General features: G+C 70.4%; 57 protein-coding genes (2 of these 57 cut by a window edge). 15 read left to right on the top strand and 42 right to left on the bottom strand.

The window, feature by feature from the left end; all coding sequences use genetic code 11:
* The 15 genes from cydC to ACFHVL_RS01860 all read right to left on the bottom strand — a co-directional run.
* Positions 1-469, bottom strand: the 5' end (the start) of a protein-coding gene (cydC, locus tag ACFHVL_RS01930; protein WP_416624989.1) for a thiol reductant ABC exporter subunit CydC. It extends 1319 nt beyond the left edge of the window; only the first 469 of its 1788 coding nucleotides appear in the window; it begins with the start codon at positions 467-469; its stop codon lies beyond the left edge, outside the window.
* Entirely contained in the window at positions 466-2247 is a 1782-nt protein-coding gene (cydD, locus tag ACFHVL_RS01925; protein ID WP_416624987.1) for a thiol reductant ABC exporter subunit CydD, read from the bottom strand. Before cydD ends, cydC begins: the two co-directional genes overlap by 4 nt.
* Positions 2247-3236 (bottom strand): M56 family metallopeptidase, encoded by a 990-nt coding sequence (locus ACFHVL_RS01920; protein ID WP_416624986.1) that lies wholly within the window; start codon positions 3234-3236, stop codon positions 2247-2249. The genes cydD and ACFHVL_RS01920 overlap by 1 nt, the downstream gene beginning before the upstream one ends.
* Positions 3237-3243: 7 nt before the next feature.
* A complete protein-coding gene (locus ACFHVL_RS01915; protein ID WP_416624984.1) occupies positions 3244-3624 on the bottom strand; it encodes a BlaI/MecI/CopY family transcriptional regulator in 381 nt (126 codons plus the stop codon).
* A gap of 90 nt (positions 3625-3714) precedes the next feature.
* Positions 3715-4581: a TylF/MycF family methyltransferase gene (locus tag ACFHVL_RS01910; RefSeq protein WP_416624982.1), complete on the bottom strand. Its 867-nt coding sequence runs from the start codon at positions 4579-4581 to the stop codon at positions 3715-3717.
* A 113-nt stretch (positions 4582-4694) separates the two neighbouring features.
* A complete protein-coding gene (locus tag ACFHVL_RS01905; RefSeq protein WP_416624980.1) occupies positions 4695-6161 on the bottom strand; it encodes a hypothetical protein in 1467 nt (488 codons plus the stop codon).
* A complete protein-coding gene (locus ACFHVL_RS01900; protein WP_416624979.1) occupies positions 6158-7378 on the bottom strand; it encodes a glycosyltransferase family 4 protein in 1221 nt (406 codons plus the stop codon). Before ACFHVL_RS01900 ends, ACFHVL_RS01905 begins: the two co-directional genes overlap by 4 nt.
* The gene (locus ACFHVL_RS01895) at positions 7378-8340 is read right to left on the bottom strand and encodes a glycosyltransferase family 2 protein (RefSeq protein WP_416624978.1); all 963 of its coding nucleotides are present in this window, start codon (positions 8338-8340) and stop codon (positions 7378-7380) included. Before ACFHVL_RS01895 ends, ACFHVL_RS01900 begins: the two co-directional genes overlap by 1 nt.
* Complete coding sequence (locus ACFHVL_RS01890) at positions 8337-9620, bottom strand: O-antigen ligase family protein (RefSeq protein ID WP_416624976.1); 1284 nt, start codon at positions 9618-9620, stop codon at positions 8337-8339. Before ACFHVL_RS01890 ends, ACFHVL_RS01895 begins: the two co-directional genes overlap by 4 nt.
* Positions 9617-10810, bottom strand: coding sequence for a glycosyltransferase (locus ACFHVL_RS01885; RefSeq protein WP_416624975.1), 1194 nt, complete (start codon positions 10808-10810; stop codon positions 9617-9619). The genes ACFHVL_RS01890 and ACFHVL_RS01885 overlap by 4 nt, the downstream gene beginning before the upstream one ends.
* Positions 10803-12146 carry a glycosyltransferase family 2 protein gene (locus ACFHVL_RS01880; RefSeq protein WP_416624973.1) on the bottom strand — a complete coding sequence of 448 codons (1344 nt, stop codon included), beginning with the start codon at positions 12144-12146 and terminating at the stop codon, positions 10803-10805. The genes ACFHVL_RS01885 and ACFHVL_RS01880 overlap by 8 nt, the downstream gene beginning before the upstream one ends.
* A complete protein-coding gene (locus ACFHVL_RS01875) occupies positions 12143-12985 on the bottom strand; it encodes a class I SAM-dependent methyltransferase (RefSeq protein ID WP_416624972.1) in 843 nt (280 codons plus the stop codon). The genes ACFHVL_RS01880 and ACFHVL_RS01875 overlap by 4 nt, the downstream gene beginning before the upstream one ends.
* 11 nt (positions 12986-12996) lie before the next feature.
* Positions 12997-13830 (bottom strand): methyltransferase domain-containing protein, encoded by an 834-nt coding sequence (locus tag ACFHVL_RS01870; RefSeq protein ID WP_416624970.1) that lies wholly within the window; start codon positions 13828-13830, stop codon positions 12997-12999.
* A complete protein-coding gene (locus ACFHVL_RS01865; RefSeq protein ID WP_416624968.1) occupies positions 13827-15398 on the bottom strand; it encodes a lipopolysaccharide biosynthesis protein in 1572 nt (523 codons plus the stop codon). Before ACFHVL_RS01865 ends, ACFHVL_RS01870 begins: the two co-directional genes overlap by 4 nt.
* Entirely contained in the window at positions 15391-16413 is a 1023-nt protein-coding gene (locus ACFHVL_RS01860) for a sugar transferase (RefSeq protein ID WP_416624966.1), read from the bottom strand. Before ACFHVL_RS01860 ends, ACFHVL_RS01865 begins: the two co-directional genes overlap by 8 nt.
* Positions 16414-16638: 225 nt before the next feature.
* Here ACFHVL_RS01860 and ACFHVL_RS01855 point away from each other — a divergent pair, with 225 nt between their 5' ends.
* A complete protein-coding gene (locus ACFHVL_RS01855) occupies positions 16639-17418 on the top strand; it encodes a Type 1 glutamine amidotransferase-like domain-containing protein (RefSeq protein ID WP_416624964.1) in 780 nt (259 codons plus the stop codon).
* Here the strand turns inward: ACFHVL_RS01855 and ACFHVL_RS01850 are convergent.
* The 3 genes from ACFHVL_RS01850 to ACFHVL_RS01840 form a co-directional block, all read right to left on the bottom strand.
* Entirely contained in the window at positions 17397-17810 is a 414-nt protein-coding gene (locus ACFHVL_RS01850) for a VOC family protein (RefSeq protein WP_416624962.1), read from the bottom strand. The two genes, ACFHVL_RS01855 and ACFHVL_RS01850, sit on opposite strands and share 22 nt — an antisense overlap.
* Positions 17807-18718, bottom strand: coding sequence for a DUF6597 domain-containing transcriptional factor (locus tag ACFHVL_RS01845; RefSeq protein WP_416624960.1), 912 nt, complete (start codon positions 18716-18718; stop codon positions 17807-17809). The genes ACFHVL_RS01850 and ACFHVL_RS01845 overlap by 4 nt, the downstream gene beginning before the upstream one ends.
* Before the next feature lie 78 nt (positions 18719-18796).
* Positions 18797-18919: a DUF6767 domain-containing protein gene (locus ACFHVL_RS01840; RefSeq protein WP_416624958.1), complete on the bottom strand. Its 123-nt coding sequence runs from the start codon at positions 18917-18919 to the stop codon at positions 18797-18799.
* Positions 18920-19082: 163 nt separating this feature from the next.
* Here ACFHVL_RS01840 and ACFHVL_RS01835 point away from each other — a divergent pair, with 163 nt between their 5' ends.
* A complete protein-coding gene (locus tag ACFHVL_RS01835) occupies positions 19083-20033 on the top strand; it encodes a DUF4232 domain-containing protein (protein WP_416624956.1) in 951 nt (316 codons plus the stop codon).
* Here ACFHVL_RS01835 and ACFHVL_RS01830 read toward each other — a convergent pair.
* Entirely contained in the window at positions 20008-20580 is a 573-nt protein-coding gene (locus tag ACFHVL_RS01830) for an RBBP9/YdeN family alpha/beta hydrolase (RefSeq protein ID WP_416624955.1), read from the bottom strand. The genes ACFHVL_RS01835 and ACFHVL_RS01830 overlap by 26 nt on opposite strands.
* Before the next feature lie 110 nt (positions 20581-20690).
* Complete coding sequence (locus ACFHVL_RS01825) at positions 20691-21689, bottom strand: S1 family peptidase (protein WP_416625065.1); 999 nt, start codon at positions 21687-21689, stop codon at positions 20691-20693.
* A 1309-nt stretch (positions 21690-22998) separates the two neighbouring features.
* Between ACFHVL_RS01825 and ACFHVL_RS01820 the strand changes: the two genes are divergently transcribed.
* From ACFHVL_RS01820 to ACFHVL_RS01810, 3 genes are read left to right on the top strand one after another with little or no spacing between them, the layout of a single operon-like run.
* Positions 22999-23646: a hypothetical protein gene (locus tag ACFHVL_RS01820; RefSeq protein ID WP_416624953.1), complete on the top strand. Its 648-nt coding sequence runs from the start codon at positions 22999-23001 to the stop codon at positions 23644-23646.
* On the top strand, positions 23643-24314 hold the full coding sequence (locus ACFHVL_RS01815) for a DUF4166 domain-containing protein (protein ID WP_416624952.1): 672 nt from the start codon (positions 23643-23645) through the stop codon (positions 24312-24314). Before ACFHVL_RS01820 ends, ACFHVL_RS01815 begins: the two co-directional genes overlap by 4 nt.
* Positions 24311-24982 (top strand): TetR/AcrR family transcriptional regulator, encoded by a 672-nt coding sequence (locus ACFHVL_RS01810; protein WP_416624950.1) that lies wholly within the window; start codon positions 24311-24313, stop codon positions 24980-24982. The genes ACFHVL_RS01815 and ACFHVL_RS01810 overlap by 4 nt, the downstream gene beginning before the upstream one ends.
* Positions 24983-24987: 5 nt before the next feature.
* Here ACFHVL_RS01810 and ACFHVL_RS01805 read toward each other — a convergent pair whose 3' ends face one another.
* From ACFHVL_RS01805 to ACFHVL_RS01785, 5 genes are all read right to left on the bottom strand, one after another.
* Positions 24988-25458 carry a hemerythrin domain-containing protein gene (locus tag ACFHVL_RS01805; RefSeq protein ID WP_416624948.1) on the bottom strand — a complete coding sequence of 157 codons (471 nt, stop codon included), beginning with the start codon at positions 25456-25458 and terminating at the stop codon, positions 24988-24990.
* Between the two features lie 628 nt (positions 25459-26086).
* Entirely contained in the window at positions 26087-27058 is a 972-nt protein-coding gene (locus ACFHVL_RS01800) for a hypothetical protein (RefSeq protein WP_416624946.1), read from the bottom strand.
* A gap of 277 nt (positions 27059-27335) precedes the next feature.
* Positions 27336-27935 (bottom strand): hypothetical protein, encoded by a 600-nt coding sequence (locus ACFHVL_RS01795; protein ID WP_416624944.1) that lies wholly within the window; start codon positions 27933-27935, stop codon positions 27336-27338.
* Complete coding sequence (locus ACFHVL_RS01790) at positions 27932-28702, bottom strand: alpha/beta hydrolase (protein ID WP_416624942.1); 771 nt, start codon at positions 28700-28702, stop codon at positions 27932-27934. The genes ACFHVL_RS01795 and ACFHVL_RS01790 overlap by 4 nt, the downstream gene beginning before the upstream one ends.
* A gap of 62 nt (positions 28703-28764) precedes the next feature.
* On the bottom strand, positions 28765-29733 hold the full coding sequence (locus ACFHVL_RS01785) for an AraC family transcriptional regulator (RefSeq protein WP_416624940.1): 969 nt from the start codon (positions 29731-29733) through the stop codon (positions 28765-28767).
* A 162-nt stretch (positions 29734-29895) separates the two neighbouring features.
* On the opposite strand from ACFHVL_RS01785, the gene ACFHVL_RS01780 reads away from it, so the two are divergent.
* Both ACFHVL_RS01780 and ACFHVL_RS01775 read left to right on the top strand, forming a co-directional pair.
* Positions 29896-30741 carry an NAD(P)H-binding protein gene (locus ACFHVL_RS01780; RefSeq protein WP_416624939.1) on the top strand — a complete coding sequence of 282 codons (846 nt, stop codon included), beginning with the start codon at positions 29896-29898 and terminating at the stop codon, positions 30739-30741.
* A complete protein-coding gene (locus tag ACFHVL_RS01775) occupies positions 30738-31229 on the top strand; it encodes a DUF4345 domain-containing protein (protein ID WP_416624938.1) in 492 nt (163 codons plus the stop codon). The genes ACFHVL_RS01780 and ACFHVL_RS01775 overlap by 4 nt, the downstream gene beginning before the upstream one ends.
* Here the strand turns inward: ACFHVL_RS01775 and ACFHVL_RS01770 are convergent.
* The 4 genes from ACFHVL_RS01770 to ACFHVL_RS01755 form a co-directional block, all read right to left on the bottom strand.
* Positions 31171-31665 (bottom strand): hypothetical protein, encoded by a 495-nt coding sequence (locus tag ACFHVL_RS01770; protein WP_416624936.1) that lies wholly within the window; start codon positions 31663-31665, stop codon positions 31171-31173. The genes ACFHVL_RS01775 and ACFHVL_RS01770 overlap by 59 nt on opposite strands.
* Positions 31665-31898, bottom strand: a complete 234-nt coding sequence (locus ACFHVL_RS01765; protein ID WP_416624935.1) for a hypothetical protein — start codon at positions 31896-31898, stop codon at positions 31665-31667. Before ACFHVL_RS01765 ends, ACFHVL_RS01770 begins: the two co-directional genes overlap by 1 nt.
* A gap of 358 nt (positions 31899-32256) precedes the next feature.
* Positions 32257-33165, bottom strand: coding sequence for a serine hydrolase (locus tag ACFHVL_RS01760; protein WP_416624934.1), 909 nt, complete (start codon positions 33163-33165; stop codon positions 32257-32259).
* A 6-nt stretch (positions 33166-33171) separates the two neighbouring features.
* Positions 33172-34071 carry a LysR family transcriptional regulator gene (locus ACFHVL_RS01755; protein ID WP_416625063.1) on the bottom strand — a complete coding sequence of 300 codons (900 nt, stop codon included), beginning with the start codon at positions 34069-34071 and terminating at the stop codon, positions 33172-33174.
* Between the two features lie 113 nt (positions 34072-34184).
* Between ACFHVL_RS01755 and bla the strand changes: the two genes are divergently transcribed.
* Positions 34185-35111 carry a class A beta-lactamase gene (gene bla, locus ACFHVL_RS01750; RefSeq protein ID WP_416624933.1) on the top strand — a complete coding sequence of 309 codons (927 nt, stop codon included), beginning with the start codon at positions 34185-34187 and terminating at the stop codon, positions 35109-35111.
* Positions 35112-35160: 49 nt separating this feature from the next.
* On the opposite strand, the gene ACFHVL_RS01745 is transcribed toward bla, so the two are convergent.
* The gene (locus ACFHVL_RS01745) at positions 35161-35802 is read right to left on the bottom strand and encodes a DUF1349 domain-containing protein (RefSeq protein ID WP_416624932.1); all 642 of its coding nucleotides are present in this window, start codon (positions 35800-35802) and stop codon (positions 35161-35163) included.
* A gap of 162 nt (positions 35803-35964) precedes the next feature.
* Here ACFHVL_RS01745 and ACFHVL_RS01740 point away from each other — a divergent pair, with 162 nt between their 5' ends.
* Positions 35965-37041: a MerR family DNA-binding transcriptional regulator gene (locus tag ACFHVL_RS01740; RefSeq protein WP_416624931.1), complete on the top strand. Its 1077-nt coding sequence runs from the start codon at positions 35965-35967 to the stop codon at positions 37039-37041.
* A gap of 33 nt (positions 37042-37074) precedes the next feature.
* Here ACFHVL_RS01740 and ACFHVL_RS01735 read toward each other — a convergent pair whose 3' ends face one another.
* From ACFHVL_RS01735 to ACFHVL_RS01720, 4 genes are all read right to left on the bottom strand, one after another.
* On the bottom strand, positions 37075-38004 hold the full coding sequence (locus ACFHVL_RS01735) for a diacylglycerol/lipid kinase family protein (RefSeq protein ID WP_416624929.1): 930 nt from the start codon (positions 38002-38004) through the stop codon (positions 37075-37077).
* Between the two features lie 116 nt (positions 38005-38120).
* On the bottom strand, positions 38121-42419 hold the full coding sequence (locus ACFHVL_RS01730) for a S8 family serine peptidase (RefSeq protein ID WP_416624928.1): 4299 nt from the start codon (positions 42417-42419) through the stop codon (positions 38121-38123).
* A 127-nt stretch (positions 42420-42546) separates the two neighbouring features.
* Positions 42547-43506 carry a hypothetical protein gene (locus ACFHVL_RS01725; protein ID WP_416624927.1) on the bottom strand — a complete coding sequence of 320 codons (960 nt, stop codon included), beginning with the start codon at positions 43504-43506 and terminating at the stop codon, positions 42547-42549.
* 24 nt (positions 43507-43530) lie between these two features.
* A complete protein-coding gene (locus ACFHVL_RS01720) occupies positions 43531-44844 on the bottom strand; it encodes a hypothetical protein (RefSeq protein ID WP_416624925.1) in 1314 nt (437 codons plus the stop codon).
* A 146-nt stretch (positions 44845-44990) separates the two neighbouring features.
* Between ACFHVL_RS01720 and ACFHVL_RS01715 the strand changes: the two genes are divergently transcribed.
* Genes ACFHVL_RS01715 through ACFHVL_RS01705 form a run of 3 tightly spaced genes read left to right on the top strand, consistent with a single transcriptional unit; the run spans position 44991 to position 47000 of the window.
* The gene (locus ACFHVL_RS01715) at positions 44991-45737 is read left to right on the top strand and encodes a GNAT family N-acetyltransferase (protein ID WP_416624924.1); all 747 of its coding nucleotides are present in this window, start codon (positions 44991-44993) and stop codon (positions 45735-45737) included.
* Between the two features lie 11 nt (positions 45738-45748).
* Positions 45749-46534, top strand: coding sequence for a trans-aconitate 2-methyltransferase (locus ACFHVL_RS01710; RefSeq protein WP_416624922.1), 786 nt, complete (start codon positions 45749-45751; stop codon positions 46532-46534).
* 40 nt (positions 46535-46574) lie between these two features.
* Positions 46575-47000: an MmcQ/YjbR family DNA-binding protein gene (locus ACFHVL_RS01705; RefSeq protein ID WP_416624920.1), complete on the top strand. Its 426-nt coding sequence runs from the start codon at positions 46575-46577 to the stop codon at positions 46998-47000.
* Here the strand turns inward: ACFHVL_RS01705 and ACFHVL_RS01700 are convergent.
* The gene (locus ACFHVL_RS01700; protein ID WP_416624918.1) at positions 46957-47673 is read right to left on the bottom strand and encodes an SDR family oxidoreductase; all 717 of its coding nucleotides are present in this window, start codon (positions 47671-47673) and stop codon (positions 46957-46959) included. The genes ACFHVL_RS01705 and ACFHVL_RS01700 overlap by 44 nt on opposite strands.
* A gap of 60 nt (positions 47674-47733) precedes the next feature.
* Here ACFHVL_RS01700 and ACFHVL_RS01695 point away from each other — a divergent pair, with 60 nt between their 5' ends.
* The gene (locus ACFHVL_RS01695; RefSeq protein WP_416624917.1) at positions 47734-48162 is read left to right on the top strand and encodes a DUF3817 domain-containing protein; all 429 of its coding nucleotides are present in this window, start codon (positions 47734-47736) and stop codon (positions 48160-48162) included.
* Here ACFHVL_RS01695 and ACFHVL_RS01690 read toward each other — a convergent pair.
* Entirely contained in the window at positions 48067-48387 is a 321-nt protein-coding gene (locus tag ACFHVL_RS01690; protein WP_416624915.1) for a nitroreductase/quinone reductase family protein, read from the bottom strand. The genes ACFHVL_RS01695 and ACFHVL_RS01690 overlap by 96 nt on opposite strands.
* A 103-nt stretch (positions 48388-48490) precedes the next feature.
* Positions 48491-49459, bottom strand: a complete 969-nt coding sequence (locus tag ACFHVL_RS01685; RefSeq protein ID WP_416624913.1) for a hypothetical protein — start codon at positions 49457-49459, stop codon at positions 48491-48493.
* A 142-nt stretch (positions 49460-49601) separates the two neighbouring features.
* Between ACFHVL_RS01685 and ACFHVL_RS01680 the strand changes: the two genes are divergently transcribed.
* Positions 49602-49931: a YciI family protein gene (locus ACFHVL_RS01680; protein WP_416624911.1), complete on the top strand. Its 330-nt coding sequence runs from the start codon at positions 49602-49604 to the stop codon at positions 49929-49931.
* Positions 49932-49942: 11 nt separating this feature from the next.
* Here ACFHVL_RS01680 and ACFHVL_RS01675 read toward each other — a convergent pair whose 3' ends face one another.
* The 5 genes from ACFHVL_RS01675 to ACFHVL_RS01655 all read right to left on the bottom strand — a co-directional run bounded on the left by ACFHVL_RS01675 (position 49943) and on the right by ACFHVL_RS01655 (position 54832).
* The gene (locus ACFHVL_RS01675) at positions 49943-50671 is read right to left on the bottom strand and encodes a M23 family metallopeptidase (RefSeq protein WP_416624910.1); all 729 of its coding nucleotides are present in this window, start codon (positions 50669-50671) and stop codon (positions 49943-49945) included.
* Positions 50672-50848: 177 nt separating this feature from the next.
* Complete coding sequence (locus tag ACFHVL_RS01670) at positions 50849-51265, bottom strand: helix-turn-helix transcriptional regulator (protein WP_416624909.1); 417 nt, start codon at positions 51263-51265, stop codon at positions 50849-50851.
* A 68-nt stretch (positions 51266-51333) separates the two neighbouring features.
* Positions 51334-53718 (bottom strand): ATP-binding cassette domain-containing protein, encoded by a 2385-nt coding sequence (locus ACFHVL_RS01665; RefSeq protein WP_416624908.1) that lies wholly within the window; start codon positions 53716-53718, stop codon positions 51334-51336.
* Between the two features lie 113 nt (positions 53719-53831).
* Positions 53832-54242 (bottom strand): VOC family protein, encoded by a 411-nt coding sequence (locus ACFHVL_RS01660; RefSeq protein WP_416624906.1) that lies wholly within the window; start codon positions 54240-54242, stop codon positions 53832-53834.
* A gap of 98 nt (positions 54243-54340) precedes the next feature.
* Positions 54341-54832 carry a hypothetical protein gene (locus ACFHVL_RS01655; protein ID WP_416624904.1) on the bottom strand — a complete coding sequence of 164 codons (492 nt, stop codon included), beginning with the start codon at positions 54830-54832 and terminating at the stop codon, positions 54341-54343.
* Positions 54833-55076: 244 nt separating this feature from the next.
* Here ACFHVL_RS01655 and ACFHVL_RS01650 point away from each other — a divergent pair, with 244 nt between their 5' ends.
* A protein-coding gene (locus tag ACFHVL_RS01650; RefSeq protein WP_416624903.1) for an alpha/beta fold hydrolase crosses the window boundary here: on the top strand, positions 55077-55199 show its 5' end (the start). The gene runs 759 nt beyond the window's last position; only the first 123 of its 882 coding nucleotides appear in the window; it begins with the start codon at positions 55077-55079; the stop codon falls past the right edge of the window.

Below are 55199 nucleotides of genomic sequence, written 5' to 3'. Positions count from 1 at the left end.
CCGGATCGACCGTCGCGGCCGCGGCCACGGCGAGCACCGCCACCGTGGCCGCGGCGGCACCGGGCACCAGGACCCTCAACAGCAGGTCCTGTACGGCTTCCACATCGGAGACGAGCCGGCTGAGCGCGTCCCCGGAGCGGTCCACGGCGCTGGTCCGCCGGGCGGCCAGCGCGGTGAAGATCCGGGACCGTACGGCGGTGACGACGCGCAGCGTCGCGTCGTGTCCGGCGAGTCGTTCGGTGTAGCGCAGCACGCCGCGGCTGATCGCCAGCGCGCGTACCGCGACGATCGCCACGGTGATCGCGTCCAGCGGGGGCCGGCCGGCGGCGGTGATCAGCAGCCACACCGCGGTCGCCATCAACGCCAGCGCCGCGAGCTCGGTGGCCGCGGCGAGCAGCCCCGCGCCGACGATCCGACCCAGGTACGGGCGGGCCACCGCCAGTACGGTCCGCTCCGGCCCGGCGATCACGACACCGTCCTGACGAGGGTGCGCGCGTCGATCCGCCCGGCGTCGAGTCGGACGATCCGGTCCACGCCGTCGAGCAGCGCCGGGCGGTGCGCCACGATCAGTGCGGTCCGGCCGGCGACGAGTTGCCGTGACCCGGCCAGCACCGCCGCCTCGGAGGCCCCGTCGAGCCGGGCGGTCGGCTCGTCGAGCAGGACGACCGGCGCGTCGCGCAGGAACGCACGAGCCAGGGCCACCCGCTGTCGTTGGCCGCTGGAGAGCCCGTGGCCGCGTTCCCCGAGGCGGGTGTCCAGACCGTCGGGCAGTCCGGCGAGAACGTCGCCGAGCGCGGCGGCGCGGACCGCTGCGTCGACCCGCGCTGCCGGTGCGTCGGGTGACCCGAGCCGGATGTTGTCGCCCAGCGAGGCGGTGAACAGATGTGCGTGCTGCGGAACCCAGGCGAGTCGCCGCCGCCACTGGTCGATGTCGAGCGAGGTCAGGTCGACCCCGTCGATGGTGATCCGGCCGGTGGTCGGCGTGACGAAGCCGAGAATCAACTGCAGCAGGGTGCTCTTGCCGGCACCGCTCGGCCCGATCACCGCGATCCGTTCACCGGCCCGGATCGTCAGATCGACCTCGCACAGTGCGGTGGTCCGTGGATGTGCCACGGTCACCGACTCGAACCTGATCTCGGCGGGCGCGGACCGGGCGATCGCGCGGGCCGGCCGGTTTCCCGCCGGCCCGGCCCGGTCCGCTGCGGCCTTGAGGTCGACCGGCCCGTCCCCGGCCCGCTCGGCGGTGTCGCCGGCACTGTCGTCGCCGATCAGGGTGAGCGCCTCGTCCAGCACGGTCAGGCCCTCCATGCTGGCGTGGAACCGGCTGCCGGCGGCCCGCAGCGGCAGGTACGCCTCCGGGGTGAGCAGCAGCACCAGCAGCGCCGTGGACAGCGCGATGCCGCCCGACAGCAGTCGCAGCCCGATCGGGACGGCGACCAGCGCGACAGCGAGGGTGGCGACGAGCTCCAGCACCAGTGCCGAGAGGAAGGCGATCCGCAACGTGCCCATGGTGGCGATCCGGTGCCGGTCCGCCATCTGGCGTACCACCTCGGCCTGTTGCCGTTGGCGACCGAACGCCCGCAGGGTCGCCAGCCCGGCCACCATGTCCAGGAAGTGACCACCGAGCTGGGCGAGCCGCCGCCACTGGCGCTCGGTGGCCGCCTGGGCCTGCCAGCCGAGCAACGCACCGAAGATCGGGATCAGCGGCAGGGTGACCGCGACGATCAGTGCCGAACTCCAGTCGGCGAAGACCAACCGGGCGAGCACGGCGACCGGCACGGTCACGCTCAGCACCAACTGCGGCAGATAGCCGGTGAAGTAGCCGTCGAGGGCGTCCAGCCCTCGGCCGGTCAGCGTGGCGAGCTGGCCCGTGCGCTGTCCGGCGAGCCAGCCGGGACCGCGCCGGTGGATCGCCGCCAGCAGGTCGGTGTGCAGTTGCGCCTTGACGACGGCGGCGGCGCTGGCCGCGACGAAGCCCGCCGCCCAGATCAGCACGGCGCGGCCGGCGACAGCGAGGACGAAGCCGGTCAGCGCCCGCCGGTCGAGTTCGCCGCCCGCGGCGGCGGTGAGCACCGTCGCGAGGGTGGTGGCCTGCGCGATGATCAGTACGGCGGCCAGCACGCCGAAGGCTGCGAGCAGGCCGAGCTGGCGGCGTACCGCCGGGACCTGACGCGGCAGCCGCGGGTCGAAGGGCCGGCGTCGAACCGGTCGATCGGCCGGGGCGGTGGATGTCGCGGTCTCGGGCATCAGCTGAGGTACGACGTCACCGGTAGGGCCAGCAGCAGCAGTGCGGCAGCGCTAGCGGCGGCCGGGCGCAGTCGGGGTGCCGGACCGCTGCCCGTAAGCCGCCGGACCCGGGCGTCGAGTTCCCGGTCTCCGACCGGCGGAGCGTCGGGCGCAGCGCCGGCGACACCGAGGGCGCCGGCCGGGGTGATCCGGTGGCCGGCGGCGGCGAACCGGCGTAGCGCGGTGGCCAGCGGCTCGCCGGCATGCTGGCCGCAGGCCTTGTCATCGGCCCGCATCTCGACGAGCAGCGCGACCGCCTCGTGTGCCGCCCGTAGCCAGCGCAGCCGGGGCAGCGCCCGGCACAACGCGGTGAACGGCAGCAACACGAGGTCGTGACGTTCGTCGGCGTGGGCCCGCTCGTGACTGAGTACGGCGGCGAGCTCGCCGGGGCCGAGCAGGCGCAGCGCACCGGCGCTGACCACGACCGTGGGCCGGACGCCGGGCAGGCAGTAGGCGGCGGCACTCGGATGGTCGAGCACCAGCGCACCGGGTGCGGCCGGGTCGGCGCGGGCGACGAGGACGAGCAGGTCGCGGTGGCGGCGCTGCGCGCGTACGGCGGCGAGCAGGCTGCGTACGGTCGACCCGAGCAGGACGGCGGCGATCACACCGGCGACGCCGACCAGCGTCAGCCGCGACGGCCCGAGCCCGGCCGGGAAGGCGTCGGCCGGCCGGCCATGCCCGGTGAGCCAGGCGGTGCCGGCGGTGGCCAGGTCGCCGAGGAACATTCCGGCGGCGCGACCGGGTCCGGTGCGGTACGGGGCGAGGCCGATCGCCAGCGGCAGCCCGATCGCGGCCAGCCCCACGGCCAGGCCGAGCGCCTGCCAGCAGAGGATCGCCACCCGTGGGCTGCGCCAGGTCCAGCCCTGGCCGAGCCACCCCGACCGGGTGAGCACCTGGGCGGCCAGCCAGCAGGCGGTGATCACCGCAGCGAAGTGCACGGCGTGCGCCATGGTCGCCTCAGCCCTGCCGCTCCGCCGTCTGCGCCTGGTCGGTGAGTGCGGCCCGGAGCACCTCGGCTTCGGTGCCGGTCACCGATCTGGCGAAGCGGACCAGCGCCGCGTCGCGGCTGCCAGCGAGGTCGAGCGCGTCGAGCATCAACTGGGCGATGAACGCCTCCCGGCTGGCGGCCGGCTGGTACTGCCAGGCACGGCCGGCGCGTTCCCGGCTGACCATGCCCTTGCCGGCCAGCCGGTCCAGCACCGTCATCACGGTCGTGTACGCCAGGTCACGTTCCTGCAGGGCTTCGGCGACGTCGCGTACGGTGACCGGGCCGGTGGCCGAATCCCGGTCCCACAGCACGTCCATCACTGCGCGTTCGAGCTCGCCGAGTCGCGTCACCAGCCAAGCCTACCGCCGGTAGTAGATCCGCCGACCAGCGGGATCCTGGGGCTGGGCGACCTGCGGTCAGGGCACCCAGCAGGCGCGCGCCTACGAGGATTTCCGCCAGAATCGGCAGGTCCAGTCGACCTGCTGCAACTCGCTGTCGATGCCATGGGCTCGTCTGAAGTCGTCGACCGCGTGACGGCAGCCACGGACGGCGTGATAATCGTCGACGATGACGTAGCCGCCATCGGAAAGTTTCGGATACAGCGAGTCGAGCGCGACCATGGTCGAGTCGTAGAGATCTCCGTCGAGCCGCATCACCGCAATCCGATCGATCGGCGCTTTCGGCAGGGTGTCCTCGAACCAGCCCGGCAGGAACCGCACCTGGCTGTCAAGCAGGTCGTACCGGCGGAAATTCTCCTGGACCCGCTCCAACGGCACCGCGAGGAACGGCTCCTTCCAGAGGGCGTCCTCTACATCGGCATGGCGTGCGGGAGCCGGCCTGGGCAGCCCTCGGAACGAGTCCGCGACCCAGACCACGCGATCGGTCTCACCGTGGGCCTTGAGTAGTGCGCGCATGAAGATACAAGCGCCACCACGCCATACGCCTGTCTCGATCAGATCTCCGGGAACCTGGTCCTCGATTACGTCGGTGACGCATCGCTCCAGGTTGTCGAGCCGCCGGAGGCCGATCATCGTCTCCGCCTCCGGAGGCCAGTCGCGGCCGTTCGCGCGCTCGTCCGCGTCGAACGGGAACCGCACCATGATATCCATGTCGCGCCGGTTCAGCAGCCGCTGGCTCTGTCGGACCAATGAACTTCGCAGCGAATTGCGACGCGGATTGTAGCGGATCCAAGATTCGCCAAAGGCGTATCTTGTCAGGGTCCGTTTCATGAGATCGATGTACAACCTTCGGGGAGAATCCGTGGTTGTGGCGATGGACTCACGATCGGTGGACGGCATGGCGGTCATCTGCACTCCTTTCAATGGGAAGTTTCGTTCACCGAACGTGAACGTGGTCTGTGATTTGTCTCACGAGGATCGTCCGCTGGAACAGACTACTGCTATCCGGTATGTACTGGCCGTCATTCGGTGGGAATTGTGGATCGAGAAACGGTTGTCGGTGCTGGCGGGTGCGCCGCGCGCGAGTTGGTTGCCGCCGGCGTGGCGAGGGTCGTCGGCATCCCGTCGCCATCTGGCGGGTTCGGCTGTCGGTACTGACCGCCGCCCGATCCTGGTCCCGCCATCCTGTCGACGCGGCCTGCCGACCTGAGGGTCGGCGCGGCGGCACCGTCGACGACGACGACACCGACGAACGGGACGCCAAGGTGTTGCATCAGCGTCGAGGCGCGTTGGGCGTCGGCGGCGTCGGTGGCGCCTCTGCGCACCACCAGCACGACACCATCGATCTCCCTGGCGAGCGCGGCCGCCCTGGTCCCGGTCAGAATCGGTGGTCCGTGCACCACCAGATCGTCGCCCCTGCGACTGAGGACCTCGTCGAGCAGATCGCCGGACTGCCGGCCGACCGACCACTGGTCCACGATGTCCGCCCCGACGATGGTCGGAACAAAAGCGCCCTCCGGACTGCCGAAGACACGCTCCCTGAAGCTGAGCAGGATGCTGTCGGCACCCGGTTGAGGGTCGCGACGACCAGCTTCCTGGCCCTCGATGAGGGTCACCCGGTCGTGGCCGCGAGCGATCCGCAGCGCCAGCATGGCCGCCACGATCGCCTTTCCGTCGTCGTACCGGGCACTGGTAACCATGATCCGCCTACCGGGCAGCGACTCGACGAAGACGTTGAGGCTTGCGACGAGTGTGTCCGCCGCCACCATCGCCTGCCCACGATGCAACGACCGTAGGTGTCGCGGCGCGAACCGTCGTGGCAACCTCGGGAAGACCGCCAGAACCGGCAGCCCCAGCTGTGTCTCGATCGCTTGAACATCGCGCAGCCGGCTGTCGAATCGGTTGCGGGCGGTTGTCAGGCCGAGTCCGGCGAGCAGACCCGCCAGTGCGCCGAGGGCGCCATTCAGCGTCGGTTTCGGCAGGTCGGGCTGCCCTGGCACAGTGGCGTGGTCCAGTATGCGTGCATTGACCTGAACCCCTTCGGCGATAGAGAAGTCGGCGAGTCGACCTATCACCGCTTCCGTCGCCCCGTTGGCGACCGCAGCCGCCTGGTCGGCCGAACCAGCGGTCGCAGACACGGTGACGATCTGCAGGCCGGGTTCGAACCCTCCGGTCACCTGCCCGACAACTGCCGCTGGCGGCAGCTTCAGACTGTCGGCAGCCCTGATCGCCACTTCGCGCGTCTCGACCATTCTGGCGATCGTCGGCGCGAGGCTCTGCGCGAGGGATATCGACGCCGTCTCCTGGCCACCAGCCTCTCCGTCGGCTCTGGCGCTGATCACCAGCGAGGCCGACGCCTGATAGGTGGGTGGGGTCCACTGGGTGACCGCCTGTGCGGCCAGCAGACCGAGGCAGAGCCCGAGGAACGGCAGCCCAGCGAGCCGGGCAATGGTTCGCAGTGTCGACAGCTCACGGGACCAGTGGATCATGGCTTTGCCTCCAGCCGCTGCATGGCGATCGCGTGTGGCGGTCGATGTCGTTGCCTACGACGTCCGGGTAGGCCGGTGGCCGGCCGGTCCCTGGCAAGGCGAATACCGCTCCACGCTTCGCACATCGCGTCGGCGATACGTGCCCAACTGAACAACCGGTTGGCCCGGGCCAACCCGTTGGCGGACAGCGTGGCTGTCAGAGCCGGATCGTCCCGGAGCCGGGCGAGACAGCTGGCCAGGGCGGCCCGGTCGCCGGCGGGGAAGGTCAGTCCGGCGTCGCCGATCACGTGCGGTATCTCGCCGACGTTGCTACCGACAACAGGCGTTCCGCAGGCCATCGCCTCGACCAACACCCGACCGAACTGTTCGCGTAGTGGAATCCCCACCCACGGCACGACGTTGCGCTGCACAACCTCTATGGAGGGGAGCGCCAGTGCGTCCATCCGGTCGAGATGGTCGGGCAGGTCGTGATGGTCCGCCCAGGGATGAAGCACGATCCGCCCCGGGCGTCGCCGGGTCGCCTGCTCGACTAGCGGCCGAAGGCTGCCTGCGCCGATGATCGATACGTCGCAGTCGATCGAGTCGGCCGCGTGCAGCAGGTCGGCGATGCCCTTGTGGTGTTCGAGCCGGCCGACGAAACCGACGGTGAAACGGCGGCGGACTTCTTTGTCCCGTCGTGTCCTGAAAAGGCTGGTATCTACCCCCAGTGGCACCACTGACGCGGTGCCGGAGTAACCCTTCACCCGGAGCACGTAGAGTGCTGCCGGTGTGATCGGGAACATATGATCAACTTGATCGTATGTGTGGCGTTCGATGGCGGGAAAGGGGGGAGGGAAGTCGATTACGATATTCTGTGCAGCGTAGAGGGAAGTCGGTATCGTCGGCCACCGTCGCCGGCAGGAGCGGATGGCCTGCCATGTCGAAAGGTAGGCTGCCTCTCCAATGACGTGAACAATGTCTGGTCGATGCTCGACATATCGGCTGACGTCGGCGCAGAACAGAACCGATGCCATATGGCCGGTGCGGCTCTCTCCGAGCAGGTGGGGCGCGATGTGGCATCGGAACCGTGCCGCTCGGCTGGACAGCTTGTCGAGCTCGGTCCGGGTCAGCTCGGAGACGTCGGCCGCGACCACCGTGACCGTGACGTCCGGTCGATCCGCAAGGGCGGCGAACAGCTCGATCCAATGTTCCGTTCGTGCTCCGACGATGGTGATCATTACGTGCATTTTTTCCTCCACGATCTCTCTGGTCGGTTGGACAACGCGATGCGCGATATCCTGGACCAGGCCCGAGCGCGAGCCGCGCCAGCGCGAGGCTGGACGGGAAATCGGATCCCGGCTATTCCTATACCCAGGATCGCGCGTAGCAGCACTACGACGCGCACGGCCGCAAGTGTCGAACGTCGGTGGAGCGCGAAGAAGCGCAGCATGCTCCGATAGAGATGCGGCCAGGTGCGGGCCGGGTCGGCGACGCTGCTACCGCCGCCCACATGCATCGCCTCGGCGGTGGGTAGATACATGACCGCTGCACTATTTCGCCATGCCTGCAGACAGAGTTCTTCGTCCTCGTAGTAGAGAAAGTAGCCCTCATCGAGGCCGCCGATCCTGTGCAGAAGCTCAGTCCGCACGGCCATGCACGCCCCGGAGATCCAGTCGACCCAGATCGGGCCGCCGTTGTCGCGGCACGCGTCGTACGCCGCTCGGCGGGCCTGCCCGGACATCAACCGACGTAGCCGTACCGGCAGGAGTCCACCACCGAACCGGGAGGCTACTACCGTGGTCAGCGATTCGAACGGATGGGCGCTGATGGCGATCTGTCCGTCGGGACGACGTATCCGTGGTCCCACGATGCCGGCGCGGGGATGGCCCCGCAGCGCCTCGATCAGCGCATCCACCGTGGGGGCCGGACAGACGCAGTCCGGGTTCACCAAGAGTACGACATCGGTCTGGACGGTCGTGACTGCCTGGTTGACTGCGGTCGCAAATCCGACGTTGACGCTGTTTGACTTCAGGACTACATCCGGGAACTCCGATCGAACGATCGGTACGGTGTTGTCGCCGGACGCGTTGTCCACCACGGTAATCGGTATCCGGCTCCTCGTGAGCGCCGCAAGCGTGGCCCTGATGTGCCCTTGTGAATTGTGTGTCACGACCACTGCGGTCGCATCCGGAACGGTCAACTCTTCACCTCTGCGGGTGCGGTCGAGAGAAGTGTTTCTCTGGATCCAGTGATGATCGTCAGTGCGGGCAGTAGGCCGAGTTCCCAGTGGCCGGCCGTGGGTCCGGCGAAGGCGGATCCGGCAAGGAATCCGCAGGTGAGCGCGGCGAACCCGAATGCAATTCCGTTTCGTTGCAGGAGGCCAGCCCGTATCGTCTGGTATAGCGGCCAGAGTACGACGATCAGGCCGAGGATACCGATGTTCGCGAGTACGGTCACGTAAAATGCGTGGTAGATCGGACCGACATCGTCCCGGACGAAGCCCGGTAGGTAGATGTCTCGTACCGACTGCCCCAACCCGCCGCCGGTCAATGGTCGCTCAGCGAACACATTCATTCCCACAACGGACTCGGGGCCCCGGTATCCCGACGACTCCTGTAGTTCCAGCGTCACCGTGCCGACCAGGTCCTCCAGGTTCGACGCCAGTGACAGGAGGGCGACGCCCACGACGGCGACCGCCACGGTTGCCCGGAGCCCCCGACGTAGGACGCGCCCACCCCAGACCAGCATCACCGTGAGAGCGACTGCTGTGGCCAACCACAGCGCCCGGTACATCGATATGGCCACGTCCGCGAGTAGTAGCCCGGCGAGCAGGGCGAACCCGGCCCGGCTCCAGCCACCGGTCCGCCCGGCCAGAACGACCAGCGGTGGTACCGCGAGTAGCGCGATCAGACCACCAGTCTTGTTCGAGCTGGCCAGCGCCGTCAGGCTGAGCGCCACGGTTGGGACCAGGTAGAGAATGGCGGCCGCGCGCCGCCGTCTATGGTCGGCCAGGGTCTGGGCCGCGACCCAGAAGTAGATGGGAATGACTGCGATCTGGTAGGCGCCGACCAGCACGTCCCGGGGGGGATTCCCCAGTGCCAGACCGTATATCGCGGCCAGCAGGACCAACAGTGTGAGGCCGAGCATCGGCAGATCCGCAGCCGTGCGGCGGACTCGCTCCATCCGGAACACCATCCGGATCAGCAGCGCGAACCCGCCGGCACCGAGAATCGCCGCATGCGTCGCGACGATCGTGGCCACGTCACCGCCGCCGATGGCCACGCCGGCGATCGTCCCACCGATGATGCCAACCGGTAGGACGGCCCACGGCCAGAGCACGAACGCCGCGCAGCAGACCGCCGTTCCTGCCAGGGCAGTGCCGGGCATGCCGGGCGACACGGTCATCGCTGCGACGACCGCCGTGGCGAACACCATCGGGAGCGGTGCGGTCCAAAGGCCGTACGTCGGCTTCGTGATCATTTCACAGCCAGGTCGGTCAGCAGGGCACGCAGCTGGACGCCCCGAACCGCCCAACTGTTGTCGACCGCCACGGCGCGGCGCCGGGACATCTCGGCCGGGCTGTGCGCCGCCTGTAGAGCCTCGTCGATCGCCGCCGCGAACTGCTGTGGCCCGGCCGCCAGCTGGATCGGAGCACCGATGTCGCGCAGCGCCGGCAGCGGTGTCGCGACGACAGCTTTGCCCAGAGCGAGGTACTCGTAGCACTTCTTGGGATGCACGTAGTCGATCAATCCGCCGATCCGGTAGGGAATGATCGTCACATCGCAGCCGCGCAGAATCTCGGGCACGTCAGCGAAGGCGATCGGACCGGTGAGGACGATGTTGGAAAGTCCGCTGAGCGGAGCTCGTCCGGCCCGCGTCACCGGACCGGCGAGTACGAAGGTCCACTCGGGGTGGTCCGCCGCGAGGTGCGCCACCAGTTCGGTGTCGAAGGCCCGGGTATCGACCGCGCCAACGTAGCCCAGCACTGGGCGGCGCAGCCGGGTCAGCCACGACGCGACCGGTCCCTCCGGATCGAACCTGTCCGGGTCGCAGCCGTTTGGCAGTAGCACCACCTGCCGGTCTCCGGTCGGCAGCCGGGCGGGCAGCGCCGACGACGAGGCCAGGATCAGATCGGCGGCACCCAGCGCGTCGCGTAGCGCCCAGCGTAGATGCCACCGGTTCCAGCGCCGGGTGAACGTCCAGTCCAGGTCGGTCGCGTCATAGACGACGGCCTGCTCGCCGAGGTGCCCGACAACGGCAGCGGCTAGGTCCTCGTCGATCCACAGCAACCGGCTGCCCGGCCGTTCATCCAACCATCGGCGCAGGAGTGACGCGCCGCGGCGACGGTTGATCGCGTTCGCCGGCGGCACCTGTCGTCCGAACGGCAGGACGGTGGGGAGCTCGGCCCGCCACAGATTGCGCCCAATCTGGGTGACCGACATCCGCCGACTCGGAAGCTGTCCAGGTGGATCCACGTAGAGCACCCGGCGGTCGACCGCGATCTGGCCGGCCAACGCGTGCTGACGATGGGCTCCGACGTGCCATGGAGTGGCGCTGAACATCACCACCCAGTCGCCGACGGCATCCGTGCACCGCGGCGGCGGTTCGGTCCCGACGTCGCCGCGCTGGCGCGGTCGTAGTGGGCTGGTCGAACGGCCGGGTCTAGACATGAGCCGGTTCCGCTGCGGGCAGTGGCGAGGGTGGAACCCGGTGTGCTTCGTCCTCACCGAGATAGCCGATCACCGCGGTCCCACGTTCGTCGCTCAGATGCAGTATCCGGGCACCGGCCTGCCGGTCCAGCCACCGGCGCATCTGGCCTGCGCCGATTCGTAGGTTGATTCGATCGATCCAGCGCGCGTACCTGCCGAAGGGCAACGCCGCGGGAAGGGTCGCGTGCCAGATCGCCTGGTCCTCGGTCTGTACCTCCATCCGCCAGCGTGGGCGTGCACCGGCCGGCGCACGCAGCAGCAGGACCCGCATGTCTTGCTGCCGACTTGCCGCCGGGACCAAACCCGCCGCCACCTCCTGCACCGAGGAGGAGCCGACCTCGGGGGTGGACCGCTGCGCGTCGAAGACCACCCACCAGTCGCGGATGTCGCCGTCGGGAAGCGGGCCGACATCGCCGCGTAGCGCAGCGCGCAGGTCACTCAGTCTCAGCGGCACAGGGCGACCGAAGAGCAGCTTGACCCCATGGTCGACGAGCGCGAGTGCGCGGAAGATCGCCAGCCTGTACCGGGGTTCGGTCAGTGCGAGATAGCCGACCAGGCTGCCGAGCAGGTGCCGGTGTCGGATCGTCGGTCCGAGTCGACGGCACGAAGCGCCCCTGCTGTGCGTCACGACCGCGTGCGGAATCATCCACAACTGATGGCCGGCGTCGCGCAACGTACGGGCGAGCACAGCGTCGTTCCAGTAGATCGGGAACCGTTCATCGAAGATCCGGTCTGCCGAGAGCACCTGCCGCCGCAGCAGCATGCAGCTACCGGACGCCAGTAGCCGGGGCCGGCTGAAGTCCTCGCCGCGCATCTGGAACCTGTGCAGCGCCTGCCGGAAGGCCGGGAGCTTGCGCAACGCGGTGACCAGGGCGATCGTGGCTGCGAAACTTGGCAGGTTGACGTAGTGCTGCTGGAAGGTTCCGTCCGGGTTGAGGTACAGCGGACTGACCCCGGCCGCCTCGGGGTGCTGATGCAGATGCTCCACCATCGTGCTCAGCGTGCCTGGATGGAACAGGACGTCGCTGTTGAGCAGCAGGATCAGGTCGCCCTGGGACTGCCGGTATGCCTGGTTGACCGCTGCGGCGAACCCGATGTTGTGCTCGTTGCGCAGCAGGCGCACCCGGGGATGGCCGGCCAGCAGCTCGGCCGATCCGTCGCACGAGCCGTTGTCGACGGCGACGATCTCGTAGCGTAGGTCGTCGCGGATTCCGGTGGGCAGGGAGTCGAGGCACGCCCGGGTCTCCTCCCGGGTGTTCCAGCTGACCAGCAGAATCGACAGGTCCATGTGGGTCATCGGTCCTCCCGACGTGCGAACACCCGTAGCAGGTCGCCGAGTTCAGGGTGACTGACGCGCAGCGACCTGCAGGCCGCGAAGTCGGCGACGACAAGGTTCCGGGCCTGTCGCAGGCGCGCCGGTGCCCGCCAGTAGTAACGGGAGAAGACCGTGTCCTGAGCGACCACCCGGAAACCGGACTCGGCCAGCAGGCGGGCGAGCGTGTGCGGCGCGAAGTGCCAACGGTGGTAGTCGGGCGCGATCGCCGGCCATGCGCTGCCGAGCCTGCGGGCCGCGGCCGAGGCGATGTTCGGCACCTCCAGCGCCAACCAGCCCTCCGGCCGTAGCGACGCCCGGGCCGTTGCCAGGAATCGCCGGGGATCGGTCACATGTTCGAGTACGTGGAAGGCGCAGACCGCCTCCACCGCATTGGCCTGTACGTGTTCCTCGAACCGGCCGGTCCGCACCGGCACGCCCAGTTGTTCCCGGGCGAAGCTGGCGGCGGCGTCCGACACCTCGACCCCGCAGGCGTCGATGCCGGCGTCCCGCGCGGCCTGTAGGAAGTAGCCACCGGCCGACCCTGCCTCCAGCAGGGTTGCCGGCCGAACCTGTGACCGCAGCCAGCGTAGCCGCCGGGCGGACTCGTAGCGCCGTTGTCCGGCGGACGTGAAGTAGTCCTGGTAGCCGTCTGTCTCGTAGTAGGCGCGGCCGTACAACTGCTCCGGCGGCGGCAGGTTGCTGGCCGTCCAGACGAACTGGCAGGTGCCGCAGCGCCTCAGCAGCCCATCGGTGTCGGGCTGGCCGGTCGAGTCGTCGCCGCACAGCATGCAGCCGGTAGCGACCATCTGCTCTGTTCTCATCGATTCTCCTGTCATCCGTCATCCGCCATCCGGGCCACCAGACGGATCAGGTCACCCTGTTGCGGATGGACCAGCCGCAGCGAACGGGTCGTCGACCAGTCCTGTGGTAGCAGTCGGTGAGCGTGTCGTAGCTGGTACCGGAGTGGCATGTAGTAGCGGAACACCGTGGTGTCCTGCCGGAGCATCCGGAACCCGGCGGCCGCCACCAGGTGCGTCAACGAGCCGGGTGTGAAGTGCCAGCGGTGATACTCGGGCTGCAGTCCGGGCCATCGGTCGCCGAGGCGCCGGGCCGCCGCTGAGGCGATGTTGGGGACTTCGAGCACCAGTGCGCCCCCGGGCCGCAGCGCCGCGCGTGCGGTGATCAGGAACTGCCAGGGATCAGCGACGTGTTCGAGCACGTGGAACGCGCAGACGGCGTCAACCTGGTGGGGGAGTTTCGAGGACTCGAAGCTTCCCTGCTGGACCGGCAGGTGGAGGCGGTCGCGCGCGTAGCGGGTCGCCGCTGCGGACATCTCGACGCCGTACACCTCGATGCCGCTCCTGCGGGCAGCTTCTAGGAAGAACCCGCCTGCCGGTCCGACTTCGAGCAGGGAGTCCGGTCGGACGGCCGAGTACAACCAGCGCAACCGTCGACCGGCCTCGAACCGGCGTGGCGCCGGCAGGAAGTAGTCCTCGTAGCCGCCGCCTTCGAAGTAGGTGTCGTCGTAGAGCGCAGGCGTCGGATCGGCAGCGCGGATCGTCCAGGCGAAGCCGCAGGCCAGACACTGCCGCAACTGCCCACCGAGGATTGTCTTCTCGGCTGAGCCCGGTCCACAGACCAGGCAGGTGAAGTGACTGAGGCTCATCGGCTGCCCACCTCGTCGGCCAGCCGGGTCCCGGCGCGGAGGTCTGCGGACTGGTCCACCGGCTCCTGAGGACAACTCCCGGCTGTGGTGCGAAACAGCCGTACGGTGGCCAGCAACAGCGCCGACACCAGGAGAGTGACGCCGGTTCTGCAGGCAACTGCGAGCGCCGCGCCCACCCGTCCGTCGCCGTCCGGGAGGTAGGGTGCGACGGTACTTCCTACGATGGCCGCGACGATGCTGGCCGCTGCGGTCCAGCCGATGATCCGTACGACCGGTGCCAGGGGACGAGCCGTCCGGCGGTGGAAGTACCACAGAAAATATGCCGACGAGGCCAGGATCGCAGCCGAGGTGGCGAGCGGTACGCCGACCGGCCCGTACAGCCACAGCAGGGGCAGAGTCGTCCCGAGGTTGAGCAGCACCGACAGCAGGATGTACCGCGTTTCGAGGCCCGGACGTCCCTCGGCGCGGGCCACGATCGTCGCAGCGCCGAGCACCAGATTCACCGCGTACGCCGGAGCCAGCACAGCGAGGTTCGTCGCAGCCCAGGGCACCTGGTCGCCTATCCAGAGCCGGACCAGCGGATCGGCGGACACGACGACGGCGGCGGTGCACGGCCCCAGATAGGTAGCGAGACGCCTGGTGGTTCGCAGGTAGAACCCGTCGAGCCAGCCCGTGCGGGCCGCGCCTGCGACAGCCACGGGAAAGAGTGCGATCAGCGCGAACCCTGGTGGTAGCCGGAGCAGGTTCAGCAGCCGGGCACCCAGGTCGAAATGCCCTGCGGTGGCCGGATTGAAGAATCCGGCGAGCACGAACCGGTCGAGTTCCGTGTTGACCAGACCCGCGGCGCTCGTGGCCTGCACCCGGATTCCGTATCCACGGACCACATGCAGATCCTCGCGGCGGATGTCGCGTAGCCGTGGCGTGTAGGTCGGGCTGTGCCAGCGGGCGGCCAGGATCGTCAGCCCGGCCCGCAGGCTGCTGGTCAGGGCCGTGATGGCAGCCAGGCCGACCAGGCCGCCGCCGATCCGCATCAGCCAGATGGTCAGCACGCCACCCACCAGCGCGACGCCGGCACCGATCCAGGCCGCCGTACCATGACACTGGGTGCCTTCCAGGACCGCACGCCATGGCAACTCGACCCCGCCGAAGAACAGCGACACCAGCAACCACAGCATGGCGCGGTGCGCCTCACCGGCGATCTCGCCCAGCTGCAGCAGCCGGCCGATCCAAGGCCAGCAGATGGTCAGGACGGCCGCCGCCAGCGTAGCTAGAAACATCGCCCAGCCCAGGCCGAGGCCCAGCACGGCGCGTAGTCGTCGCGACGCTGGATCGATGCCACCCTGCGCGACCTCGCGTACCATGGCTGAACCGAGGCCCAGATCGACCATGGCCAGCACGGCGACGACGGCGCAGAGCAACACCCAGACGCCGAACTCCGGGCCGCCGAGCCGTTCGTACACCAGTGGCAGGGTCACCAACCCGACCGCGGTGACGATGAGCCGCCCGCCCAGCAGACTGGCGGTGTTACGGGCCACCCGGCGGCCGGTCCTGGTCGTCAGGTTACCCACGGGGGAATCCCCGGCAGAGTTCCACGACGGTGAGCAGGATTAGAGCCAGGTCCAGCCGCAGCGTCCGGCAGTGCAGGTACAGCAGGTCGCAGCGCAGCTTGTCCTCGGCGGTTGCCGCGTAGCCGCCGGTGAGTTGGGCGATGCCGGTCAGCCCTGGTGGGCTGAGGTGACGCAGATGGTAGTGCTGGAGCCGGCAGAGGTCTCCGACGAACTCGGGCCGCTCGGGCCGCGGACCCACCAGGCTCATCTCACCCCGGAGCACGTTCCACAGTTGGGGAAGTTCGTCGAACCGGGTGCGCCGGAGCAACCGGCCGAAGTTGGTGATCCTGCTGTCGTCGGTGGCGGCCAACGTCGGTCCGGTGGCCGACTCCGCGTCGACATGCATTGTCCGGAACTTGATCAGCCGGAAGTGCCGGCCGCCGGTGCCGACCCTGGTCTGTACGTACAGCGGTGGTCCGGTCATGGACACCGCTGCGCCGATTGACAACAGCAGGGGAATCAGCACCGGTGCAGCAATCAAGATCAAGAATAGATCGAGCACTCGCTTTGCGCGCATGCTCCCGGACATCGCTGGACCTGGTCGTAGTCGGAACCACGGCAGGCCGCCGTGCCGGTGCAGACGAGTCGGCCGCAGGAGTCCATATACCGGAAGGGCGAGTACGAGGATCGGTACCCGGTAGGCGCGGCAGGCGGCGATCAGCCGTACGTCGACGGCGTCGAGGGAGTGCTTCAGTAGTAGCAGCTTCGGTCGGTACTGGGCGAGCAGCTCCGGTAGCGCTTCCAGGTCGATCGGTCCAGGCAGCCGCAGCGCGACATCGAACTCCTCGTCCAGCTGGTCTGCCGGGTTGTCGGGTCCGCTGCCCTCAAGGACCAGGACCCGTCCGCCCCGGGTCCCGGTCGTCCAATCGCGCAACGCCCGGCGTCGGGCGTCGCTGCCCGGCGGACGTGACGTGGTGCGATGACCGGCGGTAGGCAGGGTGGAAGTTGGCACCGATGCGTCCGCGAAGCTCGGCATGCGTGTACTCCAACCCCGACCTGGAAGATATGGTGATCAGACGTGACGTAAGCACTTTATGCACACACAACACCTGCCAGGGGGTATTCGTCCGAAAACCGGTTACTTGGCGGGAGACTTCCTCCGTCGCTGCCCCGGCCAGACCGCTGGTCACAGCCGGGTCCGGCATGCGTGCGGGACCGGGCGTGCGCGAGTCGGGTCTGGTCCGCCGGGCATGATGGACAGATGGCTCCGCTCCGCCAGATCTTCGCCGTCTCCGGCATCCTGCATCCGCCACCCGGCCGTCCCGCACCACGCCGCAGCGCGCTCATCGAGCACGCGATCTCGCTGACCGGGGTGCCGGTCGCCAAGGTCTGCCTGGTGCCGACCGCGACCGGCGACAGCAAACCGTTGATCGACTCCTTCTACGCGGCGTTCGAAGAGGCCGATTTCGCGGTTCCATCGCATCTGCAGTTGTTCACCCAGCCGAATGTCGACGACGTTCTCTCGTTCCTGCGTAGCCAACACTTGATCTGGGTGCCTGGCGGCAGCGTGGTCAATCTGCTGGCGGTGTGGCGTGCCCATCGGCTCGACGAGATGCTGCGCGAGTGTTGGGAAGCTGGCGTGGTGCTGGGCGGCGGCAGCGCCGGCAGCCTCTGCTGGCACACCGGTGGGGTGACCGACTCCTTCTCCGACCGGCTCGACCCGGTCGCGGATGGGTTGCGGTTGCTGCCGTACAGCAACGGCGTGCACCACGACCTGTCGGAGCAGCCGCGTCGGTCCTGCTACCTGGACTGCGTCGCGGCCGGCCGGCTGCCCGCCGGGTACGCCACCGACGACGGCGTCGGGCTGCACTACGTCGGCACTGAACTGGTCGAGGCGGTCAGCACCGTGCCGGGTGCGAGCGCGTATCGAATCGAACCCGGCGACCGGCCGGGAACGGCGGTGGAACGGCCGCTGCCGACCCGCTCGATCGTCACCACCGAGGCCGAATCCCCGGTCGCCTACCGGGGGGCACCCCGGTAGGTGCCGAAGGACCACAGGTTGCCTTCGGGATCGCTGACCACGAAGTCGCGGGAGCCGTAGCCGGTGTCGTTCGGTTCCCGGACCACCTTGGCGCCGGCAGCGACCGCCCGGGTGTACAGCCCGTCCGGGTCGTCGGTGACGGCGTACCCACCGAAGCTGCCTGCGGCACGGATCCAGGGGTCGTCGGGAGCGGAGCCGCCGCGGTCACTGCCGAGCATGATGCCGCCGCCCGGCGGCCAGGCGAGCTCGGCGTGGTCGACCCGGTCGCCCTCGCGAATCACTAGTGCTTCCTGGAAGCCGAAGGCGTCGACCAGGAATGCGATCAGCCCAGGAGCGTCTCGTGCCGTCAGCGTCGGCCAGACCTGCGGTGCCGGGGTCGTCTTCGATGTCATGCCGCCGAGTCTGGCGGCGATGCCAGCCCGCCGGCTTGAATGTTTCGGAACTCCTCCCGCAGCCAGATGGTGGGCGGGCAGCCGGCGAACTCGCGGAACTCGCGGGCCAGGTGGGCCTGGTCGGCGTAGCCGCTGTCGGCGGCGAGTCGGGCGAGGGTGCCGACCGGACCGGCTACCGGCGGGCCGGCGCGGGCCCCGGGCGCTGGCGGGCGTGCGGTCGCGGCGAGCCGCCGACGTGCCCGGTCGAACCGGACCAGTCGGGCGACGGTCTTCGGACCGAACCCGATTTCGACGCCGAAGCGCCGACTCAGGTAGCGGCTGCTCCATCCGACCTCGGCGGCGATCGGGCCGGTCGCCCGCCGCCCGCCACTGGCGAGCAGCGCCTGCCATGCGTGGGCGACCTCGGCCGGGACCGCGGCGGCGGTGCCGGCCAGTCGGTCGGCCAACAGATCATCGAGTACGCCGAAGCGTCCCGCCCAGCTGGTGGCGTCCCGTACCTGTTCGGTGAGGTCCGGGCCGAACCGGCCGAGAATCACGTCGGCGGGCAGGTCCGCGTCGACCAGCTCGCCGGCGGGTACACCGAGCAGGGCTCGGGTGCCCAGCGGCGACAGCGACAGGGCTATCCCGGCCTGCCGGCCGTCGTGGGTGATCAGCGCTGGTCGGGTGTGCAGGCCGCCGAGGAGGGTGTCGTAGTCGCCGGGTGGGGTGCGCGGGTCGGCGTGCTCGGCGACGGTGAGCCGCTGGTCCAGCGTGATGATCATCGTGAGGTACGGCGAGGGCAGGCCCCGGTGCCGGCCGGGTGCCGACCCGTCCTCGCGGTAGCCGGTGTAGCCGGCGATGTAGCGGCGCAGCGGCCCGGCCGGCCGTCGGTGGACGAACTCCGAGGTCGAAAGGGCGCTCGATGGCATCAGCCCACTATGCCGCGCCGGTCGGCTTTGCCGCGACCCGCTGCCACTGCCGTAGTCCGGCGCGGAGTTCGTCGTCGCTCACCAGGTAGACCAAGCTGCAGTCGGCGGTCCGGTGGCACCAGGTAGGCACAGTAGGCAGGGCTCACCCGGCCGGATCGGGCACTTCGCCTTCGGCTGTCGGCGCTGTGCTCGCGCTGTCATGCTTCAACCATGCCGTGGTCGGCCGGCCACGGCGGCAGGTCCGAACGGCACGATCCGACCTGACCTTGGCCAGCCCGGCTGGCGTGCGGTGTCAGTACTACTGTGCCGGCGACTGTTCGGTGCGGAGGGGGATCTCTCGATGGGCTTCGGCGGGTGTTGGTGGTTGCAGGACCACGATGGGGTGCCACTGGCCGAGTTGGACGTCACCGACGGCGACTTCCCGTGGTTGTACGCCATCCTTCGACCGACTGAGGCGTTCGAACCGGTGCGGCCGATCTTCGAGGCGGAGTTGCGGGCGCTGCGGGTCAGCGAGGACGGTGACACCGACGGCAAGGTGGCCGCCTGGGATCGGGCGTATCTGGAAGTGCGCGCCGCCGTGGTGCTGATCGATCCGGATGGGCAGCCGGCATCAGAGTTCCTGCTGCACGTCGACGGCGACGAGGCGTGGTGGCGATGGACCGATGAGCCGTTCGACGACGATGAGGACGTACCGCCGGTGGCCGACCCCGGGCGGACCGTGAAGCCTAGCGCGGCGACGCTGTTCGTGGCGACGCTGCTCACCGCACTGCTTGCCGGCTGCGCCGGACAGGTGCCGCAGCCGGGCCCGCAACCGCCGAGCGCCGCGCCGCTGGTGCGGACCATCGAACCACTGCCGTCGTCGGCGACGGACGAGGCATCACCGGGCTGCCCGGCGTCGGGTCTGGCGTTGAGCCTGGGTGAGGTCAACGCCGCCATGGGTCTGCGGGCAATGCCGATCTTCATGGTCAACTGCGCCGATCGGCCGTACTCAGTGTTCGGCTATCCCGAGTTGTCGCTGCTCGGCGAGGAGCAGGAAACGCTGGAGGTCGAGGTCCTGGCGGGAGTCTCGGCGGTCGCCGTGATCGAGCATCTGGTCGGCGACCCGCAGCCGGTCACCCTGGCCCCGGGCGCCCGTGCCGCCGCGGTGCTGGTCTGGCGCAACACGGTGGCCGACGTGACGCCGTCGGTCCTGGGCACGTACCTGAGGGTGGTGCCGGCGCCGGGCACAGCCGCCCAGGTACTGCGGCCCGACGGCGGGGTCGACGTCGGCACCACCGGCCGGGTTGCGGTCAGCCCGTGGGCTGCGGCCCGGTGACGTCCCAACCGCCGGTCAGCGCGGCGACCAGCCGTTCACCGGCCGGCCAGGGACCGTAGCCGCTGGCCGTCTCTACGTGCCCGGCGTCGCCGGCGTCGTACAGCTGCGTACCCCAGTCGGTGGCGTACCGCTCGAACTCCTCGAAGGAGGTGTACGGGTCGGTACGACTGGCGACCAGGATGGTGCGAAACGGCAGCCGTCGCTGGGGGACCGCGCCGACGTACAGGTCGGTCGGGTCGTCCGGGCCGGGCCGCCAGCCCGGGTCCAGGTACGGCGGGGTGACCAGGAGAGCGGCGGTGACCGGGCCGGTGTGTCGCTCGGCCCAGTGGGCCACGGTCAGGCAGCCGGCGCTGTGCGCGATCAGCACCGCCGGTTCGTCGCTGGCGTCGACGGCGTCGTGCAGGGCGGCCAGCCGATCGGTTAGCACGTACGGCGGGCCGGGTGGTTCGGGTGCCCACCGGTAATCGGGGTTGGCCGCTGCCCAGCGGTTGAGCCAGTGTTCGGGGCGGGGCAGTCCTCGGCCGGGGACCAGCAGATGACGGGGCACCGAGCGATGGTATGCCGGCGGAGGTCGCCTGGACCGCCTACGACCGGGCCGCCGGGGCTGACCGCCCCGGCGGCCCGGCTGGGCGGTGCCGCTGGTCGGATCAGACTGGGTCAGACCAGGCGCAGCGTCGGGTACGCGGCGAAGACCGCGTTGAGCGGCGCGAAGTAGGTCGTGCCGCCGGTGCGGCAGTTGCCGCTGCCACCGGAGGTCATGCCGAGCGCGGCGGTGCCGGCGAACAGCGAACCACCGCTGTCACCGGGCTCGGCGCAGACGTTGGTCCGGATCAGGCCCCGAACGGTGCCCTGCGGGTAGGTCACCGAGGCGTTCACGGCGGTGACCGAGCCGCCGTGGACACCGGTGGTGCTGCCGCTACGGCGTACGGACTGGCCGACGAAGGCGTTGCCGACGGAGGTGATCGACTGGCTGCCCCCGTAGAGGTAGACCGCGCCTGGGCGGGCGATGCTGTTGTTGGTGTAACGCACGATGCCGTAGTCGTTGCCGGGGAAGCTGGATACGACCCGGGTGCCGAGCACGGTGCTGCGGCTGGAGTTGGCATACCAGGTGGCGGCGCTAGCGGTGCAGTGCCCGGCGGTGACGAAGTAGTTCGCGCTGGCGGTACGCACGTTGAAGCCGAGCGAGCAGCGTCCGCCGCTGCTGCCGTAGATGGCCTCGCCACCGGCGATCATCAGGCTGAACTCGCCGTCGGTGCGTTCCAGCCGGGCAGCGTCGCCGGCGGCGGCGACGGCTGCCTCGACCAGCGCCAGCCGATTGCCGGTGACTGTGCTGTCCACTGTGACCACGACCTGGTTGGCTTCCAGGTCGACGGCGCGGGCGGTGCCGACGAAGGCGGCGGCCCGTTCGATCCGGGCGGTGACCGCGTCGAGGTCGGCGGCGCTGTACTTGACGGTCCTGGCGACCGCGCCGGCGGCGCGGGCGGCACGGCCGGCGGTCTCGTCGGTGACTGTGACGATCATCCGGCCGGAGGCTTCGTCGAGGTAGACGCCGGCCGACCGGGCTCCGAGTTCTTCGCTGACCTGCGCGGCGGCGTCGGCGCCCGCGGCGAACAGGGGTACAGGCGCGGCCTGGGCCGCGGACGGCCAGAGGACCATCCCGGTGAGCAGCAGTGGCGCGGCGATGGTGGCCACTGTCCGCTTGACGTAGGAGCTGGGGGCTTTCACGTGCGCCTCCTGGGGGGTACGGCACGCCGGTCGGCGTGTCCGGAGGGCCGGATTCCCGTGGGTGTGGCCGGGATCCGGGTGAGGGCGATGGACAACCTTGACCATCCAATGCTCTCGATGTGCTGGTTCCGCAAAGACTGTCATCCGGCCCGGAAGGCCACAAGAACTAACATTGGGGAGAGGTACCCCGTGTTATGGCGTGTCCGTTCCGTCGCCCGCGCGCCCGGCGCGCGAGCCGGGCGGTCCGAGCCGGCGGTCGCGGTCGGACGGGGACGCATCTTCATCCGTGGCTCAGTTGGCGGCGGTGGCAGGGTGGTGGCCCTCATCGTCGATCGGCAATATTCTGTCGGCATTCGGGGCTGAATCTCCCGGCGCTGGACGTCGACCCTGAGCCGTGGTTGCCAAACAGATCCAGCATGGCACCGTTTGGCGGTGCCATGCTGGATCTCGGTGCTGACAGCTGTTGCGGATTCTGGAACAACCGGCACAGGCGATCATTATCGGGAAACGGTCGTAGTGGAGCTGGTCGGCCTCAGCTGCCGGCAGTTGGTGAAGTCGGATAGGGTCGGCGTTGTCGTACGCCTGTGACGCGTCAGGATTCGGGCCCGGCATTGCATTTTGATTTGCGCCCGGCGGTGGGGATCATGCGCCAGTGCGGCTGTGTCACTGGCCCGATCGACGGCTGCGGCGAAGGGCGGCAGGTTGCTGTCGAGCTGGCAGAGTTGATCTGCTCTGGGTGAGCATCGCGGTCAGTCGGTTTCCATGGCGCAACACCTCCGGTGTTGGGTGCGACGTCTTCGGAGGACGCTGAGGGTCGATTTTCCCAGCCTGTTCGGGTAATGCGCGGAATCCGGGTGCTAGGCATGCGGGAGGAAGTGAGCCCGAGCTTGTTCTGCGGGTTGTATCGGGCAGTCGGCTGGCGTGATATATGCTGGCTTCCGCCGGGCAGCAAGGGCACCACAATGGTGCGGTCATTCACAGGAGTTCTCCCCCCGCGGGATGTCCTGTAATAACAATATCACCGTCCAGGAGAGCTGGGCGACAACGATACTGATAATTCGTCGACGGTCGTCAGAGTGACAGTTTTCGCAGGTTGATCGTCGACCTGCGGTGCGTGTCGGGCGGGTGCCGGCCGGCGGTGCGGTCGCCGCCGGAACGGCCGGCTGGGCGGTCGGTTGAGCAGATGCTCAAACAGTGCTAGCATCCCGGTTGAGCGATCGCTCAACCGGGAGGGGTGGCTGTGGCGCTCCACATCGAGACGCTGATCCGGGCGCCGATCGACCGGGTGTGGCGCCACACCCGTGACCCGGCCCGGCACACCCGGTGGGACCTGCGATTCACCCGGATCGAGCCGTACGGGCCGGCCGGCAGCTTCCGGTACGCCACCCGGCTGCTGCCCGGCCTGACGATCGCCGGAACCGGGCAGACCGCAGGAGACCGACACCGCCCCGACGGCTCCGCCGTATCCGCGCTGCGCTTCGCCTGCGACCACCCGCTGTCGCTGATCCGCATCGGCAGCGGATTCTGGCGCTACCAGCCGACCTCCGACGGCGTGCGGTTCTGGACCGGGTACGACTACACGCCCGGCTGGGGGAGGTTCGGCCGGTACGCCGACCGGGTCTTTCGCCCGATCCTCGGCTGGGCGACCGCCTGGTCGTTCGACCGGCTGCGGCTGTGGCTGGAGCGCGGCGTACCGCCGGAGCGCAGCCGCAACCAGGCGGTCGGCGAGGTGTCCGTACGGCTGATCGTCGCTGGCGCCGGCCTCGCCGCCGGTCTGCCGGCCGCGTTGCTGATCTGGGCGGCGGTGCTGTTGCTTCCGCCGTTGCCCACCACCCCGGCGGCCCGTCGCTGCCGGCCCCGTGCCCACCGCCGAAGGGACCCCCGGTGACCTCGATCTTCCGCCAGGCGCTCGGCACCGACTTCGACCGCCTGCACCCTCGGATGCGGCAACGTTTCGGGATCAGCAGCGCTGACCACACCGCCTGCGTCGGCACCGGGACGATGGACCGGATCTGGCGCGGCTCGGCGGCGACCCTGCCGTTGCTACGGCTCGGTGCGTCGCGTCACATCCTCTTCCCCGAGCAGGGCACCGACGTGCCGTTCAGCATCGAGAACTACGCCTACCGGGACAGCTACGGCCGGGAGACGGTGAGCTTCGTCCGCACCTTCGAGGTCGCCGCGCACCGCCGCCGCCGCTTCGACGCCACGATGGTCTACAGCCCGCACCGGGCGGCCATCGTGGACTACCTCGGCACCCACCAGCACTACGCGGTGCTGCTCGACCTCACCGCCGACCGGCGCGGTGGGCTGCTGATCCGCACCGGCGAGCAGCGTTACACCGGGCATCGCTTCCCGACCGGCCTGTCCGGCACCGCCGAGGTGCACGAATGGTGGGACGACGCCGACGGATGCTTCCGGATCGAGGTACGGGTGACCAACCGTTTCCTCGGCCCGGTCTTCGGGTACCGGGGCCGGTTCACGGCACAGTTCGTGGACACGGGGACGGCCCCGGTACCCGCCGCGGTGCGTCCGCTGCGGGAGAATGCGGCGGTATGAGCACCGGGCATCCCGTCGAGCGCACCGGCACCAGACGTCGGTTGATGGACGGGGCGGTGCAGGCGATCCGTCAGCACGGCATCGCCGGAGTTTCGGCCCGTACCGTCGCCGGATGCGCCGGGGTCAACCAGGCGCTGATCTTCTACCACTTCGGCACCCTTGACGACCTGCTCGCCGTGGCCTGCCAGGCGGCCACCGCCGACCGGGTGGCGGCCTACCGCGACCGGTTCGCAGCCGTACGGTCGCTGCGCGAGCTGCTGGACCTCGGCCGTGAGCTGCACGAGCAGGAACGAAGCGAAGGCAATCTGGGGGTGTTGGCCCAGCTGCTGGCCGGCGCGCAGACCGACGAGCGGCTCGCCGCGTCGACCGCCGCCGCGCTGCGCCTGTGGATCGACGAGATCGAGCAGGTGCTGCGCCGGGTGCTCGCCGGATCACCGGTCGCCGAACTGGCCGATCCGCGCGGACTGGCCCGCGCGGTGGCCGCCGGCTTCGTCGGGCTGGAGCTGTACGAGGGGGTCGACCGGACTGGTGCCGACGCGGCGCTGGCCGCGTTGGAACAGCTGGCGGTGCTGGTCGACGTGGTCGACGACCTGGGACCGATCGCCCGTCGCGCGCTGCGCGGCCGGCTCGCCGGATCGGCCGAGCGGCGCCGCCAGCGCGGCGGTTGACCAGCTCAAAACGGCCCCAGAACGACATCCGGGTCGGCGTCCAGGGTCAGCGTCTCCAACACCGTCAGCAGCGCGCGTTCCTCGTACCGGAAGTGGGATTCCATGATGGCGGCCAGGCCCGCCAGATGGCGGGCCAGCTCGGTGGGCGGAGCTGTCCGGTCCACGGCGGCCTGCAGCCCGGCAAGCAGGTGGGCGATCATCGAGTGGTCCTGCCGCAGGTAGGACAACGTCTGCCGCAGCTCGGGGTGCTGCTCGGCGATCGCTGGGAACAGCTCGCCGTCCTCGCCCCGGTGATGGGCGGTCAGGGCGGAGCAGAATCCGTGGCAGAACAGCAGCAGGTCCCTGGTGGCCGGCTCGGCCGGTTCGCCGTCGGCCAGCGCCTGCTGGGTCACGCGCAGCGCCGCACGAAGCCTGTCGTGCACGCCGCGCAGCTCTCGACCCCAGGCGACCAGTCTGGCCTTGTCGCCCTCAACCACGGGTGGAGGGTGAGGGGCCAACGATCCTCGTCATTGCGCGTCCTTCGATCCGGCGCCTCCATGCCTGACACGGTCTGCCATCGACACGCGACGCTGGGTCGAGGTTACCAGAAAGCGCACCGGGTGCTCGGGGGTGTCGACGATGGGCACTCGTGGCACCGCGCCATATTCACGAGAGCGAACTCGACAGGCGGTGTTACCGTTGTTCTGGAACGCCTGAACGGGGACAAACTCAACGGGAGACCGGGTCATGCAGAGCTGTGAGAAGTGCGTGCTCTTTACTCGATGACTAGACCAGTCGGTGCGTGGTGACCAGCTGATCGTCTAGCCCATGCCGCGCGGCGGCCTCATTGACTGGTAGGCAACCGAGTAGCGCGACGCGCACGCGTCGGTGCCCACCATTCGACGGCCTCGGCGCCCGACTTCTGGCGCGTCCGGCTGCTTCGCCGATTCCGGTCGGAGCAGCTGTGACGAGCCAAACCTACTGTCCGAGCAAATGCGCCACGTGCCCGGTCATGCGGATCGTCTTGACCGTCGGTGGCCATTCGCTCAGTTCTGCCTGCCCATCCCCACGGAGGTGATACGTGATGGAGACCGACTGACCGATACGCGTCTGAGTGATCTCGCGTCACGGATCAGGAACGGCCAGCCATTGCGCGCCGTACGCGAGGTAGAGTTCCGGATCGTCGAACTCTGTGTACACTTCGCCGACCGCGTCCGGCTGCAGCAGTTCACTGCCTGGCGCGGGTGTGTCCAACAGCCGAACTGGTTCCCCGGCCACTCGTCGTACCCACTTGGGTAGTCGGTCAGGGTCGAATCGCACCCGTAGTTCGAAGCGACGACAGCGTCTCGTCGCAGTCAATGCGTAGTGCGGTGAGGCCACCTGACGCGGACCCAACCGGGTCACCACGCTGAAGTCGCACGACTCACCGGCGACGAGCGGCCGGGGCAGTCCGATGACCAGCTGGGACCGCTGTGGCAGCGGACGTTCGTGCCGGATCAGCCGGCCGCCCCAGTGGACCTCGGCCCGGACGTCCAGGCCGGTGCTGTCCGGTTGCCGGGGCAGCGACATGCCGAGCTTCACCTGCTGAATGCCGTCCCGGTCGGCGACGATCCGCCGCTCCTCGTACGCCTCCATCGACCCGGTGTCCAGCCGGACCAACACCCGCAGCGCCGCGACGTGCCAACCGTCGCCGACCGGGTGGGAGCTGCGGCTGGCCAACTCCCGGCCGATCGCCTCGGCCAGCAGCACCTCCGCCTCGTTGATCCGGCGTAGCGCGGTCCGGTCCTCGCGCCCCAACTGCCGGGCCAGCCAGGCGACCCGCCCCCGGAGATGGGTGTCCTGAGCCTGCGCGTGCAGACCCAGGGCGACCCGCGCCGCGAGCGCCATGTCCTCCGGTAGTTGGCGGGTCTGGCTGCGGAGTTCGGCGATCACCCGCTCGCGCAGGTTGGCCGGCTCGTCGATGCGGTCGGTGCCGCCAGCACCGCCGCCGCAGAGGGCCAGCAGGTGGTCACCGAGGCGCGCGGCGAGGTTGGGAGCGGCGACACCACGGCCCGCCCGCAGCGAGCGGAGCTCAGACTTGATTTCCACAGCGGACATCGGATGTCACCGTCCTTCCAGGCAGAGTCATCTTTGTCCACTCCGTGACAACAGCCCCTTATTGTGTCACCCGATGTGAGTTTCGCCGGCCTTCAGGTGTGGTTGAAACTGATCACAGCGAGGCCCGACGCGGTCCGCTCCCATGCCGGAGGCGCGAAGCTGCACGCCGCCTCCGTAGCCCGATCTGTGGGTGTCGGGGCCGGTTCACAAGCCCAACGTGGACACGGGGACGGCTCCGGCACCTGCAGCGGTGCGCACGAACAGCCGCGACGACGGGTCAACCCGGTGCCTGCCCGACGTCAGTGGCACCGAAGAGATCATCCGGCTCGCTGGCGGCGGTAACCGGCATGACCCGGTGCGCCGGCGGCGGGAGCTGGCGCACCGGATGGCGCGAGTGCAGCCGTACCCCCTGCTCGGCGGCGGTGCGGGCGGCGACCGGGACGGTGACCATGCGGACCGGCTCCGGTGGGGCGGCGAAACCACGGGTGCCCCAACGGACCCAGATCGCCACCCGGCCGGCGGCAGCCTCGGCCAGCAGCTTGTCGACCGTCCGACGCCGGTCGGTGTGGTCGACCTCGATCACCACCGGCGGTGCCGCCGGCCGGGCGCAGGCGACGTCGACGACCGAACGCTGCCCGGACAGCGGCGGCGGCAACGGCAGTACGCTGGCCGCCCGCCGGTACACCCGCCAGCCCTGGCCGGCGCCCCAACCGGCGATCGTGTCGACGAGCAGCGCGGTGACCTGCTCGGTGGTGAGGTCGGTGAAGGTCAGCGCGGTGAGCCGCTCGCCCAACGCGGCGGCCACCCGCGCCGCGTCGGCCAGCGACCCGGCCGAGTCGGCGGTAGCCGCGCCTGCGGTAGCCGGATCGTCGGTCACAGCGGCAACCAGCCGATCACGTCGCGGATCTTGACGTCCCAGTAGCTCCACTCGTGGTCACCCGGCCCGAAGTCGACGGTCAGGGGGATGCCCCGGGTCGCGCAGTCGTCGCGAAACCGCACACTGTCCGGGTACAGCACGTCCGAGGTGCCACAGCAGAGCCACAGCTGCGGCAACGCCGCCGGGTCGGCCCGGCCGAGCAGCGCGAGCAGATCGTCGTCGCTGCCGGCGACGTCGCGGTCGCCGAAGATCCGCCGCATCAGCGGGTCCGTCGCCGACACCGGCGGTCCGTACTGCCGGGCGGCCAGGTCGAGTACGCCGGAGAGGCTGGCCGCGGCCGCGAACCGCTCCGGTTGCCGCAGCGCCCACCGCAACGCGCCGTACCCGCCCATCGACAGGCCGGCGACGAAGGTGTCCGCGCGTCGGCGGGACACCCGGAAGAACGAATCGACCACGTCCGGCAGCTCGGTGGACAGGAAGGTCCAGAACGGGGCGCCGTGTGCCTCGTCCGCGTACATGCTGCGGTGCACCTGCGGCATCACCACGGCGAGGCCGCGCTCCTCGGCGTACCGCTCGATCGAGCTGTACCGCAGCCAGGCGGTGGCGTCGTCGGTGAGTCCGTGCAGCAGGTAGAGCACCGGGGGATCGGTCTCGCCGCCGGTTGTCGGGGCGCCGATCCTGGTCCGGCAACGCTGTGGCAGCAGGACGGTCATCGAGGTGCCCTGCTCCAGGACGTCGGAGAAGAAGTCGACCCGTAGGAGTGCCATCCGACCAGTCTGCCGGTTCGCCGGCCGGCTCGGCGGCCCACCCGGCGGTGCGGTTCGGTAGCTCAGCCGGCTTCGGCGCCGTCGCGACGGACCTGACCCGGCGGTACGCCGTACGCCCGCTTGAACGCCCGGCAGAACGCCGCCTCCGACTGGTAGCCGAACCGGCGGGCCACCACCGGCAGCGGCTCGGCCGAGCGGCGCAGGTGATCGTGCGCCAACTGGAGCCGCCAGGTTGCCAGGTAGCGGATCACCGGCTCGCCGACCAGCTCGGTGAAGCGTGCGGCGAACGCCGACCGGGACATCCCGGCCTGTCGAGCCAGCTCGGCGACGCTCCAGTCGTGCTCCGGCGCCCGGTGCAAGGCGGTCAACGCCCGCCCGATCTGTTCGTCGCGCAGCGCCGCCAGCCAACCCTGCCGGGCCTCCGGCGCGGTCTCCAACCAGGCCCGGATCACCTGGATGACCAGTACGTCGGCCAGCCGGGTCAGCATCGTCTCGCCGCCGGGCTGCAACGTCTGCGCCTCCCGGGTGATCAGCCGCAGGGTGCTGTGCAGCCAGCCCGCCTCGTCGTCGTCGAACCGGTCCAGGTGCAGCACCGGCGGCAGCTGCGCGACCAGCCGCCGGGCCGCGATGTGGTCCGGCCGTAGCACCGCGTAGGTGATCTGGGTCAGCTCCCCGCCGCCGCCGTGCCGCATGATCTCGTACCGGTCGCTCAGCCGCTGCACGGGAATGTCGAACAACGGTTCGGTCGGTGCGCCGGGCGCGCTGCGGAAGCGGTGCGGGACGCCGTCCGGGATCAGCGTCAGGCTGCCCGGCCCGATGAGCTGCGGCTCGGTGCCGTCCACCTCCAGCCAGCACCGTCCGGCGGTGACCACCTGCAACGTCATGCAGCCCGGCAGCGTCGGGACGTCGATGCCCCATGGGGCGCTCAGCTCGGCCCGGCAGTAGAGGGTGCCGGTCAGCCGGAACATGTGCAGGGTCTCGCCGAGCGGTCCGGCCACCGCCGGGATCGCACAGGTTGGGGTGGTCCACATCTGCCCAGCGTCCCCGCCGATGTGCCGATAGTCCAGCGCCGTGGACGATGAGCAAATAATGTCGGCCGGACAATCATTGTCCCGCCAGGCGGCTCGGGTGAGGCTGGTGTGGCACGGGAAACGCCGTGCGCCACCGGACACCAGAACGGGAGCCCGTACCTCATGTCTCTACCGTCAGTACTCGTCACCGGATCGACCGGCAAGACCGGCCGGCGCATCGCCGACCGGCTCACCGACCTCGGCTACCCGGTCGTGCCGGCGTCGCGGCGCGGCGAGCCGTCCTTCGACTGGGCGGAGCCGGCCAGCTGGTCGCCGGCACTGCACGGCGTGGACGCCGTCTACCTCTGCTACTACCCGGACCTGGCCGCACCCGAGGCGCCGGCCCTCGTCGAGAAGTTCACCGCCGCCGTCCGCGACGCCGGCGTCCGCAAGCTGGTGCTGCTCTCCGGCCGGGGCGAGACCAACGCGCAGCGCTGCGAGCAGATCGTGGCCGACGCCGGGCTCGCGTACGCAATTGTGCGGGCCAGCTGGTTCGCGCAGAACTTCAGCGAAGGACACCTGCTGGGCCCGGTCCTGGCCGGCACGGTCGCGCTACCCGCAGGCTCGGTGGCCGAGCCGTTCGTCGACGTGGACGACGTCGCCGACGTCGCGGTCGCCGCACTCACCGACGACCGGCACAACGGTCGGACGTACGACGTCACCGGTCCTCGGCTGCTGACCTTCGCGCAGGCGGCGGCGGAGATCGCCGCCGCCAGTGGCCGCGACGTCGGCTACCTGCCGATCACCGCGGAACAGTTCCACCTCGCGCTGGTCGCCGAGGCCGGCCCCGACTTCGCCCGGCTGCTGACCGACCTGTGTGTCGAGGTCTTCGACGGCCGCAACGCCTCCGTCGGCGACGGCGTACGGCAGGCGCTGGGCCGCGAACCACGCGACTTCGCCGACTTCTGCCGTCAGGTCGCCGCCGGGGCCTGGTCGCCGCCGGTCGCCGCCCCGGCCGCAGACCGGTGAACCTCACCGACACCGGGTCGGCGCGGACCCGCGTACCGGTTGCGGTCAGGGCGATCCTCGTCGTTGCCGGGCTGGTCGTGGTCGGTATCGGCGGGGCGATCCTGACCGCGCCGGGCGCGTTCCACGCCGGCAACGGCATCGAGTACGCCGGGAACAGCAGCCTGCTCAGCGAGACCCGGGCCGCCGGCGGGGCGCTGCTGGCCACCGGCGTACTGGTCACGCTCGGGGCGTTCGTCCGCCGGCTGACCTTCACCGCGTCGCTGATCGGCGCGGTGGTCTACCTGGCGTACGGGCTGGCCCGGCTGCTCAGCGTCGCGGTGGACGGACTGCCGTCGGAGAGCCTGGTCGCAGCCGCCGTCGCCGAGCTGATCCTCGGCGCGGCCTGCGGATACGCCCTGCACCGGACGGTCCGTGGGCCGGTGCCACCGGCTACCCGGCCGCCGGGTCGGTCGGTGCCGGGCGCTGTACGGCCCGGCCGCACAGGGTGACCCAGGTCGGATCGACCCGGACGTAGTCCACCGTTTTCGTCAGGTACCGGGCCGGTGTGGCGTCGTCGGAGGGCAGGAACGCCGCCAGCACCTCAGCGGCCAGCAGTTCGCGCAGGACCGCCGCCAGGTAGTCGGGCAGCTCGGCGGGGAGCCGGGCCAGCGGGGGACATCCGGCGTCGATCACCGACACCAGCTCAGGCCAGTCGTTCGGGAAGTGCTGGGCGTCGATCAGCGTGTCCGGCAGGAACCGCTCGTACGCTGGCTCGATCAGCCGGCACAACGGGTCGGTCCCGATCTGCAGGGTGTACGGCACCACCGTCCACCGGGGTAGCTCCCGGCCGAAACTGGTCGAGCAGCCGTGGGCCAGGCTGCCGGGCGGCGCGGCCTCCCCGGCTACCAGGACACCGACTGCGGGCAGCGGGGCATCGGGGACCATCACTTCAAGTTACGCCATACGCGCTGCTCGTGGTCGACGCTGAGCCAACTGCCGTCGCCCAACGGCCGGATCTCGAACGCGTCGTGCAGTGGGGTCGGCGGTGCGGGCAGCCGGCCGCCGTCCGTCCCGGTGCGCAGGTCCACGAAGTGCCGGAACTCCCACTCCATGCCGTTGCCGACGTCCCCGGTGACCGACACGATCGCCGTTTCGCCGTCCAGGTAGCCGCCGTCCATGCTCAGGGCTGCCTGGTCGGCGTCGGTGTCCCTGCCGCGTCGACGACCTCGCCGATCCGCATCCGACCTCCCCGCCCAGTGCCGCGTCGGCGGCCGGACTCCGCTTCCCGGCGCATGACGGCCGACGGTACCGCCAGTGGGCAACTCGGCAGCGGACCGCCGTCACCGTCGGGTGTAGATTGTCGTCTCGATCGAGGCTCCGGACGATGCCGGCATCGAGCACTCCGGCACCCGCCGCAACCCGGCCGCGCACGCCCGCGCCAGCCAGGACGGCGGGACGGGTCACGCGCTGGCGCCGTCGGTGCTCGCCCCGCTGACTCAGGCGGTGCTGGCGCACACCACCGGCGGCCGGGCGGGCTCACCCGCCGACTAGCCGAAGTTCGTCGTGCAGGCTGCGGGCGACGTGCGCCATCGAGGCCTCAGCCGCCGGCTGCACCACCGCCGGCACCCGGGACTCGGTCAGCGCGGCGACCGCGTAGACCTGGCCGTTGGCGTGCTCCACGACGCCGATCTCGTGCCGCAGGTTGAGCAGGGTGCCGGTCTTCGACGACCAGCGGGCCGCGTCGGAACTGAAATCGGGGGCGAGCCGCTGCCGCAGTACGTTGTCACCCATCAGTTCCCGCACCCGGCCGGCGACCTGCTGGTCCACGGTGGATGGCCGCCAGAGTTCGTGTAACAGGTCGACGAAGGCGCGGGCCGATCCGGTGCTGGCCCGGCTGACGTCGAGTTGGGCGACCGGGTGACCGTGGCCGGTGGTCGCCGCGCCGATGGCCAGGGACTGGGCCAGGTGACTCTCCTGCGGGGCGAACCGTTCGGCAGGGGTGTCGGTCAGGTCGCTGATCGGGTGCCGGACGATGATCCCGGACAGTCCGAGCCGGCGCAGTCCGGTGGTGACCTCCGCTGGCGGGGTGAGGCCGAACAGCGCGTCGGCGGCGGCACCGTCGCTGATCGCCGTACTGAGGTAGAGCAGGTCTTCGACGGCCACCTCGGCCGGGTGGCGGAACTTGCTCAACCCGGTCGGGCCGGGCGCGGTGACCCGGTCCGGGTGGACCAGGATCCGCGCCGCCGCATCGAGTTCCCCGCGACGGATCCGCTCCAGGGTGACCACCGCCAGCGGTACCTTGACCAGCGACGCCGCCGGGAACTCCAGGTCCGGGTCGATGCCCAGTTCGTCGCCGGTACGCAGGTCACGGACCAGGAAGGACCCGCGCAGTCCCGCCACTTCGAGGGTGGATCGGGCCAGCCGCAGCACGTTGGCGACGCCCATGCCTACTCACCGTCCCTCGTCGACCGGCGCACCGAGGCACGCCCGCACCGCGGCGTCCGGTAGGTCGCGCAACCGCCGGGTGTCCTCGGCCAACCCGGCGGCGACGTCGTAGCCTCGGGCGAACAGTTGCTCGCCGACCGGACGCCAGCGCAGCCCGAGATCCCCGGCTTGGCTGGCGGAGCAGAGCAACAGGTCTCCGCCGCCGTCGCCGAACACGTCGGCGAGCGCGGCGACGAGCCCGGAGGCGATCCCGACCTGTGCGGGTGCCAGACCGACGGCCTGAGCGAGCCGGACCATCCGGTCCCGTACGTGCGGGACATCGTCCTCGGGCTGGATCCATATCCGGTGCCGGACAGTGTCACGCCGCAACCGACCGGGGCGCAGCGCGGCGAGGAACAGCGGAGCGGTGGCGTCACCGGCGGAGCCGTCGAGCGAGCCGGCGAGCCCCAGTGGCACCCGCCACCGGCTGCTGTCGGGTGCCACGGCGAGCAGCGCCGCGCGTACCTCCAGGCCACGGACCGAGTCGGCGCGCTCGGCCGGGTCGGCGGGGACCAGATCCAGTTGCAGACCGTCGGTCCGGGCGTCGGCCACCAACCGGGCCAGCCGTCGAGGCGGACAGATCGCCGGTACGGCCAACCGAAGCGGTCGCAGTCGGGCCTGCGCGGCGTCGTGCTCCAAGGTGTCCGCGAAGTCGACCAGCCGCCGTGCCGACGGCAGCACGTCCCGCCCGTAAGCAGTCAGCGTGACGATCCGCGACGAGCGGTCGAACAGTCTGGCACCGAAGTGCTGTTCCAGGGCGGCGATTCGCCGGCTGGCCACCGACTGCGGGATACGGGCGGCCGCCGCGCCGATGGTGAAGCTGCCGTGGGCGCCGACCGCCACGAAGGCCCGGCAGGCCGCCACCATGTCCACGGCCGCCGATCCTATGCCGGATCGGCATCAGAACCCACATCGCTGTCTTGGACAGCATCCGCTGAGTTCTGTCAGGCTGCCTTACGTCCCAAGTAAGGCTAGAAAGGATGTTTTGTATGACTATGCGTACTTCTGTGCTGGCCGTCGTCGCGGCGGTGGCGCTCACCCCGCTGGCCGGCTGTACGGCGTCCGGACCGCCGGCCGCCGCCGCCAGCGCCATCGGGCAGCCGAGCACGTCGGCGACCGTCGGCGCGCAGTTCGCCGAACTTCGACGCCTGGAGGAGAGCTTCGACGCCCGGCTCGGTGTGTACGCCGTCGACACCGGCACCGGCCGGGTCGTCGAGCACCGGGCGGACGAGCGGTTCGCGTACGCCTCGACTTTCAAACCACTCGCCGCCGCCGCGGTGTTCGACCAGACCACCGCCGCCGAGCTCGACCAGGTGATCGGCTACACCGCCGAGGACCTGGTCACCTACTCGCCGATCACCGAACAGCACGTCGAGACCGGCATGCCGTTGCGCGACATCGCCGACGCGGCGATCCGCTACAGCGACAACACCGCTGGCAACCTGCTGCTGGAGCAGCTCGGCGGCCCGGCCGGGTTCGAGAAGCGGCTGCGGGAGATCGGCGACGACGTGACCGATCCGGACCGCTGGGAGACCGAACTGAACGACTACACCCCGGGCGATCCCCGGGACACCAGCACCCCACGGGCGCTGGCCGAAAGCCTGCGGGCGTACGCCGTCGACGACGTACTCGCCACGGACGATCGGGACCTGCTGGTCGACCTGCTGGTCGCGAACACCACCGGCGACGAGCTGATCCGGGCCGGTGTGCCGACCGGCTGGCGCGTCGGCGACAAGACCGGCGCCGCCGGATACGGCACGCGCAACGACATCGCCGTCATCTGGCCGCCGGACGGCGCGCCGATCGTACTGGCGGTGCTCTCCGACCGGGACGATCCGGCCGCCGAGTACGACAACGCGCTGATCGCGCAGGCAGCGCAGGCCGTCGTCACCGTTCTGCGGCCGTGAGACCAGGGCTGGAGCCGGTTGGCCGACGCGGGTTGGCCGACGCGAGTCCCTACCGGCCGTCGCGCAGGTCGTCGGGGACGCCGTCGACCAGGCTGATCTGATCGAAGGTGACGCTGCACGCGTCGCCGGTCGGTGACTGGGCCAGGAAACCCACCCTGGTCGGCCCGGCGGCAGGTTCCAGCCCGACCCCGGGCAACCGGAACAATCGGGCGAAGTGCCAGTAGGTGCCGTCGAGCGAGTAGTGGAAAGCGTACGCCGCCCCCTTGCGCAGCACCCGCAGGTGGACGGTGGACCCGTCGACCGGCACCCCGTTGGCGTCGTCCGACGCGCCGTTGGTGACCACGGTGACCACCATCGGTTCGCGCTGCGGCGAATACTCGAAGCACAGTTTCGCCCAGTGTTCCTCGTCGATGCGCAGACAGAGCACACCGGCGTCGAACGCGGCACCGAAGTCGACCGTGACCCGCACCGACAGGGCGAACTCCCTGTCTGGGCAGTCGAACAGCAGGGCCGGCGCGTTGTGGGTGCGGTACTCGCCGACCGGGTCGACGAACCAGTCGGTGGCGGCACCCGCCGTGATCGACAGCGCCTGCGGTTGGGCCTCGTAGTCGGCGGAGGCCGGCGTGTGCAGCCAGCCCAACGCCGGCAACCCGGCGATCGCGGGCGGCCGCGGCGGTGCGTTGTCGGTCATTGCCTGCCTCCGGCAGATCGTATCGATCAGGATTGGGACTGTGATACTGGCACGATCGGCGCGCCGCCGCTGCCCGTGACCTGAACCTGCCTCGACGCCGCAGCCGGCGTCTTGACCCTCGAGCTGGTCGAGGCCGCAGAGTCGGTAGGTGTGGAGAGCGACATGCACAGCATCGGGGAGACGGCTCGGGCCAGCGGCCTGACCGCCAGCGCCCTGCGGTTCTACGACGCCGCAAGGGTGCTGGTGCCGGCGGCGGTGGATCCGCACACCGGCTACCGCTGGTATGCCGGTTCCCAGCTGCGCGCAGCCCGGCTGCTGGCCGGGCTGCGCCGGGTCGGCATGCCGTTGGCGGAGCTCACCGAGGCGATCCGGGCGTTGCCCGACGTCGAGGTGACCCGCCGGCTGCTGGCGGTCCACCTGTGCCGGCTGGAGAACGGTCTCGCCGATGCCCGTCGTGAGCTCTCCCGCATCCACCACCTGCTCGATGCCGAGGAGAACCAGACCACCATGACCACCACCCGTGTCACCGTCACCGCCGCCGACCTGTCCGCCGCGTTGGACGCCGTACGCTTCGCGGTCGGCGACGACCCGCAGCTGCCTGCCCTGGGCGGGGTGCACGTCGAGGTCGACGCCGGCCTCGTGCGGTTCGCCGCCACCGACCGCTACCGGCTGGCGTTCGCCGAACTCGTCCCGGCCGCCGTCGACGGGCCGGCCGTGTCGGCGTTGGCACCACGCACGTTCGTCGACGGCGTACGTAGTCAGTTGGGCCGCGGCCCGGTCGCCGACCTGGTCTTCGGCCCGGACGGCGTCGAGGGCGTCGCGCCCGGTTGGCGAATCACCGCCGCGCCGCTGGACTACGACGTCCCCAACTACCGTTCGCTGCTGCCGACCGCGCCGGGCGAGGGCGGGCGCCGGGTGAGGGTCGACGCCGCCGCGCTGCGGCAGGCGTTGGCACCCGGCCGGGCGCCGGCCGTGGTACGCGAACACGAGGGCGTGGCGCATCCGGTCGCCGTACTGGCGGTCGCCGACTCCGGGACGGTCGAACTCGCCGACGAGGGTGCCTGGCGTACCGCGCCGCAACAGCATGTGGCGGTCAACCGGGAGTTCCTGCTGCAGGCCCTGGACGCCGCCGGCGGCGGCCAGTTGGTTCTCGATCTCGACGGCCCGATCCGGCCGCTCGTGGTCAGGCTGCCGGCCGACGACCGCAGCTGCTCGCTGCTGATGCCGATCCGGCTCTGAGGCCGGCCGGCGGGTTGCGCAGCCAGGCCCACGTCACCGGTCGATCACGTCAGCGGCGGCCATCACCCGCAGCGCGTTGGCGTCCACCGACAGCCGGATCGGGGTCTGCCCACCCAGCTCGCCGTCGATCTCCACCGGTGCCGGCCGGTCGGTTTCCACCAGCAGCTCACCGACCGCGAGAAAGGGGTCGTGCCGCAAGGTCCGGCGGTGGCCGGTCGCCGCGTTGCGCGCCGTCGCGCCCAACAGGCTGCGGCGGGTCGGCCCACCGACCGGGTACGCCACCAGCAGCCGGTCGTCGGCGTTCGCGTCCGCGGTGATCGGCCGGCCCGCCTGGTGGCCGCCGTTGGCGACGTACAGCTGGTGGGTGGTGAGCTCGCGGGTCCGGCCCTCGGCGCGGACGCTGACCCGCATCGGCCGGTGCCGGGCCATCAGCGCCGCCGCCGTTGCCGGGTAGGCGAGCTTGCCGGCCACCCGTTTGAGCCCCGGCGGGGTACGCAGCATCACCTCGGCGGACAACCCGATGCCGACGTGGTTGGCGAACGGTAGGTCCCCGGCGAGACCGAGGTCGACGTCGATCACCTTGCCGCCGGTGATGATGCCGACGGCGGCGTCCAGATCGATCGGGATGCCCAGCGTACGGGCGAAGTTGTTGGTGGTGCCCAGCGGCAGCAACCCGAGGGCGATGTCGCGGTGGGCGAGCAGCCGGGCGGCGGCACCGATGGTGCCGTCCCCGCCGCCGACGACCAGCAGGTCCGGTGCCAACCGCACCGCCTCGTCGAGGCTGTGTTCCAGCTCACCCGGCTCGTCGACCGGATACGTCGCGAGCAGCGTGAACCCGGCGGCGGTCAGCCGCTGCTTCGCGTCGGTGTAGAACTGGCGCCCCCGGCGGGACTTCGCGTTGACGATCAGCACCGCCCGCCGTCGCTGCCGGATGGCGTCACTGAGCTCCTGCTTGGTCCGCACGGCCAGACCCTATCCCCACCGGCTTTGACCCGCCGACGGCGTCCACCGCGCGTCGGCCGTCGCGACGACCCCGTCCGGGCCGCGACGACCGACGCGCAGTGGACCTTTCCGTCGCGCTATCCGGTCACCGCCACCACCGTCGCGGCGCCGGCGTCGGCGAGCTGATGGGTGAAGGTGAACTCCCCGGCCCGGCGGGTCCGGGTCCGCAACTGCCAGGTCAGGTCGGCACCGACTGGCAGCGCCACCTCCGACGACAGCGTGCCGACCAGGGTGCCGTCGTCCCGCACCGTCAACGGAATCCGGACCCAGGCGTCGTCGACCCGTACCTGCACTGCCACGTCCTTGGCCAGCAGGTCAGCGTCCGGGTGGGCCACCGTCAGGGTCAGGTCGGCGCTGCCCTGGTCGACCCCGCTGGAGTTGACCACGTGCACCTCCGGCCGGAACCAGCCGTCCACCTCGCCGACCGACGGGTACGCCGCGGTCAGCGTCACCGGCTCGGCCAGCACCAGCGACGTCTCGGCAGCTACCAGCCCGCCGTACCAGCCGGTGTCCAACTCGAGCTGTAGCTGGTGTAGGCCGGGCTGCGGATCGTCGACCTCGAACGCGTACGGCTGGTCCGTCCAGTTCAGATAGCCGGCCCGGACCTCGGCACCGTCCGGGTCGGACAGCCGCAGCACCGGGCGGGCCTCGTGGCGCGCCAACGCCCGCACCGCCGCCGCCACGTCCTCCAGCCGGGCCACCGCCGGCAGATCGGCGAACGGCCGGATGTCGCTGGCCCGCACGGTGGCGAACGGGTGCCCGTGGGCGTCCGTCACCGACCAGTCGACCTGCACGGCACCCGGCTGCGGCACGTCCGCCGCCAGCCGCACCTGCGGTGCCCCGCCGAACGGGAACGTGGCGTCGAACGGGTCGACCCAGTCCAGCTCCGGCAGGATCTCGCTGACCAGCCACCAGTCCCGTTCCAGCCGGGGCAGCTGGTGGACGGTGACCGCCTGGTAGCTGTCCAGGGTCGCGACCAGCGGCCCCGGCCCGAACGGGTACGCCCACGGCGCGGTGCCGGCCGGGCGCAGATAGACGGTCGCCTCGTGGCCGCCCCCGACCAGGTCGGCGGCGAGATCCACCCGGGTCGACAGGTCCTGCGCCACGTCGCTGGCCGTCGGCCCGCCGGCCAGCACCCGGGGCGCGAAGACCACCTCGTCGTCGTCGAACACCGTGATCACCCGGTGCAGCAGGTACGCCGTACCGCCGTCGGTCGCGGCCTTGCGCACGACGAGGGTGTAGCGGTCGACGGCGGCCGGTGCCTCGAAGGTGAGGGTGCCGGCGTCGTCGGTCGCGCCGACCGGGATCACCGCACCGTCGTGGATCAGCTCGACGGTCGCGCCGGTCAGCGGGCCGGGCTCGGCGTCCGGCGCGGTCACGGTCCGCGCGGTGAGCGCCACCCGGGGCGGCCGCACCCGGAACGTGTCGGTCAGGTACTCCACCGACACGTCGTAGTCACCGAGGTCCCTCTCACTGATCGTCCAGCTCAGCGTCCGGCTGTCACCGGAGCCGAGGGTGACGGTGGTGGTCGCCGCCGACTCACCGTCGACCCGCAGCACCGCCTGGTACGGACCTGACGACGCCCCGACGTTCTTGACCTGCACCGTCGCCGTCACCGGTTCGCCGCTCTTCACCTCGTCCGGGCTGACCGTCAACCCGTGAACGGCGAAGTACGGCTGACCCTCCTCGGCCGGGCGGGCCGCCCAGTCGACCGCGTTGAGGAACAGCTCGGTGGCCTCCTCGGTCCAGTCGGCCGGACCCCGGGTCACCGACACGCCGTGGGTGGAGAGCAGCACGTGTCGGTTGGTGGCCCGCTGATCCACCCCGATGCCGCCACCGTAGATCCCGGTGGTGTCGCTGCGGCCCAGGTCGGCGAGGGTCTGCCGGCCGTCACCGGCGTAGTCGCCGAACCAGGCGATCCACTTCGCCTGGGTGCTGGTGTCCAGCGGGAGTCGGTCACCGACGGCGTATCCGTCGAGGATCGGGTGGGCCGCGGTGATCTCGTAGAACGATTCGGCGACCCCGGTACCGCCGGTGCTGAATCCGGTCGAGACGGGTCGTCCGGTGTGCCGGGACAACTGCCGGATGCCGTTGCCGGTGCTGTAGGCATGGTCGGTGAGGATCACGCCGGTGCCGGCGGCGTCGGTCGCGTCCAGGAACGCCTGGAAGGTGGCTTCGTCGTAGTCACTGGTCACGCCGTATCCGAGCACCACCAACGGGTGCTGCGCGGCGGTCACCAGGTCGTCCCAGTCGTAGATCACCGTTTCGATGCCACGCGGGGTGAAGATCTCGTCGGCGTACGACTGGACGTAGCTGCCGACCAGAGCGACCGTCTGCGGTGGCGGACGCAGCGTGAAGTCCGTCGTCACGGTGCCACCGTCCGGGATGGTCACCTCGACCGGTGGGGAGACGTCGAACCGTGGATGGTCGGCGGCGATCCGGAAGCTGCCGGCCGGCAGCTCGATCCGGTAGGCGCCGTCCGCCCCGGTGACCACCGAACGGTTCACCGGGGCACCGTCGGCGGAGACCGACACCGTCACCCCGGGTACGCCGTGACCGCTCTGCTCGAACGTGGCGGTGCCGGTGACCACGCCGATCGGCAGCGGTACGAGCGCCAGGTCGACGGAGGTGAAAGCCTCCTCGACGACGGTTACGTCGGCGACGCTGGCGGTTTCGTGGCCGAACGCGGACGCGGTCAGCGTGTAGCTGCCCGGTGCCAGCCGCAGGGTGAACCCGCCGTCGGCGTCGGTGCGCACCGACGCCCCGCCCGGGGTGACGGTGACCGTCGCGTCGGCGACCGGGTCACCGGTCCCGTCGGTGGTGACCTGGCCGGTCACTCCACTGTCGAGTGCGACCTGGGAGGCGGCGGCGTACGCGTCGATCCGGCCGTGGCCGTACCGGGTGTCGGGCGCGACGTCGGCGTACCGGTCGTCCCAGAACGCGGTGTCGATCAACGCGGTACGGGTGGCGTCGACGCTGAGCTCCGGCGCGCCCTGCAGCAGCAGCGCGGCGACCGCGCTGGTGTGCGGGGTGGCCATCGAGGTGCCGCTGGCGTAGCGGTAGCTGCCGTCCGGGCTGGCCGACCAGACCTCGTCGCCGGGGGCGGACAGGTCCGGGGTGACCCAGCTGTCCGGCCAGTCGGCCGGCGGGCTGACCCAGCTCGACTTGTTGACCACGTTGCCGCAGGAGAAGTCGGCGACGTTGTCGTCGACGTCGGTGGCACCGACGCCGATCGCCTCGTAGACGTTGCCGGGGCTGGACGAGCCGACCCCGCAGCTGCCGGTGATGTCCTGGTTGCCGATGGCGAACGACGGGAACGCGCCAGCGGCGACGATGGCCCGGGTCGGGGCGACCATCTCCGCCGCGTAGATCGCCGCGCCGAGCGACATGCTGACCACGTCGGCCGGGCGGCCGGCCGGGTCGCCGGCGGCGTCGGTGGGCGCGATCGCCCACTGCATGCCGGCGGCCACCTGGGCGAACGAGCCGTTGCCGCCGGGGATGACCAGGCCGTGGGCCATCTCTGCGCCGGGGGCGCCGCCGATCGCGACCCCGGACGTCGAACCACCGTGGATGGTGCCGGAGACGTGGGTGCCGTGGGTGGACGAGTCGCGGGGCTGCGAGGCGACCAGACCACCGGTGGAGCTGAACTCCATCCAGCCGCCGGGATACGTCGGGTCGGTCGGGTCGTCGGTGGCCATCTTGCCGACCAGGTCGGGGTGGGTGATGGCGACCCCGGTGTCCAGGGTGACCACCCGGACGCCGGTGCCGTCGAGACCGAGCTCGGTCCAGACCCGCTCGGTGCCGATCCGGTCCAGGCCCCAGGTGATCCGGCCGTCGACGATCGTCGCGGCCGGGTCGCCGGCCGCGGTCAGCTCGGTGTCCGGCAGGCTCATCGTGAAGTTCGGCAGTACCCGTTGGACGCCGGGCAGGCTGGCCAGCGCCGCCAGTCGGGACGCGTCGGCGGTGAACTCGACGAGCACCATGTTGGTGATCCAGAAGCGGTTGACCACGCGCACGTCGCCGGCGATCTCGGCCCGATCCTCCAACGCCGTGTCGATCTCGGCCTGGATCTCCTCGGCGTGGGCGCGCAACTGGTCGACTGCGGTGGCCGGATTCGTCGGGTACCGCTGCGGGTTGGGCAGCATCAACAGCGCCTGGATCCGCTCGCCGGTCGACTCGGCGACAGTGGACCGTAGCTCGTCGGCGACCGCGGCGGTGCCGGCACCGGGGGCGAGCGCCGCGCCGTCGGTGGGCGCGGCCGAGACAGGCAACGGTACGGCGAGCAGCCCGCCGGCCAGGGCGGCGCCGGCGGCGGCGGCCACCAGGCGGCGTACCCGGGTCATCGGTCGTGGATGGGAGGGCTTGCGTCCTGACATCGATCGTCTCCTGGGTCGCAGGGCCGGGATCAACCGGGTTGGCATCGAAGATCGTGGAACGCTGTCGGCGACCATCGTGATGTTGATGACTCCCTGACGTCAACCCCTCACGATGCGGTACCAGGGATCACTGCCGTCGATCGGTGGGCCGGACCGGTGCCGCCAGTGCCGTGAGCGCCTCGTCGAGTTCGACATACGGGTACGGCGTGGTCCGGTCCAGCTCCATCCGGCGCCAGAAGCTCCCCATGAGTTCGGCGATCGGTGCGTGCCGCTGGACCAGCGCCCGAGCCGCCGCCGGCAGTTCGGGGTAGCCGGCGGCGCGGTTCGCCCGCAGATAGGCGAGACTGTCCGGCCAGGCCGTTGCGCACACGTCCCCGATCAGCCAGAAGGTGAACTGAGTGGCGGTGAAGCACCGGTCGTAGTTGCGGTGCTGTTCGAGGAAGCCGGACTCCGCCGGGGTCAGGTCGAATCCGGCATGGACCGCCAGCGAGCTGGCCAGATCAGCCAGCCAGATGTCCAACCGGTGTGGGACGTACTCCATGAACAACACGAGGCTGGCCGATGCCTCGTTGATCGCGGTGAGTCGGCGGCGGACCGCCGCGGAACCGCCCCACCTGCGTACCCAGGTCTCGGTCGCGGCCGGTGTCATCGGTGCCGGCCGCTGCGGCAGGCTTCGCCAGTGGTACAGGAGCGGAAAGCCGGCGAAGCGACCCTGCCGTACCCAGTCCGACGCCATCCGGTGCGCCGCCAGCTCCCGCCACGCACCGAAGCCGGTGGAGCCGAATCCATACTGGTAGAAGGTGGATAGTTCGAAGATGTTGCGGGTGGAGCCGACGTGTTCCGGCCGCTGCTCCAGGTCGGTCAGCGGGATCCGTTTGACGAACACCGGTACCCCGGCGATCGACACCGTCGCCGTCGTGCCACCGATACCGGTCCCGAGCGGCGCCGCTCGGGACAGCAGGTCGGTCAGGTCGGCGTCGTCGAGCGCGGCCAGGCTCGCGCGGACCGTACGGTGCCGAACCTCGCGGCCACGGTCGCTGTCGCCGGCGTCGGGCACCGACGCCGGTCGATTCAGCTCCTCATGCATTCAACCACTGTGACAGGATCGGCGTCAGGTGCCGGTCAGCACCTCGTACAGATCCGGTCGGCAGTCGAGCGCCGCCTCCCGCAGCGCGGCGACCCGGGCCAACTGCTCCTGCTCAGGCAGCGCACGCAGGCTCGCCAACGCGTCGGTGACCATCCCCTGGACCGGGTCCCAGAACTCGTCCGGTCCGGCGTCACGGCCCTGCAACCACAGGCCGGCGGCGGCGCGGGCCGCCTGGATCGGCTCCCACCCTTCGACGTCGTCCAAGGCGGCACCGCAGGCCAGCGTCCCGGCGCCGTCGAGGATCTGCGCCTCCAGCGATTCGCGTCCCGTCGTCACCGTGCCGTCACCTTGCAGGCTGACTCTGAGGTGGACGGTGTCTCGTCGCTGTTCGACGAAGGCACCATGCGGGATGGCTTCCTCGACGACCTCGGTCGGCGCATTGGGCAGCCGGCCAAGTGTGGCCAGCGCCCGCCGGGCCGGCTCGACGATCTGCGGCAGTGCCGGCTCGTGCAGACGGGTCACACAGACCCGGGGTGACCCGTCGGCACAGACGAGAGCGACTGCCTGCGGGTCCTGGCGGGTGACAGCACCGGGCGACGGGAACACCATCAGTGCCACGACCAGGCCGACAACGCTTGGAAGTACGGCGAGCAGCCGGGCTCGACCGGTGGTCGCGGCGTACAGCGCCCAACCGGTCGCGGCGACGGCGGCGAACCACACCGCCTTGCCGGCGACGGCCCGACCGTCGATCGCGTGGAACACCCCGCCATCGTCGAGGTAGGAGAAGCCGAGCAGCATCACCACCCCGTCCGGCTGCGTGATCGCCGCGACGAGCATGATGGCCAGGCTGCCCACGGCGAGCAGCGGAGCGGTGAGTCGCGACGGCAGCAGCCGGCCGAGACCGAGGCCGAGCAGGCCGGCGGCGGCGACGCTGAGTGTCCCGGTGAACAACGGCCAGTACCAGCCCGGTGGGTGGTAGGTGGCCGCCAGCAGCGCCCTGCCGAGCCCGTCGAGCAGCCCGCCGACATATCCGCCGGCCAGGCAACCGACGACCACCACAGCCTGTGGGGCGACCCGGACCAGCCCGGGACGTGGGGTGGCGGCGACGGATTCACTGACCCCGGCGACATGGTCACGGCGGCCCTGCCAGGCACCAGCCGCGAGCGCGAGCGGCCACAGCAGGCCCAGGGCGCTGTGGTGTGCGAGGACCGTCGCCATCCAGGCGCCGTCCCAACGTTCCGGGTCGGCGGTCAACGACACCGTCGCCAAGGCCAGGCCGATACCGAACCACAGTGCGGCCGATCGCCGCACCTCTACGAAGAAGACCCGTCCGATCATCGAAGACCTACCGTTTCGTTGAGTTTCACATCTGGCAAGACGGCACCGCCGCCGTCGCAGGTTCTTCATTCGGTATGATCTGCGTCTCACTTCGGCGTGCGAGGAGCCAACGGACGGGCGGTTCTCCGAGCAGGATCGTGGGCGGCATGCCGCAGGAAGAGATCTGGAGCGCCGAGACCCGCCGACTGGTCGGGCACCGAGCTCGCCGTCGAGTCGACCTCGCACGTCTGCCGGCTGCCGACGTAGCCGCAGGCCGGGACGCCGGGCTTGCTGACAGGATGGGCATCGTGTCGATTCCGCAGCCGTCCGCCCTGCACCCCGACTACCCACTGCGCACCCGGCGGCTGCTGCTGCGACCGCTGGCCGGCGACGACATCGACGCGTTGCTCAGCTACCGCAGCCAGCCGGATGTCTGCCGGTACGTGCCGCTCGAACCGATGACCCGCGACGACATCGTCGGCCGGCTCGCCACCGTCTGGGCCAACCACGAGCTGACCGACGAAGGCCAGGCGCTGACCCTCGGTGTCGAGGTCGCGGCGACCGGCCGACTGATCGGCGACGTGGTGCTCTTCTGGCGCAGCCGCACCCACCGTGGCGGAGAGATCGGGTACGTCGTACACCCGGATTCGGCCGGCCACGGCTACGCCACCGAGGCCGCGTACGCACTGTTGGGGTTGGGCTTCGACCAGCTCGGCCTGCACCGGATCGTCGCCCGGATCGACGAACGCAACGAGCCGTCGGCCCGACTCGCCCGGCGCCTGGGCATGCGCCAGGAGGCCCGGCTGGTGCGCAGCGAGCTGTTCAAAGGCGAATGGAGCACCGAACTCGACTTCGCGATGCTCGCCGACGAGTGGGCCGCGTACCGTGAGAGCGGAACATTCGTACGGCCTTGAGGTAGGTCGTGATGTGGGATCCGACCAGCTATCTGCGCTTTTCCGACCACCGTTCGCGTCCGTTCGTCGATCTGCTGGCCAGGGTCGCCGCCGACGAGCCGGCCGTGGTCGTCGACCTCGGCTGCGGCCCGGGGACCCTGACCGTCCACCTGGCGGACCGCTGGCCGGGTGCCACGGTGACCGGGCTCGACTCGTCGGCCGAGATGATCGCCGCCGCCCGCGGGCTTTCGTCCCCGGTCCGGTTCGACATCGCCGACGTGAGCGGCTGGAACCCCGCCCCGGACACCGACGTCGTCATCTGCAACGCGGTGCTGCAGTGGGTGCCCGGACACCCCGCGTTGATCCAGCGGTGGGCGGCCCGGTTGCGGCCCGGCGCGGTGCTCGCCTTCCAGGTGCCGGGCAACTTCGACGCCCCGTCGCACCAGGCCATCCGTACTGTCGCCGCGGATCCGCGGTGGCGGGCCCGACTGCCGGCCATCCGGGGCGGCGACGCGGTGCTCGACCCGGCCGGGTACGCGGCCCTGCTGCTGCGGTACGGATGCGTCGTCGACGCCTGGGAGACCACCTACCTGCATCTGCTGCCGGCCGGTGACGCCGAACCGACGGCGCATCCGGTGCTGTCGTGGGTCGAGGGGACGGCCGCGCGGCCGGTCCGGGCCGCCCTCGACGACACCGAGTGGGCCGCGTTCCGCCAGCGACTCGGCGAACAGTTGGCCCTGCGGTACCCCATCGACGACGGACTCGTCGCCTTCGCGTTCCGGCGGGTGTTCGTGGTGGCGACGAAGGCGGATGGCTAACCTGTTTCCATGCGGCTACCGGTGGTGCCAAGAGGTTTCGATGGCTGACGCCGACGACGTCCGCCGGCTCGCGTTGGCTCTGCCGCAGGTGGTCGAGATCGACAGCGACGGCTTCGACTTCCGGGTCGCCGGCAAGGGCTTCGTCTGGTCCTATCCGGAGCGTGAGCCAGGCCGGCCCCGGGTCATCCGCACCGACATCGCCGTGCTCTACGTCGGCGACGAGGCGGAGAAGCAGGCCCTGCTGCTCGGCGAGCCCGACCTGTTCTTCACCACCCCCGGCTACGACGGCCTGCCGATGGTGATGCTCCGGCTGGAGCGCGTCGACGCCGACCGGCTCGCCGAGCTGGTCACCGACGCCTGGCGGATGCGCGCCCCGGAACAGCTCGCGGCGTACGTCGACGACGACGCCGATGCGGCCGGAGCTAGCCGTTCGCCGGCCGCAGCTGCTCGAAGCGAAACTCGCTGATGAAGCAGTCCCTCGGCTGGCCCACCGCGAACAGCACGCAGTCGATCACCGAGCTCGCGGTGAGGTCGCTGGTCGCGTCTCTCGGGCCGACCTGCACGAAGTCCGGTGGGAAGAGGGAGATCACCCGGATTCCTTCCGGCCGTAGCCGATGGGACAGGATGCCGGCGAGCCCGGCCTGGGCGTGCTTGGCCGCGTAGAAGGCCGGGTGGGCGTCTGACCGGTGATGCCCGGCCGTGCCGCAGGCGGAGATCAGGTTGACGATGTCCGGGCGGGCGGAGCGGCGCAGCAGCGGCAGCAGATGCTTGGTCAGCAGCAGGGTGCCGGTGGCCGCGCCGGAGATTGCGTCGACGATGTCGGAGTCCGGCACCTCGCCGAGGTCGGCGCCGGCCAGGTAGCCGGCACCGTTGTTGATCAGAACATCGACCCGACCGGACCGGTCGGTGAGCGCTGCGGCGAACGCGCGTACCGACGCCGGCTCGGCCAGGTCGCAGCGGTACGCGTCGGCGCGGCCCGGACCACGACGGCGGATCTGATCGGCGACCTGCTCGGCCGCGGCGAGATCGCGGGCCGACAGGTGGACGTGCGCGCCCCGTGCGGCGAAGGCCTCGGCGAGCAGTCGTCCGGTGTCGCGGGCGGCACCGCTGACCGCCACCTGTAGTCCGTCGAGTTGCATGGCGCACAGCAGAGCACGTCAACCGTGGTTGAGGTCAACGGCGCCGCTAACATCCAGTGGATGCGCGAGATGGTGACCCGGCTGTTCGTCGTGACGGCGATCGCGGAGGCGTGTTCCTGGGCGGGCCTGCTGGCCGGGATGGCGGTCAAGTACGGGCCGCCCGGCAACGAACTCGGCGTGCAGATCTTCGGGCCGATCCACGGGGCGCTCTTCACCGCGTACGGACTGCTCGCGTTGGCCGTGGCCTGGGTGCACCGGTGGCGGGTGCCGGTCACCGTCCTGGCGTTGGTCTGCGCGGTGCCGCCGTTCGCCACGCTCGCCTTCGAGCGGTGGGCCCGCCGGCGCGGCATGCTCGCCAGTGTCAGATCAGGCAGCCAGGGCCAGGAAGATGGGTCAGCTGTCCAGGGCGACGGTGACCGTGACCCGGCCCCGGTCGTCGCGTCGGGCGACGGCGTGCCCGGGGCGGTCGACGCCGTCGAGGTGCAGTGAGACCGGTCCGCCGTCGCCCAGGAAGTTGCGCCACCAGTTCTTGGCCTCTGGAAGTCTTACACCGATGACGACGGTGCCGGCGGTGCGGCGGTAGCCGACCGGGGTGCTGAACGTGCGGCCAGAGCGGCGCCCGGTGTAGGTGATGACCGTCAGGTGCCGTTGGACCAGCCGGCCCCACCGGGGCGACGAACGCAACGTCAGAACGCAGGTGTTGAATCTGCCCACGAACTGCCTCGGCAACGACCCTTGACCGCCCACTTGACCTCCATCGCACCAGGACCGCGTCGCGGCTCAACGTAGCAGGGCACGTCGAGGTGGGGCGCTGACCTCACTGCATCGCGGTCGCAGGCGGGTGCGCAGGGGACGCCGGGCAGACGAAGACATACAACGAATAGCCCCGACCGATGAGTACGTCGACCGGATTCATCGGGGCACCGGCGGCTTCACCGGTGGCCCGCCACCGCTGGCTGCCGGTGCGTTCACCCGAGTCGGCGGTCAGCAGCAACGCCATCGGCGTGCCGCACGCGGTGCAGTCCACCGGCTGCCAGTCCGACAGCGACCAGTTGGCGAAACCGCCGACCTTCCAGCCCGGGGCCAGCGAGAAGTCGTTCTGGAAACTGTGACCAGACTGCTTTTCCCAGGCGTACAGCCGCGTTTTGAGGTTCTCCGGCAGCAGGTCGACGTACTGGTGCTCCCGGACCGGCTCGGGGTGCACCACGCACGGCGTCGGCAGATAGTTCTCGTTCACCACCACCGGCTCGGGTGCCGAGTCCAGCTGGCCGTGGATGTCGGCGACCCGCCGCCAGCGCAGCTCGACCCGAGGGTTGTACCCGGCGTCCGGATGATCCAGCGGACACCAGAGCACCTGGAGCAGGTCGGCGTCCGGCGGCCCCCCGAGGTCCGGGACGTCACGCCGGTACAACTGGGCCACCGGCACCAACGCGATCGGCTGCTTCGCCAAAGCCAACGGCTCGGTGTAGTCGAACTCCGGCACCTCGGCCTGCTCGGCCTCGGTCAACGTGTACTTCTGCCCGGTGGCCGCCGCGCGGACCTTCGCCGCCGTATAGACCCGGCGCGTCCGGCGGACCGTGTCGGGCGTCAACAACTGGTCGACGTAGTGGTCCTGGTCGGTGCAGTATGGCCAGGGCTCGCCGGCCGGCCAGCGCAGCGGCCCGCCGACGGAGCTGACGTCGACGCCCGGATCACCCGGCCGGGGGTGCAGCCGGGTCGCGGTCGCCGCATGCTCCCGCAACTCGGGAAAGAGCTCCTCGATGTCCACCGGCGGTGGCGATGTCACGGGAATGGACGCTTGCGCCAACTCGTACTCCAAACCACCCGGCCTGCTTCTCGTACTTCTCGCACTTCTCGTACGCGAGGATCGAACCTACCCGAGTACCTCTGCCTGGTAAGCGGTACAGCCTGGCTGAGGAGGATCCGCGATGCCGAAGTTCTTGACAATCGGGTACGGCGATCAGGCCGGCTACGACAGCACCGCTCCGGCTGTCCGCGACGAGGCACACGCCCACGACGCGCGGCTACAGGCGGCGGGTGTCGAGATGGGTGTCGCCGGCCCGCCGGTGCGGGTGCGCAACCACGATGCCGCCGGTGTGACCGTCGAGCCCGGTTCCTTCATGGCTGCGGCCCTGCCGGTCGCGGGCTTTGCGATCATCGAAGCCGAGACCCTGGACGAGGCAATTGATCTCGCGGCGAAGGCGCCATGTGCCGTCGCGCAGGGCGTCGTCGAAGTGTGGCCGTTGCAGCAAGCGTAATAGCGAACCAACTACCGGGCCGACCCGGTCGACGGCTCGACGACGGCGCCCTCGCCCGGCATCCCCGACTCCCTGAGCTGGGGATCTCGCACCCCACGGGGCCATTCGCGGAAGCGCCGGAACACCATCGGTACGCCTTGGGCGACGGACAGGTCCGCGCTGTCCATCACCTGGATGTGCAGATGCGGCTGAGTCGAGTTGCCGGAGTTGCCGCACTCGGCGATCGGCTGTCCGGCCACCACCCGATCGCCGGCCGCGACCCGGACCGACCCGGACCGCAGATGCACCAGGGCGACGAACCCGCCACCACCGGGCAGCGCGATGATCAGATGGTTGCCGGCGATCGCCGGTACGCCTTGGCGCAGCCGGGACACCTGACCCAGGGCGTACGGCACCAGCGCCAGCTGGGAACGCCGCGCGACGTGGTCGTCCTCGCCGTCGTGGGCGACCACGACGACCCCGTCGGCCGGGGCCAGGATCGGCCGACCGTAGGCGAAGAACCGCTGCGCGGGCTCGGTGGCGAGCATGCTCCGCCAGTCCCGGTGAGTCGCGGTACGGCGGCGGTCGTCGACCCCGATGAAGTCGATGGCGTACCGCTCGCCCAACAGGTCGGTGCCGTGACTGGGGACGCGTCGGGCCGGGCTGTTGCGCGCCAACCAGCGGCCGGTGAACGGCAACGACAGCACGACCGCTCCGGTCGCCGAATGTGGTGTTGTCGGCTGCTGCGGACCTTCGTCCATGTGAACAGCCTAGGCCGGATCACCTCTGGTCGATGACCCGGACGATGCGCCGGTCCGGGACGATCCAGAGGACCGCCACCCCGACGAAGCAGGCCAACGCGATCCCGACGCCGACCGGCCGCCCAGGTCGATTGTGAGCGCGCTGAGGATCCCGAACGACGTACAGCGGTGGTGGGTTCAGCTCCGGATCGGCCTGGTCACCTGTTTCGCCACGCACGACGGGATGCCCGCGGTCGCGCCGGCCGCCCGCTGCCGGTAGACGCTGGGTGGCACCCCGATGAGCTCGGTGAAGCGGGTGCTGAAGGTGCCCAGCGACGCGCAACCGACCGCGAAGCAGACCTCGGTGACGCTCAGATCACCCCGGCGCAGCAGCGCCATCGCCCGCTCGACCCGCCGGGTCATCAGGTAGGCGTACGGCGACTCGCCGTACGCCGCCCGGAACTCTCGGCTCAGGTGCCCGGCCGACATGTTCACGCCACGGGCCAGCGCCTCGACGTTGAGCGGCTGCGCGTACTCCCGGTCCATCCGGTCGCGGACCCGGCGCAGCAGCGCGAGATCGCGCAGCCGGGCCGCCGGGTCGGCTCTGCTGCTCACCTGCGCGATCGTGCCACGGCACGGCGCCGTTGCCCAGTGGCCGCCGGACCTGCCGTTGCGTCGGCCCGTCACCGGCCGACGTAGGCGGCGAGGTGCTCGCCGGTGAGCGTCGAGCGGGCCTCGACAAGATCCGCCGGGGTGCCCTCGAAGACGACTCGGCCGCCGTCGTGGCCGGCACCTGGGCCGAGGTCGATGATCCAGTCGGCGTGCGCCATCACCGCCTGGTGGTGCTCGATGACGATGACCGACTTGCCGGAGTCGACCAGCCGGTCGAGCAGGCCGAGTAGTTGCTCGACGTCGGCCAGGTGCAGGCCGGTGGTCGGCTCGTCGAGGACGTACACCCCGCCGTTGGCCGCCATGTGGGTGGCCAACTTCAGCCGCTGCCGCTCACCGCCGGAGAGCGTGGTGAGTGGCTGGCCGAGGCTGAGGTAGCCCAGCCCGACGTCGGCGAGCCGGCGCAGAATGTTGTGCGCGGCCGGCGTACGGGCGTCACCGGCGCCGAAGAACGCCTCTGCCTCGGTCACCGACATGGCGAGCACCTCGCTGATGTCCCGCCCGCCGAACCGGTACTCCAGCACCGACGCCTGGAACCGTTTGCCTTCGCACTCCTCGCAGACCGAGGCGACACCGGCCATCATCGCCAGGTCGGTGAAGATGACCCCGGCACCGTTGCAAGTCGGGCAGGCGCCCTCGGAGTTGGCGCTGAACAACGCCGGCTTCACCCCGTTGGCCTTCGCGAACGCCTTGCGGATCGGTTCGAGCAGACCGGTGTACGTCGCCGGGTTGCTGCGCCGGGATCCGCGAATCGCCGTCTGGTCGATCGACACGACGTCGGCGCCGGCCGGGATCGAGCCGTGCACCAGGGAACTCTTGCCGGAGCCGGCGACGCCGGTGAGCACCACCAGCACCCCGAGCGGGATGTCGACATCGACATCCTGCAGGTTGTTCGCGTTCGCGCCCCGGATCTGCAGGGCGCCGGTCGCCGTACGCACCTTGTCCTTGAGGGTGGCCCGGTCGTCGAGGTGCCGGCCGGTCAGCGTGCCGCTGGACCGCAGCCCTTCGACGGTGCCTTCGAACACCACCTCGCCGCCGGCCGTCCCGGCACCGGGACCGAGATCGACGACGTGGTCGGCGATTGCGATCGCCTCCGGCTTGTGCTCGACGACCAGCACCGTGTTGCCCTTGTCGCGCAGCCGCAGCAGCAGGTCGTTCATCCGGGCGATGTCGTGCGGGTGCAGCCCGATCGTCGGCTCGTCGAAGACGTACGTGACGTCGGTCAGCGACGACCCCAGGTGGCGGATCATCTTGGTGCGCTGTGCCTCGCCACCGGACAGGGTGCCGGACGGGCGGTTCAGGCTGAGATAGCCGAGCCCGATCTCGACGAACGAGTCCAGGGTGTGCGTCAGCGCTGTCAGCAGCGGTGCCACCGACGGCTCGGCCAGGCCGCGTACCCAGTCGGCGAGGTCGCTGATCTGCATGGCGCACGCGTCGGCGATGTTGATCCCGTTGATCTTCGACGAGCGGGCGGCCTCGGCGAGCCGGGTGCCGTCGCACTCCGGGCAGGTGGCGAAGGTGATCGCCCGCTCCACGAACGCCCGGATGTGCGGCTGCATCGCGTCGACGTCCTTGGACAGGTACGACTTCTGGATCCGGGGGATCAGGCCCTCGTACGTCACGTTGATGTTGTCGACCTTGATCCGGGTCGGCTCCTTGTACAGCAGGTCGTGCAGCTGCGCCTTGGTGAACCTGCGGATCGGCTTGTCCGGGTCGAAGAAGCCACAGCCGGCGAAGATCCGGCCGTACCAGCCGTCGACGCTGTAACCGGGAATCGTCAGGGCACCCTCGTTGAGCGACTTGCTGTCGTCGTACAACGCGGTCAGGTCGAAGTCGCTGACCGACCCGCGGCCCTCGCACCGCGGACACATCCCGCCGGTACGGGTGAAGGTCGCCTTCTCCGTTTTGCTGCTGGCACCACGCTCGACGGTGATCGCGCCACTGGCCCGCACCGACGGCACATTGAACGAGAACGCCCCGGGCGGGCCGATCTGTGGCTGCCCGAGCCGGCTGAACAGGATCCGCAGCATCGCGTTGGCGTCGGTGGCGGTGCCGACCGTGGACCGGGCGTCACCGCCCATCCGTTCCTGGTCGACGATGATCGCGGTCGTCAACCCTTCGAGTACGTCGACATCGGGCCGGGCCAACGTCGGCATGAAACCCTGCACGAAGCTGCTGTACGTCTCGTTGATCATCCGCTGCGACTCGGCGGCGATCGTCGCGAACACCAGCGAACTCTTGCCCGATCCGGAGACCCCGGTGAAGACCGTCAGCCGCCGCTTCGGCAGCTCGACGCTGACATCCTTGAGGTTGTTCTCCCGGGCGCCATGCACCCGGATCAGATCGTGCCGGTCGGCCGCATGCAGCGCAGCCGACTGCGGGTCCGTCCTCGGTGCCATGCTCATCGATCTCCATCCGGGCTGTCTCACGGGTGCCGCGCTGACTCATGGTGCCGTCCACACCGGCGGTCGTGGGCAGCGCCTGCCGACACTAGCGGTGACCGCCGACGTTTTCAGGCCCGTTGCTGGATGCGGATCAGGTTGCCGGCGGGGTCGCGTACGGCGCAGTCACGCACCCCGTACGGCTGATCGGTCGGCTCCTGGACGATGTCGGCGTCGCCCGCCTGCAGCTTGTCGAAGGTGCCGGCCAGATCGGCCGTGGCCAGCAGAACACTGGCGTAGGTGCCCTTGGCCATCATCTCGGTGATGGTGCGACGCTCGTCGTCGGTGATGCCCGGGTCGGCTGCCGGCGGGTGCAGGACCACCGAGACGCCGGGCTGGCTGGTGGAGCCGATGGTGATCCAGCGCATCCCTTCGTATCCGACGTCGTTGCGGACCTCGAAGCCGAGCATGTCGCGGTAGAAGGCCAGCGAGGCCTCCGGGTCGGTGTGCGGCAGGAAACTGGCGTGAATGGTGATGTCCATGCAGCTCAGGCTAGTTGCGGCGGACAGACCCGCGCTTCTTGATTCCTGATCGGTCAGGCCCGCTGGCATTCCTGGTCGGTCAGGCCCGCTGACCGGCGTCAGGACGAGCCGGGCAGCATGGCGGGCGCGCCGACGCAGCCGCAGCACAGCACCCCGATCACGACCAGGGCGACCAGCGCGATCAGGTAGTTCGACCACATCCCGAACTTCGTCACGTCGGTGCCGTACCCGTCGTGGACCCGGTTCCGCCAGCCACCGAACCGGAACGACAGCGGATGCGCCGCGCCGGGATGGGCGACGACGGTCGTGGTGATCACCGGCAGGCCCATGACGTCGGTGTACCGGACGTCGCGCTGCCCCGCCGGCACCACCACGTGCCAGGTGCCCTCACCCGGGATCGGGACGTCTCGACCATCGACCTTGAACCTGCCGCCCGTGGTCGCCGGCACGAGATACGGCCCGCGGTTGACCGAGACCACCAGCACGGCACAGCCCGCCGGCGGCGTTACCGGATGCGGGTAGGCGACCAGCAGGGACACCGCACCGGGACCGGGCATCGGCGGGAAGCCGGGATGAGGGGGGTACGACACCACCACATCCTGGCACGCGCCGGCGCATCGATGCGCTGCCTGGGGACGCCGCCCGTAGGGGGCATCGCCTGGGGCCGACAGCGCAAGCGGGCGACCTCTGCGACGTGAAATGGGCGATCGAGCTACCTCTGTTTTCGCTATCATTCCCTATATGCATCTGAAATTTGGATGATAGGGAAGTAAGCGGTAGTTTGATGAGCATGGACTTGCTGGGACGCATCGACCCGCACCGGTGGGGTCGGCGATGAACGCGATCTACCGGTCCGAGGACGCCCACCGCGCTGTCGAGCAGCGGTACCGGACACTTCTGCGGCGCTGGCCGGTGCCGGCGACCGAATCGACGGTCTCCACCCGGTACGGCGACACG

Source organism: Micromonospora sp. LOL_023 (genome assembly GCF_048060115.1).
Lineage (GTDB): Bacteria > Actinomycetota > Actinomycetes > Mycobacteriales > Micromonosporaceae > Micromonospora_E.
Note: the sequence above shows the minus strand (reverse complement) of the source record. Positions and strands in the feature narration are given on the sequence as shown.

Excerpts from the sequence above, each read along its gene's own strand:
- cydD (WP_416624987.1), bottom strand. The coding sequence starts at position 2,247 with ATGCCCGAGACCGCGACATCCACCGCCCCGGCCGATCGACCGGTTCGA.
- ACFHVL_RS01920 (WP_416624986.1), bottom strand. The coding sequence starts at position 3,236 with ATGGCGCACGCCGTGCACTTCGCTGCGGTGATCACCGCCTGCTGGCTG.
- ACFHVL_RS01910 (WP_416624982.1), bottom strand. The coding sequence starts at position 4,581 with ATGACCGCCATGCCGTCCACCGATCGTGAGTCCATCGCCACAACCACG.
- ACFHVL_RS01905 (WP_416624980.1), bottom strand. The coding sequence starts at position 6,161 with ATGATCCACTGGTCCCGTGAGCTGTCGACACTGCGAACCATTGCCCGG.
- ACFHVL_RS01900 (WP_416624979.1), bottom strand. The coding sequence starts at position 7,378 with ATGATCACCATCGTCGGAGCACGAACGGAACATTGGATCGAGCTGTTC.
- ACFHVL_RS01890 (WP_416624976.1), bottom strand. The coding sequence starts at position 9,620 with ATGATCACGAAGCCGACGTACGGCCTTTGGACCGCACCGCTCCCGATG.
- ACFHVL_RS01885 (WP_416624975.1), bottom strand. The coding sequence starts at position 10,810 with ATGTCTAGACCCGGCCGTTCGACCAGCCCACTACGACCGCGCCAGCGC.
- ACFHVL_RS01880 (WP_416624973.1), bottom strand. The coding sequence starts at position 12,146 with ATGACCCACATGGACCTGTCGATTCTGCTGGTCAGCTGGAACACCCGG.
- ACFHVL_RS01875 (WP_416624972.1), bottom strand. The coding sequence starts at position 12,985 with ATGAGAACAGAGCAGATGGTCGCTACCGGCTGCATGCTGTGCGGCGAC.
- ACFHVL_RS01870 (WP_416624970.1), bottom strand. The coding sequence starts at position 13,830 with ATGAGCCTCAGTCACTTCACCTGCCTGGTCTGTGGACCGGGCTCAGCC.
- ACFHVL_RS01860 (WP_416624966.1), bottom strand. The coding sequence starts at position 16,413 with ATGCCGAGCTTCGCGGACGCATCGGTGCCAACTTCCACCCTGCCTACC.
- ACFHVL_RS01855 (WP_416624964.1), top strand. The coding sequence starts at position 16,639 with ATGGCTCCGCTCCGCCAGATCTTCGCCGTCTCCGGCATCCTGCATCCG.
- ACFHVL_RS01850 (WP_416624962.1), bottom strand. The coding sequence starts at position 17,810 with ATGACATCGAAGACGACCCCGGCACCGCAGGTCTGGCCGACGCTGACG.
- ACFHVL_RS01845 (WP_416624960.1), bottom strand. The coding sequence starts at position 18,718 with ATGCCATCGAGCGCCCTTTCGACCTCGGAGTTCGTCCACCGACGGCCG.
- ACFHVL_RS01840 (WP_416624958.1), bottom strand. The coding sequence starts at position 18,919 with ATGACAGCGCGAGCACAGCGCCGACAGCCGAAGGCGAAGTGCCCGATC.
- ACFHVL_RS01825 (WP_416625065.1), bottom strand. The coding sequence starts at position 21,689 with ATGGTCCTCTGGCCGTCCGCGGCCCAGGCCGCGCCTGTACCCCTGTTC.
- ACFHVL_RS01810 (WP_416624950.1), top strand. The coding sequence starts at position 24,311 with ATGAGCACCGGGCATCCCGTCGAGCGCACCGGCACCAGACGTCGGTTG.
- ACFHVL_RS01800 (WP_416624946.1), bottom strand. The coding sequence starts at position 27,058 with ATGTCCGCTGTGGAAATCAAGTCTGAGCTCCGCTCGCTGCGGGCGGGC.
- ACFHVL_RS01790 (WP_416624942.1), bottom strand. The coding sequence starts at position 28,702 with ATGGCACTCCTACGGGTCGACTTCTTCTCCGACGTCCTGGAGCAGGGC.
- ACFHVL_RS01785 (WP_416624940.1), bottom strand. The coding sequence starts at position 29,733 with ATGTGGACCACCCCAACCTGTGCGATCCCGGCGGTGGCCGGACCGCTC.
- ACFHVL_RS01780 (WP_416624939.1), top strand. The coding sequence starts at position 29,896 with ATGTCTCTACCGTCAGTACTCGTCACCGGATCGACCGGCAAGACCGGC.
- ACFHVL_RS01770 (WP_416624936.1), bottom strand. The coding sequence starts at position 31,665 with ATGGTCCCCGATGCCCCGCTGCCCGCAGTCGGTGTCCTGGTAGCCGGG.
- ACFHVL_RS01765 (WP_416624935.1), bottom strand. The coding sequence starts at position 31,898 with ATGGACGGCGGCTACCTGGACGGCGAAACGGCGATCGTGTCGGTCACC.
- ACFHVL_RS01760 (WP_416624934.1), bottom strand. The coding sequence starts at position 33,165 with ATGGGCGTCGCCAACGTGCTGCGGCTGGCCCGATCCACCCTCGAAGTG.
- ACFHVL_RS01755 (WP_416625063.1), bottom strand. The coding sequence starts at position 34,071 with ATGGTGGCGGCCTGCCGGGCCTTCGTGGCGGTCGGCGCCCACGGCAGC.
- bla (WP_416624933.1), top strand. The coding sequence starts at position 34,185 with ATGTTTTGTATGACTATGCGTACTTCTGTGCTGGCCGTCGTCGCGGCG.
- ACFHVL_RS01745 (WP_416624932.1), bottom strand. The coding sequence starts at position 35,802 with ATGACCGACAACGCACCGCCGCGGCCGCCCGCGATCGCCGGGTTGCCG.
- ACFHVL_RS01740 (WP_416624931.1), top strand. The coding sequence starts at position 35,965 with ATGCACAGCATCGGGGAGACGGCTCGGGCCAGCGGCCTGACCGCCAGC.
- ACFHVL_RS01730 (WP_416624928.1), bottom strand. The coding sequence starts at position 42,419 with ATGTCAGGACGCAAGCCCTCCCATCCACGACCGATGACCCGGGTACGC.
- ACFHVL_RS01725 (WP_416624927.1), bottom strand. The coding sequence starts at position 43,506 with ATGCATGAGGAGCTGAATCGACCGGCGTCGGTGCCCGACGCCGGCGAC.
- ACFHVL_RS01720 (WP_416624925.1), bottom strand. The coding sequence starts at position 44,844 with ATGATCGGACGGGTCTTCTTCGTAGAGGTGCGGCGATCGGCCGCACTG.
- ACFHVL_RS01715 (WP_416624924.1), top strand. The coding sequence starts at position 44,991 with ATGCCGCAGGAAGAGATCTGGAGCGCCGAGACCCGCCGACTGGTCGGG.
- ACFHVL_RS01710 (WP_416624922.1), top strand. The coding sequence starts at position 45,749 with ATGTGGGATCCGACCAGCTATCTGCGCTTTTCCGACCACCGTTCGCGT.
- ACFHVL_RS01705 (WP_416624920.1), top strand. The coding sequence starts at position 46,575 with ATGGCTGACGCCGACGACGTCCGCCGGCTCGCGTTGGCTCTGCCGCAG.
- ACFHVL_RS01700 (WP_416624918.1), bottom strand. The coding sequence starts at position 47,673 with ATGCAACTCGACGGACTACAGGTGGCGGTCAGCGGTGCCGCCCGCGAC.
- ACFHVL_RS01695 (WP_416624917.1), top strand. The coding sequence starts at position 47,734 with ATGCGCGAGATGGTGACCCGGCTGTTCGTCGTGACGGCGATCGCGGAG.
- ACFHVL_RS01680 (WP_416624911.1), top strand. The coding sequence starts at position 49,602 with ATGCCGAAGTTCTTGACAATCGGGTACGGCGATCAGGCCGGCTACGAC.
- ACFHVL_RS01675 (WP_416624910.1), bottom strand. The coding sequence starts at position 50,671 with ATGGACGAAGGTCCGCAGCAGCCGACAACACCACATTCGGCGACCGGA.
- ACFHVL_RS01665 (WP_416624908.1), bottom strand. The coding sequence starts at position 53,718 with ATGGCACCGAGGACGGACCCGCAGTCGGCTGCGCTGCATGCGGCCGAC.
- ACFHVL_RS01660 (WP_416624906.1), bottom strand. The coding sequence starts at position 54,242 with ATGGACATCACCATTCACGCCAGTTTCCTGCCGCACACCGACCCGGAG.